The organism is Chrysosporum bergii ANA360D (assembly GCF_029891735.1).
In the GTDB taxonomy this organism is placed as follows: domain Bacteria; phylum Cyanobacteriota; class Cyanobacteriia; order Cyanobacteriales; family Nostocaceae; genus Umezakia; species Umezakia bergii.
In genome coordinates this window covers 1-45,954 of sequence record NZ_JANQDH010000047.1, presented here as the reverse complement: position 1 = coordinate 45,954, position 45,954 = coordinate 1, and the positions used below count along the sequence as shown (strand labels likewise).

Sequence of the window (45,954 nt, the reverse complement as noted above, 5' to 3'; positions counted from 1 at the left end):
AACGGACTCTTACGGAATGCGCGAGCGCCTGTAACACAAGCATCCTGCTTGTCACCAATACCCGCTAGAAGCCGGTGCTACTGATACCACATTACAACCCGATGCAATAACCGAGAATCAAAGTCCCCCTAGATTAATGCACTATTTTGTTATTCTGTCAATGCGTAACTCCAATTATGACTCTCCGGAAATACAGCCTAGTTTATCGGCTCGATTGATACAACTGGCTCAACTTTTTCTCAAACTAGGTTTGATTGGTTTTGGTGGTCCCCAAGCCCACATGGCCATGATTAATGATGAAGTTGTGGTCAGGCGGGGCTGGTTGACTGAAGAACAATTTTTACAAGGAGTGGCAGTTTGCGAAATGTTACCCGGTCCCGCCTCTACCCAGTTGGGAATTTATACTGGGTATGTGCGGGCGGGACAGTTGGGCGCTTTGGTGGCTGGGATTTGTTTTATTTTGCCGGCTTTTTTGATTGTGCTAACTTTGTCTTGGGCATATTTTCGTTTTCAGGGTATACCGCAGGTTGAGGATTTGTTTCTGGGAATTACACCTGTTGTTATTGCTATTATTTTTGGTTTTTGCTGGAAGTTAGCAAAACGGGTAATTACTGATGGTAAAGGTGTTGCGATCGCTATTATTGTCTTACTGGTAAACTTGCTCTTTCAGGTTAATCTTCTGTGGCAATTTATCTTAGCGGGTATTGTAGGGTTAATTCTCTACCCACCACCAACTACTCCCTTAAGTCGCACCAGTGCTTGGCTAGTTCCTCTTTTACCCATGGTCCAGGTGTTGCCGAAAATCGTGGCTAATATACCCATTGATACATTAACGGTTTCTAGTTTTTGGGGATTAGAACGGATTGAGGAATATTATTTAACCTTAACCTGGTTTTTTTTGCGAGTAGGTAGTTTTATCTTTGGGGGTGGGCTAGTTATTGTCCCTTTGTTGGAGTTTGAAGTAGTCAATCAATTTCATTGGTTAAGCCGCAATGAATTTATTGATGGTGTCGCCATTGGCGAGTTTACCCCTGGTCCTGTGGTGATTACAGCTGCATTTGTGGGTTATAAAGTGGCTGGTGCTTTGGGGGCTTTAATTTCTGCTGTGGCTATTTTTACTCCCTCTTTTGTATTTATTATGGGAGCAGCACCGCTTTTAATTCGCATTCGTCAGCAACCTTGGATTCGTAGCTTTTTGAAAGGTGTGACTCCAGCTGTGTTGGGGGCGATCGCATCTGCGGCTATTCCCCTAGCACAGACCGCCATTATCCAAGACACTCTAGCTAACTCCATCTTGGCGGTTATCATCGGCATTTTAGCCTTAGTTGCTTTAATCCGCTTTAAACGTCCCACATGGCAGTTAGTCCCCAGTGGTGCCATTATAGGCTTGATTGCTGGTGTTTTTTAAAATGTGCTGTTTATTACCACCTACTGATTAGCAAGGTTGACTGATTTTATGTATTAATTCTGCGGGTTTCATGTGTTCATAATGTTCAAATGGCTGATGAATCCAGGGGTTATCAGCCAAATAATCCGCATAATAATCAGGTTTAACGCTAGAACAGGCTTTATACCAAATTACAGCCGTGCGAATTTCCACAATGGGGGATTTACTATATTCCTTGAGCCAGGGTATAGTTTGTTCTAGTGTGATTCCAGAATCCACCAAATCATCCACCAGGAGAATGTGGGAACCTAATTTTTCTGTGGTCATGGTTAAGTGGCGAGAAAAGATTAAACTACTTCTTTCTTGCTTGCCTGGTCCACTGTAAGAAGATGTCGCTAAAATTGCCAAGGGCTGCTGATATATACGGGAAATAATATCTCCCACTCGCAGTCCCCCTCTAGCTAGACAGACAATTTGGTTAAACTCCCAACCTGATTGATATATCTGAGCTACCAGGTGTTCAATTTTTTGGTAATAATCCGACCAGGAAACGTAAAGGTCTGACATAAACAAGGTAGGTTAAGTAATACTGAATTTAACTACAAGCTTTTTATTTTAGTATGAGTATGAACAATTTTGTTGATCAGTTCTCCGAAATTAATCCAGAAAATCAAAAACTGGATTTGAAAACTAAACTAGCCTATGGGGCTGGAGATTTAGGTCCAGCCATTACTGCTAATATTTCCATATTTTTTCTCTTGGTTTTTTTCACTAATGTGGCAGGTATTCCAGCTGGTTTAGCTGGTAGCATTTTAATGATTGGTAAAATTTGGGATGCCATCAACGATCCCATGATCGGGGTGTTGTCCGATCAAACGAACTCTCCTCGGTGGGGTCGTCGTTTACCTTGGTTGTTTTACGGGGCAATTCCTTTTGGGGTCACTTTTTTCTTACAGTGGATTGTACCGCGTTTTACTGATGACCAGAGTGGTAACATTTGGCCATTGTTTTGGTATTACGTGGTGATTGGGTTATTATCTCAGGTATTTTACACTGTGGTCAATTTGCCTTATACAGCAATGACTCCAGAGTTAACACAAGATTATAACGAACGTACCACCTTGAATAGCTTTCGCTTCGCTTTTTCCATTGGGGGCAGTATTTTATCGTTGATTTTAGCGCGAATTATTTTCTCCATGATTGGCGATCGCCAACAACAATATCTAGTTTTAGCGGCAGTTTGTGCTGTAATCTCGGTTTTGTCTTTGTATGCGTGTATTTTTGGAGTACGCGATCGCCTATTGGCTTTTGAAGCCCGACGCACCCAAGGGGAACCGCCTGCATCTATACCTTTTTTCGAGCAAATCAAAATTGCCTTTAGCAATCGCCCTTATTTATTTATTATTGGCATATTTCTTTTTTCTTGGTTAGGGGTACAGGTGACAGCCACCACCATTCCTTATCTTGTCGTTAACTATATGCGTCTCAAAGAATCAGACGTACCCACAGTCATGATAGCCGTCCAAGGAACAGCATTACTAATGCTATTTGTCTGGAGTACTTTAAGCCAGAAAATCGGCAAAAAAGCCGTTTATTTTTTGGGAATGACTTTATGGATCATAGCGGCAGCAGGACTATTTTTTTTACAGCCGGGTCAAATAGGTTTAATGTATGTGTTGGCCGTCACTGCGGGTTTTGGCGTATCCACTGCTTATCTAGTTCCTTGGTCACTAATTCCAGATGTGATTGATTTAGATGAACTCCAAACTGGACAGCGGCGAGAAGGCATTTTTTACGGGTTTATGGTTTTGCTGCAAAAATTAGGTTTAGCTTTAGGAATATTTCTAGTAGGAAACGCCTTACAAGCAGCAGGTTTCCAAGCAGCCATACCAGGAACAACCACCCTACCCATTCAACCAGACTCTGCCCTGTTAGCTATCCGCATCACCGTTGGACCAGTACCCATGATTTGTTTGATTTGTGGTTTATTGCTGATGTATTTTTACCCAATTACCCGTGAGATACACACAGAAATTATCATGAAACTCAAAACACATCAGGAAAACCAAAGTCCTTAAACTGCTGACCCAAGTCTAAACAATCAATCATTCATCTCAGTAAAAAATCTATGACTATAGTTACATCCCAGGAAATAGCTTTGTTTCGTTCTCAGTTAGCTGATGACTCCACAGCGATGGAAGCCCTAGACTTAATTGAAGATTGTGATGGAGACTTAGAAGATGCAGCCATGACCCTAGCCATTCGCGCGGGACAAGAACCAGGAATGACTAATTCTGAGTGGTTAGATGCTATAGCTAGAAAATGGCGCGCAGTTATTTGTCAACCAGAATATCGAGAAGATTTGCTCAATGGCTCACTAGTGAAAATCATCGAACATCTCAAAACCATGCCCACATTTCCTAGGATTTTAGCCACCCCCATTCTCATATACATTCTTAAGCAAGGAGCCAAGGATTTTTGTCAGCCACTGGATGCGTTTAATTGATATCCGCTCCCAGACAATGCCATAATAGAGAGAGGAAAGGAACGATTTAGATTTCCCCCCTCCTCTAAACCATACCCTGTTAACTAATAAACTAATTTTAACAAATTTTAACAACTAATTGTTATTTAATGTTATAAAAACCATGAATTACGTTATTGCTGTACTACCAAACCGTATCCAAGCCGAAGCCGCTTACCTAGCTTTAGAAGCAGAGGGCATTGAAAGCACCATCCTGGGTAGGGGTTATAAAACTGCTGATGAGTTTGGCTTGGTTGATCCCCAAGAACAAGCCAAAAAGCAAGCCAAGCTCATGTCATACTGGCTGATACCATTCGGCTTTTTTGCAGGTTTTACCTTTAGTTTAATCACAGGTTTAAACACTTTTCCCTGGGCGGGTGAAATTGGTAATCACATTATTGGCGGACTGCTGGGGGCTGCTAGTGGCGCTATGGGTAGTGTGTTTGTTGGCGGTGGTGTTGGCTTAGTGGTGGGGGGTGGTGATGCCTTACCCTATCGCAATCGCTTAGAAATGGGTAAATATATAGTGGTGGTTCAGGTTTCCGAAGCCATTAGTCGGCAAGTAACCCGGATATTACGTAAGTTTGAGCCAGAAAATATCCAGGGCTATGCTGATACATCTAGTACATAAGAATTAATAATCTAAAACCATTGATAATGTTGCCAAGAGAAGAACTTTTAAAAGGTGTCGAAAATCGAGACAGTATCGCTCGCGTGATTGATCACGCAGAACAAGCAATTAAAACCTGGGAAGTGGTTTTGACTGATTTTTTGTCTCCCCCAGAATTAGCAGAAATTCATAGGGTACTTGGTCGGTTAACAGATGTACAATTAGTCACATGGGGCGGCTATCCCCAAGCAGAACGCCAAAGAATAGCCATCGCTCGCTCTGAATTGCCTTTAGATCAATCTCAAGTTCACCTTACCGCTTTAGAAATTGCTGGTAATTTTTTGTTTGACACAGCCACTCACCGGGACTTTTTAGGCGCAATGCTGGGAACAGGAATTGTACGTGAAAAAACAGGAGATATTATTGTTCTGGGAGAACGGGGAGCGCAAGCCATTGTAGTACCCGAGTTAGCAGAATTTTTAGAAATGAATCTGCAACAGGTGCGCTCAGTACCAGTGAAAACTCAGCCCATTGATATCAATGAGTTAAAAGTTAGAGAACCGAAGAAAAAGGAATTAACCACAGTAGAAGCTTCTTTGCGATTAGATGCGATCGCTTCTGCTGGTTTTGGTATGTCACGTAGTAAAATGGTTGATATTATTGAGAGTGGTGATGTCCGCGTCAACTGGAAAGAAATTAATCAAGCCAGTTCTCAACTAAAATCCGGTGACCTAATCGCCATTCGTGGTAAGGGACGTTTAGAAGTCGGAGAAATTGCAGTCACTAAAAAAGAACGTTACCGAGTTCAACTAACCAGATATATGTAGAATTTAGTACTTTTTCATAGCTTTACCAACATACCAAACAGAAGTATCTTCATTGATTTGGATAGTAAATACTTCTTTTTGAGTCAACCCTTTAAAAAAGATGTTTATTAATGTTTGAAAATTCATTCCTCTTGTCAAGTCAAACCCCCTAATCACAACATTTTTAAAACCATTATTTTCCAGATGATCAATTAACTCTTGTGGTTTAATAAACTTATGCCAATCGTGAAAACCTGATGGTATTTGCTTGACAATATCCTCCAAGAGCCAAATCATAATTAATTTTGATTTAAAAGTTCTATTAATAGTGTCAAAGAAAAATAAACCATTGTATTTTAAAACTCTACAAACTTGGGTAACAACTCGTTGCCAATCTGTCACGTGTTCCAAAACATCACAACACACAACAGCATCAAAATTGTCCGCAGCAAAAGGCAGATTTTCAGCAAATCCCCAATGATAGTCAATATTTAAGTTGTTCTTTTTAGCATGGGCTTGAGCAACTTTAATAGAAGGTAAAGATGAATCAATGCCAGATACAATAGCTTTTTGTTGGGCTAAAGTTTCACATAATAATCCGCCACCACAACCAACATCTAAAACTTTCAGTCCTTGCCACGTAGTGACATAATTAGAAAAAAAATCAATTCTAGATTGATTAAGATGAGCAGATAAATTTAAAACTTCACCTTTTTGCCACCAATTATCTGCATAGATATCATAATATATTAAGTCATTTTTTGTCATTTTCTATATCAAATTTATTAAATTAAATTAAATTAAATTAACAGAAAATCTAGTAATTGTAAATGTGTTTCTACAACCGGGATACTTTTGGCAGCAAAGGCTTGTAAATCTGGGTCTTGACCAAGCTGTATTTGACGGGTGTGGATGACTAAATTTTCCATGTTGCCGTTAATGCCAGCTTCATTTATGTATGCTTCGTCAAAAATGCTGCCATCAAATTCTGATAGTTGAGCTTTTAACGCTTGATATTTGGGGCTTGGGTTGGTTGATGGAGTAATTCCCTTTTGTTGGGCTAACTGCATTAATTCTTGATTCAAAGGGGTGTGATCCTGAATCATTTGCTGGGCGTATTGTCTAACTTGCTCATTTTTTGACCTTTCCAGTGCCAATTTTGCTAGTTCAACTTCCGCCATGCCGGCTTGGTTTGCTTCTTGTACATACACCCTATCAATTTCACTTATCCTGGGGAGAATGGTATAGTTATGGGGTCTAGTATCGGCCATGGCTTGTTGATTAATCTCGGCATAGCCAGCAATAGTGATGGCACTACTAACCCCAACAATTCCCAAGAAACAAGTAAATTTTCTGGTCAAGTTTCCATACAATAAATTCATGTGCTTGACTTGATATAAGAATAGGGAACAGGGTTTTTAACTGATCAAGTAGAATAATCTTAGATATATCAAGGTGAAACCTTGATTCAGCCAGTCCCACATAGCTCTGGTTGAAAAGCCACAGCATATACTAATAAAAAATACACACTGCGGCTTTCTCAGCTGAACTATTGTCCAGGACTAGGCTGACCTTGCTGACCTTGCTGACCTTGTTGATCTTGCTGGTCTGGCTGCGTTCCCGGAGCAGTATCATCTCTGGGTGGTGTTGCTTGGGAGTGTAGGGTTTCCGTTGTAGATTTGGTTGAGTTAGTTAATGCGAATGACGGAACAGTCATTAAAGCACTTACGCCAGCGACCGCCACAAGGCTAGCAAGCAGTTTTAAGAAACTTGTATTCTTGTTTGCTTTCATTCTTATCTCCTGAGATTACAGCGGCAAAACTTTTAAATTACCAAGTCAATTTGCTTAAATGTGTGCAAAATCTCGCAGTATTCTCAACTGTAATTCTGATGCAGTCACAAATACTAAACTTGATTTTTGCAGTGATTTTTGCAGTGATTTTTCCAGATTAATTCTGTTAAACTAGTCAAGCGTCTGTCCAAGGCAACAAATAATGTTAAACGAGAAAGTGATCATAAATACACACATATATACCTTTTCTTAAATACGTAAAATATAAAACACAGTGTGGCAGTGATAACCCTTATGCTTCAGCGAGGATATGAAACGCCGCTCAACAGGATTTATCCTGTGGTATCCTTAACAAAAAGCGATGGGTATTTACAAAGCATTTTTGTTCAGTTAAAATCAAAAAAAGCATCCACAAATTGGTGAAAAGCCCATAAGATGCCAACTCAAGTAGTCACACAGCTAAGTATAATCTTAGTCAAGGGGAGCAGGGAAGGTTTGACACTCCCTTGACAATATGATTTACTTAGTAGGTTAAATAAGTCATATCGTAAACGTTGCGTAGCGTGTCTGATGACTGCGTAGCAACATCAGTTTAGAATCCCCTGTGTTTCAACCAGGGGAGATGTCAATTATAAACTTGGCAAACCATGAGAATTTTAGTTACAGGTGCTGCTGGATTTATTGGATCTCATCTCATTGACAGATTAATACCTGCCGGGCATGAGGTAATTTGCTTAGATAATTTTTACACAGGTCATAAACGAAATATTTGGAAATGGATAAATAATCCATCTTTTGAACTCATCCGCCATGACATCACAGAACCGATTCGCCTAGAAGTAGATCAAATTTATCATTTAGCTTGTCCAGCTTCTCCTGTACACTATCAGTACAACCCAGTGAAAACCGTTAAAACTAACGTCATAGGCACACTGAATATGTTGGGATTAGCTAAACGGGTTAAAGCTAAATTCTTTTTAGCCTCAACTAGCGAAGTGTATGGTGATCCTGAAGTCCACCCCCAAACAGAAGAGTATCGAGGTAGTGTGAATCCCATCGGCATACGTTCATGCTACGACGAAGGTAAACGCATTGCCGAAACTTTAGCATTTGATTACTACAGACAAAACAAAGTTGATATCCGCGTCGCGCGAATTTTCAATACCTACGGACCAAGGATGTTAGAAAACGATGGTCGGGTTGTGAGTAACTTTATAGTTCAAGCCTTACGGGGTCAGCCCCTAACCGTGTATGGAGATGGTTCCCAAACTCGAAGTTTCTGTTACGTTTCTGACTTAGTAGAAGGTTTTATCCGTTTGATGAATAGCGACTATGTTGGACCGGTGAATTTAGGTAATCCTGGTGAATACACCATTTTAGAATTGGCAGAAACTGTACAAAAAATGGTAAACCCCGACGCAAAACTTAAATTTGAACCGCTACCCTCTGATGATCCTCGTCGTCGTCAGCCTGACATCACCAAGGCTAAAAACTTGTTAGATTGGCAACCTACTGTTCCTTTAGAAGAAGGTTTAAAACTCACAGTAGAAGATTTCCGCAGTCGTATTCAAAGCCATATCTAATTTTTAGGCTCCCGGATAGTATGTAGCGTTGTTTCTAACCTAACTACAGGCTCACATTTTCAGCAGCCTGTGTTTAAGTTGCTGGGTTCACCATTATTATACAACTATCATATTTTGAACATTTTTCTGAGGGCAACCCCAAAAAAACGAGGAGTTAAACTAAATGCGTGTTTGCGTCATTGGTACTGGTTACGTTGGTTTGGTTACAGGTGCTTGCTTGGCTCACATCGGGCATGATGTAATTTGTGTAGATAATAACGAAGAAAAAGTTAAATTAATGAAATCTGGGCAGTCCCCCATTTTTGAACCGGGACTCTCAGAAATTATGCAGTCTGCCATTCAAGTCGAGAAAATTCATTTCACCACAGATATAGCCGCAGGAGTAGCCCACGGGGAAATTCTGTTTATTGCTGTGGGAACACCACCTTTACCTACAGGGGAAAGTGATACCCGGTATGTAGAAGCTGTGGCTCGTAGTATTGGGGCAAATCTCAACGGTGGGTATAAGGTAATTGTTAATAAATCTACAGTACCCATTGGTTCCGGTGACTGGGTACGAATGATTGTTTTAGATGGTATTGCAGAACGCCAAAAGGTACTTGTACCCGCAGGTGGAGTATCCAGGGATGAAAAATTACCTGAAGATTTAGCTCAATTTGATGTTGTCAGCAATCCAGAATTTTTGCGGGAAGGTTCCGCAGTTTATGACACTTTTAACCCGGATCGCATTGTTTTAGGCGGTAATAGTGAAAGAGCCATCGCCTTGATGAAAGAACTATATGCGCCCATTGTGGAACGTCACTATGGTGCTGATAAATCTCTACCACCAGTACCTGTGTTATGTACAGACCTGAGTTCGGCAGAAATGATCAAATACGCTGCTAACGCCTTTTTAGCCACAAAAATTAGTTTTATTAACGAAGTGGCTAACATTTGCGATCGCGTTGGTGCTGATGTTACCCAAGTAGCAAAAGGCATTGGTTTAGACTCCCGCATTGGTAACAAATTTTTAAATGCTGGTATTGGCTGGGGTGGTTCCTGCTTCCCCAAAGATGTTTCTGCACTGATTCACACTGCTGATGACTATGGCTATGATGCCCAGATGATGAAAGCTGCGGTTAGTGTCAACGAGCGCCAGCGTCTCATTGCTCTAGAAAAACTACAGCAAGTTCTCAAAATACTCAAAGGTAAAACCGTTGGACTCCTGGGTTTGACCTTCAAGCCGGATACTGATGATATGCGGGATGCTCCAGCACTCAACTTAATTGAGCAGCTCAACCGATTAGGAGCTAAAGTCAAAGCCTACGACCCCATTGTTTCCCAAACCGGTTTGCGTCACGGTCTCACCGGGGTGTTAGTGGAAACTGATGCAGAAAGGTTAGCCGACGGCTGCGACGCTTTAGTATTAGTCACTGAATGGCAACAGTTCAGCAGTCTAGACTATACCAAGATGGCAAAATTGATGAGTCACCCAGTGATTATAGATGGTCGTAATTTCCTCGACCCGGAAAGTATGGTCAGGGCTGGCTTCCAATATGTAGGTATTGGACGTTAAAAAATCAGAATAGACAGTTAAGAACCATCACCCCAGCCTGATCCCAAGTCAAAGCCGGGGTGAAGTTTTTAAGTTTACGGATTACGGGGAATACGTTCTATTTCTGCATATCCACTAAAAATTATTTTTTTACCTTCAGTTTCTAAACGATTAAGCCGCATTTTCACACCATCAAGGTCAAAGCGATCCAAATCAACCATATTATCTAAAATTTCCGCCAGTGCCATACTCAATTTTTGAGACGATTCCCGTTGTGCTTCTGGTACTTGATCCAGTTCAACTTCCGGGTTTTTAAATGATATCCGCCGCCGTCGTTCCACACCCACAGTCATGGTCATACTCAGTGGTATGAGTTCGCCATTATTTAAATCTGCCCTGGCCAAAATCCGCAAGCGGCTTTCTGCCAATAGTTCCACTTGAATATCGGTAAAGGAAACTGGGTGACCGCCAGATATTGCCGTTAAGGAAGGTAGTGTAAGGTTAACCAGGTGCTGGGTCACCAGTTTGGCACTGAAGGCTTGGTTAATACCAGCTTCTGATAGAACCACGTTGGCGATCGCCTGGGTAGGTTGCTTGAGATTCAGCTTACCACTCAAAACAGCGCCGAAGTCAATGGCAACTGCATCTGTTTCAAAGGACATTTCCTCCACCAAGAAATCTTTGCGAATCACCAAGCCCCGACCGCTCATTTTAAAGCTATCAATGCTGCCTTGTAACAGTTTGCTGGATGGATAACAGCGCACAAAGACTTCTACAGACTCGCTTCGGGTAAACAAGTGGCGAATCGTTTGGCTGGCCACTGTGTTGAGCAGCCGCTCTCCCCAATCTGTACCTTGAGAATCTTTTAAACCAGTAAGTCCGCCGAACATGTAGTTTTGGATTTCTAGAAGTTCTTTATACTTTTGTAACAAACTGTGAAGAATACAGCAAGCGATCCCGCCATTATTTCTGCTCATGCTCAGGAGAGATAGCTTATTTCTCTGATCTTTTGTATTATATGTTACTAAATTCTTAACAGTGTGGGTAGATGGTCAGATAGGATGGCTATATAGATAGGAGGCAAAAATCATGGTTACACTACAACTGCGCCAAATTGATGTTCAACCAGGACAATGTTTGATCTTACGTGACATTAGTTGGGCTGAGTTTGAGGCAATTTTACAAGAATTAGGAGAACATCGCGGTGGGCGAGTTGTTTATTATCAGGGAGTATTAGAAATTCGGATGCCGTTGCCAGAACATGAAAAAGTTAAGATCCTAATTGGCGAATTTGTGAAAATTTTGCTGGATGAATTAGAAATAGACTGGGAACCTTATGGTTCAACCACATTTAAACGTCAAGAAATGGCCACAGGGTTAGAACCAGATGATTGTTTTTATATTCAAAATGCAGCACGAATGATAGGTAAAAATAGATTGAATTTATCAGTTGATCCTCCTCCAGACTTAGCAATTGAAATAGACGTAACTTCCAAAACTCAACTTTCAGCTTATCTAGCCTTGGGTGTTCCTGAACTTTGGTGTTATGCAGATACTCAATTACAGATTTTTCTCTTGCATGAGGGTGAGTATGTGCAGGTAGAAAATAGTCCCACATTTGCAGATTTGCCCGTAATTGAAGGCATTTTACAGTTTTTGAATTTGAGCGATACTGATGGCGCTAGTCAGGCGCGGCGAGCCTTTCGCCAGTGGGTGCGTTCTTTGTTAGTAAGATAAGTTGCTTCTACCCACACTGTTATCATACCGTCAAAATGATTCTCATAAGCCAATTTAGTTTATGACCATACCTCACCGTGTAACTCAAGATTTAATGCTCTATCGCATCCCAACTGATTTAGAGGAATTAATGCGGATTCTACCAGGAATTCTCAAACCATCAAATTTTGTCGCCCCGTCAGCTTTGACATCATTTTGATTGCTTCGTTGGTATATCTTAGTTCCATGCGTTTTTGGGCATTGAATGTATTTCCCCTAACCTGCAATGGTTTGAGGCTTATTTCTTCTTCAAAAATGTTTAAGTCCCGTTAACTAACATAAATAAGACCTACTATGTTAAAATCGCCCCACCCATTAACCGTTCATAGCGATACTTTAACTCAGCTTTCATTAAAAACCAACGATCTAAAGTTGCATCTATTTCTATGATCTTCTCCGCAGCTTGTCTAGCTAAGAGTAAAACTTCCTCATCATCTGCCAAACTAGCTAAAGTAAAATCCGGCATACCCGATTGACGAGTTCCCAAAACCTCCCCCGGACCACGAAAGCGCATATCCATTTCCGAGATAAAAAAGCCATCCTGGGATTGTTCTAACACCTTTAGCCGTTGTTGAGCATCAGGACTTCTAGAACCACTCATCAATAAACAGTAAGACTTTGCCGCACCACGACCAACACGGCCCCGTAATTGGTGCAGTTGTGACAAACCAAATCTTTCCGCATTTTCAATCAGCATAACAGTGGCATTGGGTACATCTACACCCACTTCTACAACGGTGGTAGAAACCAGTATTTGAGTTCGATTCTCCCGGAATTTACTAATGGCTTCATCTTTCTCAGCCGAACTCATGCGACCATGTAACAATCCCACCTGAAACTCTGGAAACACGCTTTCTTGTAGCTTTTGATGCTCCTCCACAGCCGATCGCAAATCTAATTTTTCTGATTCCTCCACCAAAGGTAAAACTATATACACTTGTCTACCCTGGGCAATTTCCCGACTGATCAAATCATAAGCCTCAGTGCGTTGTTTACTGGTCAATAAAGTTGTTTGAATTTTTTGTCGTCCTGGTGGTAACTCATCAATCTGACTAACATTCATATCCCCATGTATTGTTAATGCCAAAGTCCGAGGAATGGGAGTAGCAGTCATAGTTAATACATGGGGTTGGTTGCCTTTTTGCTGTAACAGCGCCCTTTGTTTCACGCCAAAACGATGTTGTTCATCAATTACCACTAACCCCAATTGGTGAAAGTTGACAGTATCTTGAATTAAAGCGTGAGTTCCCACCAATAAAGGTAATTCACCCGTTTCTAACTGAGAATGAATTTCTCGCCGTTTAGCAACTTTAGTGGAGCCTGTCAGTAATTCCACTGGTAGATGCAGCAAGTTAAACCAACTCACCAACTTGCGGTAATGCTGTTCTGCTAAAACTTCCGTGGGAGCCATTAAAGCTGCTTGATAGCCAGATTGAATTGCCGCTAGGATAGCAATTACCGCCACCACAGTTTTACCAGATCCCACATCTCCCTGTATAAGACGGTTCATTGGCGTGGGTTTTTGCAAATCGTTGAGAATATCGTTGAGGACTCTTTGCTGTGCCCCCGTCAGTTGAAAGGGCAGAATTGCCGAGAATTGCTCAATTAACTGACCTTGAGGGGCAAAAACAGCACTAGTTTGGATAGCCTTAGCTTGCTGCTGACGTTGTAATAAACCCAGTTGCAAGTAAAAAAACTCATCAAAAACCAAGCGACGACGGGCAAATTGCAAAGTAGCACTATCATCGGGAAAATGGATATTAGCGATCGCATCCTTCAATTCCATCAAATTATACTTTTCCCGCAGACCCGGCGGTAAAGGATCTTTGAGGTTAACCGTAGCTGGTAAAGCAGCTGTCACCGCCTCTCTCACCATACTAGCCATCACACCCTCTGTTAAAGCATAAACCGGCACTACCCGACCAATAGTCAAAGAATCAATCGTATCTCCTGGATGTGCTAACACCTCTAGTTCCGGGTTATCCAAAGTCAAGCCATATTTACTTTCTTTCACCAACCCACAAGCTGCCAAAATACTACCCACTGGGTAACGACGTTTTAAACTTTCTTGCCAAGCGCGACTAGCAAAACGCGCCCCAGCAGAAAAGCGACTAACTTTAATTTCACCCGTATTGTCCTTCAGTTTTAATTCTAAAATTGATAATTTTTTATTTTTGGGGCTGGTAAAACAGTTACAACGCTTCACCTTAGCAATGATTGTTACTGTTTCACCCCCCTGCAATTCCCCGATATTCACTTGACGACCATAATCAATGTGGTCACGGGGATAGTAGAAAAGCAAATCCCGCACAGTATACAAATCCAACGCCGCCAACTTTTCAGCTTTGCGAATGCCTATTTCTGGTAAATCGCCGAGTTTTTGGTCAATTTTTGGCGCTAACCTTTGACTCACTTCTGTGAGAATTGGGGATTTAGGTGGAGACTTTTGGCGTTGGTATTCTTTGTCTGTGGTAGTTTCCTTTGGTTCTTGCTGTAGTTGGTAGATGTACCTGCGGGTTTCAGCCACTAAGTGCTGTCTTTCTGACTGTTCCAGATGGGGATAATTAGCAAATTGAGCCGCTAGTTGTTGCCAACGTCCACGTTCTAATGAAGACAACGTGGTAGGGAATTTCCCAAAGGTCAAGCAGAGAAATTCACTGAAGCGGTATTGTTTGCCCATTAAATCTGTAAAGCCCTTTTCTGCTTCGATTGCCAGGGCTTTGTGTAATCTTACCCAATCTGGTATGTCATTAGTCATTGGTCGTTAGTCATCTACATTTATTCAAACCAACTTGCCCGCCATGCAGACTCAGCTTCAGCCACTGAGCGTTCTCGTTGTTTTTTTTGATAATCTCGCCCTATCTTGTTTAACTGAACTAAAATATCACGAATTTGCCGACGCTCAGATGATAGTTTGGTGTCGCCGAATTCAATTTCTGCCAATCGTAGCTTAATGGCTATAATTTGGGTCAGTTTCGATTCCTCTGAATCCTGTTCATTTTCCATTTGCACCATTAAGTTTAAGAGATTGGGTGGACCCGGCATCATCTCAGCAGATGCTTCTGAAACAGCCGCCGCCGCTTCTAAAATCGGTTCTGGTAGTTTATTCGGTAAAATATTAGCTTTTTGTAACAAAACATTAGCATCACGGGAAACATTTCTCAGTACCTCTTGGATTAGATTTTCCAGATTCTGTTGCCATTTTGCTAGTTCTATCGGGTTGGATAATAATGGGGTAAAACTTTTCGGAGTTGAGTTGATTTGAGGCACGGCAGATGAGTCAGACATAGTATATGTTACTTCTTCATCCTCATTTTTTTCTTCTGTCTGCTCTCCCTCACTCTGAATGTGAGAAAGTAATAAATCAGCCGCCTCCTTACCTAAATGGCGGATACCTTGTTGCAATCTTTGGCGCTGACTTAGGGATAACTTGAGAAAGTTTTCTGGATACCCTTGGGTGCATAAGTGATAACTTCCTAAAATCAACTGTTTCCCCAAGGCTTGCCCCAAGGTGGTTAAATAACTAGCATAAGCATTGTGAAGTTGTGCCGCCATCCCCTGGATAGCTGCTTGCAACGCTGCAATATCCCGTTCAATTAGCTCAATTGCTCTCGCCATATCTTCTCTTCTTGATTGCCCATCTCATAGCGTAGCCTGGCATTTGCCATATTCATATTATGAGTTATGGTACAATTGTACCTATATTTTTGTTTATCGGTGTTTATCTGCTGGGTGACATAATCCTACAGTCAAAAAAACAGGTCAGTTGATGGTTACTGACCTGTGAGTGTACAAGTAATGAGTTACAAAAGCAACTGTTAACTTTCAACTAAAGTTACTTGCTACCCATTTGTGCGGCAACTTCTTCAGCAAAATTACTTTCTTGCTTTTCAATGCCTTCACCGAGGATATAGCGAACAAAGCGATTAACTTTGATCTCTTCACCTACTTTTCCTTTAACTTGTTTTACCAAGTCTTCCACGGAAATGTTCTGATCCCGAATAAAAGGCTGATCCAACAAAGTTAATTCTTTCAGGCGTTTTTCAATCCGTCCCTGAACAATTTTTTCTTTGATGTTATCTGGTTTTTTAGCCAGATCATCCCGCCCCATTTCAATTTCTTTTTCTTTTTGAGCAACTTCGTCCGGGATTTCGTCTATGGTGACATACTCCACATTGGGACAAGCGGCAACTTGCATGGCTGCATTCTTAGCCAATGTTTTAAACTCTTCATTCTCAGATGCTGATGCGGTTTTGGCATTCAGTTCTACTAAAACACCAACTCGACCACCAGTGTGAATGTAGCTGTCTACAATACCTTCATTACCTTCGGAAAGAGCAAACTTGACAAAACGACGCACTTGGATATTTTCACCAAGCTGGGTGATGGTTTGCTTAATGAACTCATCTACGTTGATGTTTTTGTCTTCAACATAGGGCTGAGTCAACAAGGACTCAACACTATCAGCGCTGGCTGCTTGCTGGGCTAGGTTCTTAACTAAAGCCTTAAACGCTTCGTTACGGGCCACAAAATCAGTTTGGCAATTAACTTCTATGAGTACACCAACTCTACCACCGGGTTGAATATGGGTGTCTATGAGACCTTCAGCCGCAACGCGATCGCTTTTCTTCCCTGCGGAAGCAATTCCCTTTTTTCGCAGCCAGTCTATAGCTTTTTCTATGTCGCCTTCAGTTTCTTTCAGAGCTTTTTTACAGTCCATCATACCTGCACCAGTTTTTTGGCGCAGTTCTTGGACGACTTTTGCAGATATTTCCGCCATGTTCCCTCAATTCCTAATTTAACCTTGAGTTGTCATCGCTCACGGGTGTTGAGTATTTCTATCTTACTCAGGGTTGATGAAGAGAAAGCGATTGAGTATGAACTTCATACTCAATGGTTCCGATTATTCATCAGAACCGGAATCATCAATATCTTCCATATCTTCTTCGTACTCATACTCAGAATCATCAAAAATATCTTCTTCCTCTTCAGTTTCCAACTGACCGTGACGACCTTCATAAATTGCATCCGCCAATTTACCCACGATCAACTTAATTGATCTAATGGCATCATCATTGGCTGGAATAGGTATATCTACTACATCCGGGTCACAGTTTGTATCTAGCATAGACACAATTGGCAGTCCCAGTTTTTGGCACTCTTGCACTGCGTTATATTCCCGGCGTTGGTCTACAATCACCACCACATCCGGGACTTTCCGCATATTCTTAATCCCACCCAGATACTTTTGCAGCTTGGCCATTTCTCGCCGCAACATGGAAGCTTCTTTTTTGGGCAATAAATCCAGCGCGCCATTTTCTTCCCGCCGTTCCAAATCTTTCAGACGGTCTGCTCTGGTTTTGATGGTCGCCCAGTTGGTCAGCATTCCACCCAACCAACGCTGGTTAATGTAGTGAGAGCCACAACGTGCGGCTTCTTGGGCTACAATTCCTGCCGCTTGGCGCTTTGTACCAACGAAGAGGAATTTTTTACCTTGTTCAGACTGCGATCGTATATAGTTATAAGCTTCTTCCATTAACTGGGCAGTCTGCACCAGGTCTATAATGTGTACTCCATTGCGGGCAGTATAAATGTACTGAGACATTTTCGGGTTCCAACGCCGGGTTTGATGCCCGAAATGTACCCCAGACTCCATCATTTGAGCCAATGAAACTACTGGCATATTTTTTCTTTACTCCTATTCGGGTTAAACCTCCACCCAGTTGTATTTCCCCATTAGGAAACACCCGAATGACTGGATGTGCGAGATTAGACAACTTTTCTAGTATATCACAAATATAGCTCTGTGCTTTCAATTTTTTGGGTATTGAGTCTCTGCGTACGCAGCATAAACTCCCTGAACGTTGTACCAATTGAGAAAAATCCGGGCAACTTCTAAGGCTAACTGAGGTTTACCCAAATTAATCAGCCATTGCAATAAAGGAGCCATTGTCCGCTCATTGAGTGCGCCATTGAGTGAGAGAATACCCCAAAGTAAACGATGTAACCAAGTCATTTGAATCATCATTCGCACTTCCCAACAAGGATGCTTTTGATAAAACAAAACTCCCATGCGTCCGCGTTGAATTTCTTGGTCTTTTAAACGGGGAATTTGCTCTAAGTTAAATGGCGGATGCCAGTGATAGCCCACAGCATCTGGACATTTAATCAGTTTTAGTCCTAGTTTTTTTAGTCTGACACCTAATTCTAAATCTTCCCAACCATAAAGTTGAAAGCTGTTATCAAACAGCCCTGCTTTCTCTAGCCAATGTTTGGGGATGGCAACGTTACCTGTAGCAAAAAAAGCCGCCGAGAAATCTGTAATTTTATAGATTTCCGCCGTGGGATTATCGAAATTGCAAGTATTAATTACAGCACCGTAGGTAAAAAAGCGATCGCTTGCCAACTTTTTCCGTCCTTGTACAAGTGCATCCGCATGAGCTTGGAGAAAATTCCTCACCACCACCAAATCACTATCAATAAAAATAATTATGTTTCCCAGTGCTTTCTCTACCCCCAAATTACGAGCCGTAGCAGGACCGGCGTGATCTTGCTCAAACCAGCGTACATGGGGAAATTCTTCCTTGTATGTCGCCAGCCACTCCAAGGTTCCATCAGTAGAACCATCATCTACTAAGACAATTTCGTAATTAGTTACCGAACTAGATGCACTCAACTCCTGCATCTCCAGAGCGCGGAGGCACTTTTCTAAAATCGGACGGCGATTGTAAGTTGGTATAACAACACTAAAAAACACAGTTTCACCCACAACAGTATTACCCATCTCCAAGATAGGACAGCAGAGTACCTAACACAGTTCCTAATTTTCATCAAGCTTTTTAACGTCTATTGTGTAGTAGCAGTATTCATAAGTTTATAATTTCCATTAAGTACATAAACAGATTTCTCCGTCAATCAAAAGTATACAGTGAGACTTTTGTATAAGTAAGAATCAAAAACAGCAGCCGTAAATCTGCCAAGTTATTGTTTCTTCCAAAAGCTCAAAGCCACTGATTTTGCAAACTCCCGTGAGGTTTTTTTATGAAAGGACCACTTCACCCCAAGAACGACAAAACCCTAAACCCATCCGGTAACGAGTCAATTCGTGACGTGATTGGGCGCGTAAACATGAAACGCCGACGCTTCATATTCACAGCTGTAGGTGCTTCAGTAGCAACTGTTTTAGGCAATGTTACTATCCGTGGCTTACTGCAAACCGTGGCAACATCCCCGTTAGCCCCTGGAATGGGATTTGCTGGTATTGGCTTCGAGGGTATTGAGCCAAACTTACTCAATCCAGCCACGGGACTATTAGAGAAGGATCTTGTGACTGTTCCTCGAGGCTATAAAGCTCAAGTGTTAGTTGCTTGGGGTGATCCCATCATGCCCGGTGGCCCCAACTGGTCATCAGACGCTTCCCAAGATGCTGCCGCACAGGAAAAGCAATTCGGGATGAATGCTGATGGTATGCACTTCTTTCCTATGCCCAGAAGACAGAACTCAAGGGATCAAAATCAAACATATAACCAGGGGATACTCTGCGTCAATCATGAGTATACCCAAGAACATTTTCTCCATCCCGACGGTTTGGATGAAGTAAGCATTGAGAAAGTACGCAAATCTCAAGCTGCTCACGGCGTATCTATTGTAGAGATATCCAAGGACAATTCAGGTAATAACTGGAGTGTTAATCCTAATTCTCGTTATGGTCGTCGCATCACAGCTAACACCGAAATGCGAATTTCTGGACCTGTTGCAGGTAGCGACTTTGTGAAGTCGAAAAAGTTTAATATCAAACCCGAAGGCTCATTGGAAATCGGGGTAAACGACGGTTACACCGCTTATGGTACAGTCAACAACTGCTCCAACGGTTACACACCTTGGGGTACTTACCTCACCTGTGAGGAAAACTGGAACAACTATTTTACCAACCCCCTGGGAAATGATATCACACCAGTTCCGGGAGTGGACAAGTCTGATATTTTGCAAGGACAAAATCGTTACGGTATTGCCACATCCAATTCTCGCTATCCTTGGGCTGCAGCTGATCCCCGCTTCGATACCAGCACCAATCCTCTTGAACCTCATTTGTTCGGTTGGGTAGTGGAGATTGACCCCTATAATCCCCGCAGCAAACCAGTCAAGCGTACTGCTATGGGTCGCTTTAAGCACGAAAGCGCTCAATACGTTCTGGATGATAACAACCGTTTAGCTTTCTATATGGGTGACGACGAACGCAACGAGTACATTTATAAGTTTGTTTGCTCTCAACCTTATAATCCCCAAAATCCCAGTGCTAACCGTGACCTACTGGACTACGGTACTTTGTACGTTGCCAAGTTCAATGATAACGGCACCGGGGAGTGGCTACCCCTAGTTTATGGTCGGGGTGGTCTAACACCAGAAAACGGTTTTAACAGCCAAGCTGAAGTGCTGGTGAAAACAAGACAAGCTGCGGATCGAGTAGGTGCCACCATGATGGATCGTCCCGAATGGACTGCTGTGCGTCCTCGTATTGGTGGATACCAGGAAATTGAAGTCTACTGTACCTTGACCAACAACAACCGCCGTGGCACACAACCAGAATCTGTGAATGAGGCTGACGGCTCCAGCAAAGGTGGTAGTGCAAGTCCCCCTGTGAATGCTGCTAACCCCCGTCCAGATAACCGTTATGGTCACATCATCCGATGGCGTGAGGACGGGCGCACAGTAGCGGACACCACTTTCAATTGGGATATTTTTGTTGAGTGTGGCGACAAACTTGACTCTGACCCCCATCATGTCGGCAATATCAATGGTGACGACCTCAGTTCACCCGATGGTCTTCGGTTTGATGACTTTGGCCGTCTTTGGATTCAAACAGATCACGAGGGTGATGGTACTGATGATGTGGCTAACATTGGCAGTAACACCATGTCCTGTGCTAACCCCAATGATCCCAGAGAAATTAAACGCTTCCTCACCAGTCCAACGGACTGCGAAGTAAGTGGTATAGCCATGACCCCGGATGGTAAGGCTATGTTTGTCAACATTCAACATCCGAACTCTCGTGGAACCAAGGAAAATCCCACCAGTCGGGGTAACTGGCCTCACAGTCAGGGTTACGGTCCTTCTGGTCGTCCCCGTTCGGCAACAGTGTTAATTACTCGTGATGACGGTGGCATTATTGGCGCTTAATTTTTTAGGTACTAGTAATTGTGAAATTTTTGGGTAAAGACTCTTAATTAAAAGGGTTTTTTACCCACATATCTTATAATAGTGACTCATTGTCTTCCTAACTGGAGAAATCAAACCAATGGGTCGCGCTAAAAAGGTAGTTCTGGCATATTCTGGGGGAGTGGATACCTCCGTTTGTATCCCCTACCTAAAACATGAGTGGGGTGTTGAAGAAGTGATCACCCTGGCAGCAGATTTAGGTCAGGGAGATGAATTAGAGCCAATCCGAGAAAAAGCGCTTAAATCAGGTGCGAGTGAGTCCCTAGTGGCTGACGTGAAAGAGAGTTTTGTCAAAGATTATGCCTTTGCCGCGATTCAAGCAAATGCTCTCTATGAAAATCGCTATCCCTTGGGAACAGCCCTAGCTCGTCCGTTAATTGCTAAGGTATTAGTGGAAGTTGCGGATCAGTATGGTGCTGATGCCATCGCTCACGGTTGCACCGGGAAAGGTAATGATCAAGTTCGCTTTGATGTAGCCTGTGCTGCCCTAAATCCCCGTCTCAAAATCCTCGCCCCCGCCAGAGAATGGGGTATGAGTCGAGAGCAAACCATCGCCTACGGTGAGCAATTTGGCATCCCCTCACCAGTGAAAAAATCTTCTCCCTACAGCATTGATAAAAATTTACTGGGTCGTAGTATTGAAGCGGGCTTACTGGAAGATCCCACCGTGGAACCACCAGAAGAAATCTATGAAATGACCAAAGCTATCGCTGATACCCCCGACCAACCAGAGTACATTGAAATTGGTTTCACGCGAGGTATTCCCACCAGCCTTAACGGTACGCCTAAAAACCCAGTCGAGCTAATTCAACGACTCAATGAGGTAGTGGGAAATCACGGTGTTGGGCGCATCGACATGATGGAAAACCGCTTAGTGGGAATTAAATCACGGGAAATTTACGAATCCCCCGCGATGTTAGTGCTAATTCAGGCACACCGAGATTTAGAAAGCTTAACTTTGACAGCAGATGTCACCCACTACAAGCGAGGTCTGGAAGAAACTTATACCCAAATGGTTTATAACGGTCTGTGGTACAGTCCCCTGAAAGCTGCACTAGATGCCTTTATACAAAAAACTCAAGAACGAGTTTCCGGAACTGTAAGAGTGAAACTTTTTAAAGGTAACGCCACTGTGGTGGGGCGTTGCAGTGACCATTCACTCTATAGCCCAGATTTGGCAACCTACGGGGCAGAAGACCAATTTGACCACAAAGCTGCTGAAGGTTTTATTTACGTTTGGGGCTTACCAACCCGGATTTGGGCGCAGCAAAGTAGAAGTTAGAGTGTAAAAGGTGGGGAGTTTGTTTCTACTCTCCCGCCGCTCCCTTCACTGGGCGTGACTCTAACCAAATTGCTACAGCAATCAAAGCAACAATAATCAGTAAAGCCGCGATCGCAAATTGACTCACCCAGGTAACCAGTTGTTCCAGGGAAACCACTCTGCCCGCAAAAAAAGCTAAAGTTACCATCACACCACCCCAGGCAGTTGCTCCTGCTAAGTTATACAAAAAGAATTTGCCAAAAGGCATCTCCGCTATACCAGCCAGTGGTGCGGCGAAAATTCGCAATAATGCCAAAAATCTCCCAAAAAATACAGTCTTACTGGCATTTTCACCAAATTTATTTTTTATATTCAATAACCGTTCTTCAGAAATCCGCAACAATTTACCCAGTCGTAACAGCAAAGGCCAACCACCAAATTTACCAACCCAATAACCGCAAGTGCTACCAATCACAGCACCTACAACAGCATCACTGAGAACGAACCAATAGTTAAGTTCCTTACTACCAGCTAGAAATCCGCCCACTAAGGTCACGGTTTCACCAGGAAGGGGAATGCCCAAATTTTCCAGCAAAATTCCTAAAAAAATTGCCCAGTAACCATACTGGTGGGCAAATTCCTGGATGTTTTCTAGTGAAATTAGCTCAAGAGACATCCCACACCGCCTTTACAATTGTTTACGTTGTATATATCTTGGCCTTTTTCTGAGTCTGGTGTCAATACACTTGGCTCAATTGCTGGGGGAATTGGTCAACTATTTTTTTCAAAAAACTTTATAAAATTCTTGATAGCATATAAAAATATAGTAAAAGATACGGTTGATACCGAAATTATCAACGTGCTATGAATATATTTATAAAAGTTAACATACTCTTGATAGCATAAACACTGTAGTTAATTGCTTCTTTATTGACACTGAATTAGTACCCATGTCAAATTTCCCCCTTGTTACGAGTTCCAATTACTTAGATAAATTCATGACTATCTCACAAGATCAAGTAGTTTTATTCAAGCCCCAGGGTAGTATAGACTTCCAGAGTGGAATGGCTTTTAGCGCCCAGATGCTTGAGGTAACACCCCAACCTCATCAACTCTGGGTGATTGATCTTTCACAAGTAGATTTCATGGACAGTTCAGGACTAGTCCCCCTAATCAATGGACTAACATCAGCACGTGAACATGGTTGTCGTCTAGTTTTGTGTAATGTACAACCTCCAGTCCGATTAATTTTGGAATTAACACAGCTAGACTCAGTGTTTGAAATTTTTGATACCTACGAAGATATTTTTACTCGCACCAATGACAAAGATTTAGCCATAGCATAATTCACTCCACCCCACTAAAAGACCTAAACTGAGTTCATCCAGGTGCAGTGGGAAATTTGCCCAACAGGTAAGAGCAAATTTTGTTTATTTCCACCCAAGCTGCACCTGGTAAAAATTTTACTTCGTTACTGAAGGCTACAAAATTGACCCCTTGCAAACAGGCAAGTGGTTTATTATTGCCGAAAACCACCTATATTATCAAGCATTCTGTACGGTGGAAATATTTTTTTGCTCAGATTCTCTGCGGGGAAAACTTGGTAAATCAATGGCGCTGTGACTACTCGTGCGGGTTTTTAAGGCCAATCTGTAACTCACGCTTTGCAGTTCTGCCTGAAGTTTGCGGTTTTCTCGTTGTAATGCTGCCACTTTTTCTCTGACTGGAGCCATGCGCTCCTCAAACTTATGTCGGTAAATTTGAGGTAATTCTTGTACAACCTGCTCCAACATCCGACTGCGATCTGTGAGTTCTTGCACTGATTGCCGTAGTTGGTAAATTTCGGTATCACGATTGGTGATTTGTTCTTGGTAGAACATCACTTGCTGCTCAACCGCTTGCAATTGTTCTTGCAATACTTGCAACTCATGCCCATCATCTTCTTTTTCAGACCGCTGGGGCATAAAGTTATTGTTGCCCTTCACTAGTCGGAACAGTTCTTGAGATAACTGCTGCACTAATTGATCACGCAGCTGCAACTCTTGGCGCAACTGGGATACCTCGGTAGAGAGAGCTTGAATGTTGGGTGTATCAGTTTGGCTCACAGTGGCTTACAGCTCCCATTGGCGAATGCTTGTCTAATCTTAGGTAGGTATAACTGCGATAGTACTGCCTTAAGGAAGTACTTGTTATTTTAGTATTCCCAACTCAAACTAAAAAAACGCAGATGGTAAAAAAAATTTGGAAATTTTTGGTTTTCAGTGCTTAGTGTTGAGTTGAAAAAACTCAACACCTTTGTTTTACAACCTTTTTTAGGCAGAAACAGCAACTGTTTCTTCTGCTTCTACTTTTTCATCAGGTAGATCCTGTTTGATGGTCAAGTAGCGAATCACTTCCTCACTCAAACGCATAGCACGCTCCACGGGAGCGATGGCAGTTCCGGGTCCTGTATAGTTCATTTGAATGTAAATGCCATCCCGCTGCTTTTTGATTTCGTAAGCTAGGCGGCGTTTACCACGATTTTGAACTTCGATATTTTCAGCACCTTGTTCAGTGAGCAAGTTTTTGTATTTATTTATTGCTTGCTCTACCTGTTCATCCCCCAGATCAGGACGGAGAATGTAAGTTGTTTCGTAAACTGTGGACATGATTTTTACTTAACCTTATGGACATGGGCTGCTGATGTTATTTTATACGGTAGTAAGATAAAAGATACTAACTAGAATCAACATCTTAAGCAACAAGGAACTATAATTCTACCAGTTTTCTATTCACAGATCAAATTAATAGTACAGGTATACTGACCAATTTGGGACTATAGTTATAAGTCTTAGGCTCAAGCTCTGATTACAAACTCAAGATTGCTAATCGCAGAGAAAAGGATATTAATCAAGGTTATGGCGCAGCGCTATGTGCGAGTTCAAAATCTAGAAGGCAAAATTTACTACGGGTTGCTACAACTATCTCTCAATGTGCAGGTGCTAGATGCTCCGCCTTGGTTACAAGGGCAACCCACAGATTTAATTCTAGAACCGGAAAAATACCAAATTCTTACCCCCTGCGCTCCGTCAAAGGTTGTGGCAGTGGGCAAGAATTATGCAGACCATGCCCAAGAGATGGGCAGCACAGTTCCACTTGAACCGTTAATTTTTCTCAAACCGCCAACATCTATCATTGCCACGACAATGGAAATAAAGTATCCTCCCCAGTCCCAACGGGTAGACTACGAAGGGGAATTAGCACTGGTGATTGGCGATCGCACTTGTGATTGCACAATAGAAGAAGCCCAAACTAAAATTTGGGGCTACACCATCGCTAACGATGTAACAGCGCGGGATTTACAACAAAAAGATGGTCAGTGGACTCGCGCCAAAGGTTTTGATACTTTTTGCCCTCTAGGCCCTTGGATTGTCCGAGAATTAAATCCAGGGGCAAGATTACAAACCTTCCTCAATAACGAACCTGTTGCTGTACAATGTGCTTGTATTGATGAAATGGTGTTTCCTCCTGATGTTTTGGTTTCCTACATTAGTCAGGTGATGACCTTACTACCTGGGGATATAGTGCTAACTGGTACGCCCTTGGGTGTGGGTCCACTGCACATAGGCGATCGCGTGCGTGTGGAAATAGAAGGCATTGGTCGCCTAGAAAATACGGTAACTAGGCGTTAACCTTTAACTTTTTTAACGCACCTGCATATAAACTGCATCAGAAATGGCCGGAATTTCTGCATAACGTCCGAACAAGGATTGAGCAACAGAATACACAACAGCTACCACTATGCCCAAAAAGATGGTGTTGGCAAGGGTTTCTATAGCAAAGCCAGCACCAGGAACCGGACTAAGAATTTCCAGCAATATGGAACACAAAAATATCACAATGTCCAAAAGAATAGCCTGCATAGTGTTAAAACGAATAAAATGACTGATTTTTTCGTTTCTCACCACTAAGAAAAATAAAGCCAAGAAAATAATCAGGGTAGCAAAAGGAATGGTTCGATAAATGAGTAATACTGGACTCAAAGGAATCAACAGCAATCCCAGTATGGGAAACTCTCTAAACAAATAGCCACCGAAGGTTAAACCCTCAATCAGGGGTAGTAGGTAAGGTAAACAAGCAAAAATACGGTCAGAAACTGTTGTAGACCCGCGCCAAGTCATTGTGAGTTCTCCTATAGCTAAAATTTGAGGCTTCTTCAGCCTAGGATAACGCAGTTGCTTGGTGTTGCTGACCGAAATATCAACGGCGAGCAGAGATTCACTGATAAAAAAGGTGTCCAGTAAAAGCAAGGAACATCAGTAACGCTGGAATCCCACGCCTTGATAGCGTGGGGAGTGTCAACATCTATGGTTAACACCCTCTGATGGTCTATGAGATTAATAAGAAAAAATCCCTAATTAGACTTTATTTCACTATATGCTAGCTAGCCAAAACATTGAATCGTTAGTCACAAATCATACACAAGATTTAATAGTGTGCCTTGAAAGTGTACAATTTAGGGTCAGGAAAAAAATTGACGACAATTAACGCATTAACCCGATTGATATTTAATAATGAATAAGTCGGCACTAGATAAATTTTAGTCGTCAGCACTCATGAACATAAGTCTTACAGCCAGCCAAAATCTGAGGATAAATTTCAGTGAATAAAACTAACTTTGAATTTTTAGCCAACTCTGATCCCGCCATCGCTGGGTTAATTAACCAAGAGTTACAGCGTCAACGCGACCACTTAGAGTTGATTGCTAGTGAGAACTTTACTTCAGCAGCTGTCCTGGCTGCCCAAGGTTCGGTATTAACTAATAAATATGCCGAGGGATTACCTGGTAAACGCTACTATGGTGGTTGCGAATTTGTGGATCAAGTCGAACAAATAGCCATCGACCGAGCTAAACAGCTATTTGGTGCTGCTCATGCCAATGTGCAGCCCCATTCCGGCGCACAGGCGAATTTTGCAGTTTTCCTGACATTACTGCAACCAGGTGACAAAATTATGGGTATGGATTTGTCTCATGGCGGACATCTTACCCACGGTTCACCCGTGAATGTTTCCGGTAAGTGGTTTCAAGTTTGCCACTACGGTGTCAGTCAACAAACAGAAGAGTTAGACTATGAGCAAATTCGGGAGCAGGCGCTGAGGGAGCGTCCCAAGCTCTTAATTTGTGGATATTCAGCTTATCCCCGGATCATTGATTTTGAAAAGTTTCGCAGTATCGCCGATGAAGTGGGGGCTTACCTGCTAGCCGATATTGCCCATATTGCCGGTTTAGTTGCTAGCGGTGTTCACCCTAGCCCGATTCCTTACTGTGATGTAGTCACTACTACCACTCATAAAACCCTGCGTGGTCCTCGTGGCGGTTTGATTTTGAGTCGGGACGCTGAACTAGGTAAAAAGCTAGATAAATCAGTCTTCCCCGGTACTCAAGGCGGTCCGCTAGAACACGTAATTGCAGGTAAAGCAGTGGCTTTTGGCGAAGCACTCCAGCCTGATTTTCAAGACTATTGCGCCCAAGTGGTTGATAATGCCCGTGCTTTGGCTAATCAATTGCAAAACCGTGGTTTAAAATTAGTTTCCAATGGGACAGATAATCATTTGATGTTAGTAGATTTACAGAACATTGGACTCACGGGTAAACAGGCTGATCAATTAGTAAGTGAGGTGAATATCACTGCTAACAAAAATACAGTCCCCTTTGATCCTCAATCACCATTTGTTACCAGTGGTCTGAGGTTAGGTTCTCCAGCCATGACTACGCGCGGTTTAGGCATAGCAGAATTTATGGAGATTGGCAATATTATCGCTGATCGCCTGCTGAATCCTGAATCCGAGACGGTAGCCCAAGATTGTCGGCAACGGGTGGCTTCACTATGCCATCGCTTCCCCTTGTATCCACATCTACAGATTCCTGTGCCAGTATTAGCCTAGGGCGTGAGAGTAGGGGTATGGGCAGAAAATGCTTTTTCTCCCCTACCTTCCTACTCATTCCTACTAACCGCAATAACCAATCACTAATGACCAATGAGCGCAGAAATTATTTGTGTTGGTACAGAACTACTGTTAGGGGATATCCTCAACAGTAACTCCCAATATTTAGCCCAACAACTAGCCCAGTTAGGTATTCCGCACTATTATCAAACAGTGGTAGGCGATAATGCAGATAGATTAAAACAAGTTATAGAAATTGCCATATCAAGGGCGAAAATTCTCATTTTCACAGGTGGACTTGGCCCCACACCTGACGATCTCACCTGTGAAACTATCGCCGATTTTTTTGGCGTTCCGTTAATAGAACGTCCAGAAATCATTACAGATATTAGCCAGAAATTCGCTCAACGTGGTCGGGTAATGACTCCCACCAACCGTAAACAAGCATTAATCCCCCAAGGTGCGGATATTTTACCCAATCCCACAGGCACGGCACCGGGAATTATTTGGCAACCCCGCCCGGAAATCACAATACTTACCTTTCCCGGTGTCCCTTCGGAAATGCAGCGAATGTGGACGGAAACAGCAGTACCTTTTCTCAAAAACCAAGGCTGGGGCCAAGAAATTATTTACAGCCGCAGTTTAAAGTTTTGGGGTATTGGTGAATCAGCATTAGCAGAAAAAGTCGCCCCCTACTTTAATCTACCTAACCCCACGGTAGCCCCTTATGCGGGTAAAGGACAAGTGAGATTGAGAATTTCTGCCAAAGCTGCAACCACTACAGCAGCTGAGGCTTTGATTTTACCTGTGGAAAAACAACTAATAGATATTGCTGGCTTAGATTATTACGGCGCTGATCATGATACTTTAGCTGGTGTTGTTGGTCAGTTATTACGATTATCGAGGCAAACGCTATCAGTGGCAGAGTCCTGTACAGGTGGTACTTTAGGGCAAATGTTAACGGAAATTTCTGGTAGCTCTGATTACTTCTGGGGAGGGATAATTTCCTATGATAATTCTGTCAAAGTCAGCTTATTAGGAGTTAACCCAAAAGATATAGATCAGTTTGGTGCGGTGAGTAGTACTGTTGCTGAACAAATGGCAATGGGGGTAAAAACCCGTCTGTTAACAACGTGGGGATTAAGTATTACTGGTATAGCTGGCCCAACGGGAGGAACTGATACAAAGCCCGTGGGTTTAGTTTACATTGGTTTAGCTGGTCCAAATAATGAAGTAACGAGTTTTGAGTATCGCTTCGGCACAATAAGGGGACGCTCTTTAATTCGTTATGTCAGCGCCAACACAGCTTTAGATTTGCTGCGGCGAAAACTAATAACTCGTAGTTAATAAATAAAATTTATTTTCCATGGGGGTTTGTCACCGGACTTCGCCCCCTAGCTCTAATTCATCCCGTTGCTAACTTATTCAGTTTCGGTGAATTTCATAGTTTCCACAAAATCTAAAATACCATATCTAATGTCCTCAACTTCTTCTTGTGGAGAAATGGGTTTTTCATTCTTAAACAAGCTGTGCTGGCTGCTAACTATATACAAATGGTTAAAATTCAAAAATGCCAGCAGCCCCCGGTATGCCTTAAGTTCGTTGAGAGTGTGGTTATATTGTAACTTGGAACTAGTCGAATCTACTGGCATATCAATCAGCGCAAAGTAAGATCCCTCCATCACCTTTGGCAAATACTCACTATACCTTACCTCAGCTTCCGGCGTATTCCGAAAAATTACTTCCGGTACATACTTGTTTAGTAAGATGGCTTGTAAGTACTCTTCTTGTCCAATGGACTCCACCTCTTCCCACTCCTCTAAGGATATGCGGTAATAGTCGATTCTCAGCATTGTGCCGAAGTTATCAACAAAGCTAACTACGCCTTCTTGACTTTCTACTTTACCTCCCTGCTCTGGATCAACAGGAATTGGCACTAAAAAATTACCAGCAGGGGATTCATATACTTCGTCGCCATAATCTCTCACTATTACTGTGTCTTCTTCGTCATCTAGGTAAATTTCGTTTTCGCTCTCCTCATAAGCGGCGATTATGTCTTGTATGATTTCCTCCGCTTCTTCATCTTCTACTTCTAAAGCTTGTTGTAACTGTTTCAGATAGGACTGCTTGTGTCTCGCAATACTCAGTTCCTCTTCATCCACACTCACCATTACCCCAGTAGCAAAAGCATCTAAAACTCTTTCATCTGAAAGGCTGGTACTGGCCAAATTATATAAAGTTCCTACTCCCTCCTCTTCTGCAATCTCTATGAGTCTATCCAATATTTCTACAATCTGATCTTCTGAGTAGTCGTTGTCAAAAACCTCAAAGTCCCAAAGAATACTCGCTAAAACTTCTGCATCTACTTTTTCCACAGAAGAATCAGCCATTTCCGTTACTACTGCGATCGCGGCTACGGCTTCATCTAAACTCAGTAATTTGTTGGTGGTTTTTTTTGAATTAAAAATCTTGTCATATTTAGTCACAATTATGACCTCCTTTGGCGGCTGGTACTAACAGATTAAATGTTGAGAAACTTTTGTACTTGACTTAATCTCTCTGGTGAATAAGCAAAAGCGCTTCTTCACTTTAACTGTAAGGTAACTTTAGTCCAACTCCCGACTTACCCTGTGTTGAATATGAGTTATCAAGATACGTTGGAATTGGCTTAGTAACCTTAATGTCTGGATTAAACGGAGAATGCTTGAATATTTTACCCTTAATACTTACTCTACAATTCAATTACTATGGTAGTAATCCTCTTTTGCTGGAATCAGGTGGCAAATTAATTTTATCTATGGGTAGAATTATCAACTAACCATACATATGTTTCTATACCAAAGGTAGGATGCCATGCTCAGGTGCTGTTAGTTATTAGTCATTTTTAGCACTCACACTATTGGGTTAACCCAGGGGAGAAATGCGGGCTTCAATATCTTCCAAAGTTTTTAAGAGTAAACGCTGTGCTTGTAATTTCCAACCCCACTTTTGAATTCTGAAAGCAGCAACAATCCCCGCTAGACCTGCAAATAATACCAGGGGTTGATTGAGAGAAATTCCAAATAATAAACCTAATCCAGCCATTCCCCAAAATGGTAGAGCTACTACTTGTCTTTGTTCCTCGACAATATTAGTAATTATACTATGATTCATTGTACTTAATAATTCGGCTTTAATTTGCCTTTGTTCCGCAAGGGACACGGAAAAACTGATTTTACGGCGCAATTTCTCAATTTTGCGGGCATCAGTACTATATTGAGTTAGTTCATCTTCTGCCATTTGTAGTAGTCGTTGGAGTTGCTCCATTTTGCCTGCCATAAATTTATAATTTTTATAATTTTTATAATTTTACTAATGATTGCTGGTTTTGATGTTACTTTCTTACCTGCTATAGTTATCAAAACTCCCTGAGTAAATATATCATAACTTTGTTAAAGTAAGGTTGAATAATGGCAAAAATTATCATTGTCGGCGCTGGTCCAACGGGCGCATCACTGGCCCTACTCTTAGTAAAACATAGTATAAATGTAACGCTCATAGAAGCTGCAAAAGATTTTCATCGGGTATTCCGGGGTGAAGGTTTAATGCCTAGTGGGTTAGATGCACTGGCACAAATGGGATTATTGGAGTTGTTACACCATATTCCCCATCGACCACTAAAGGCTTGGGAATTTATTATTGGCGGGAAACATTTATTTCAAGTCCAGGAGCCAATGGGGGCAACTCGTCCTTGTACACTGGTATCACAACCCCCACTACTGCAAGCTCTAATTTCTCAAGCTCAAACTTATGATCAATTTGAATTTATCCAGGGTGTTACTGTTAAAGATTTACTCTGGAGTGATGAACGTGTGTCCGCTGTTATACTCAGTGATGGGCGACAAGTTGCAGCTGACTTAGTAATTGGGGCAGATGGTCGAGCTTCCATTGTTCGGGAACGTGCCGGATTAAAATTAGTATGTGAACCCAAAAGTATAGATATTCTCTGGTTTAAGTTGGCAGCCACTGCTGAGTTTGCGGATGATAATATATTTCGCACTATTGTCAATGGCGATCGCGTGTTTAGCATTTTTCATGGTGCTGAGGCTGGTAAACTGCATTTAGGTTGGGTAATATCGGCTAATGAAAAAACCGACCACAACCAGGCAAACTGGGGGGAAATTTTCGCCGCACTATCTCCCTCATGGTTAGCCGAACATTTCCGCAATTATGCCCACACAATCGAATCTCCGATTAAATTATCTGTAGTGGTGGGTCGTTGTCCACAATGGTACAAACCAGGAATACTGCTTTTAGGTGATGCCGCCCACCCCATGTCTCCTGTCCGCGCCCAAGGTATTAATATAGCATTGCGTGATGTTATTGTTGCTGCTAATCATCTGCTGCCTATATTGTCAGCAGACCCTGAACATAAAAATATTGACCTAGCACTATCATCTATTCAAGCCGAACGGGAGCCAGAAATTATCCGCGCCCAACAACTTCAATTACAAGAAGCAGCCCAAGGCGAACTACTACGGAAAAATCCACTGGTGCGATCGCTCTTAGCTCAATTTGCCCCTTTACTGGGTAGAATAATTAAACTATCTTGGTTAAGGCGACAACGTGAAATGCGCCAAGGCATAACCAAAGTAAATTTGACTGTTTGATTAACATCTGGTCTATAAAAATCAAACACATGAATAATAAACAAAAAGATATATTTTTTCAAATTCATCAGGGTATGGACAGAGAGGGTCCCGGTGATTATCACTCCACTAAAAGAGCTTTCTTAAAGTTGATTGATTTGCCATCACATCCCAAAATTTTAGATATAGAAAAAAAATTACAGGATTTACGACAGCACTATCAAAATGATGCAGAGGCTTTTGAAGTGATAGACATGGAGCAATCTGAGATTGACCTTTATCGCAAATACTCTAAATATTATGGTTATTTATTTTACATAATGCAGAAGCTGTAAATAATCATGAAAACATGACCTTACTTACATCCGGTGTTTGTAGTAATTATCAGCCAATTAGGGGATGTGTTGGAAGATTACTTTCAATAAATCCCCTTGTACAAAAGGTTTACCTAAAAAGCCCGTGGCTTTAACTAACTTTGCTTTAGCTCTATCTATCAAACCTGTTTTACCAGTCACCATAATTACAGGTGTATTTTTTAAAGATGGATGTTTACGCAATAAAGAGCATAATTCATACCCATTTAAATTAGGCATTTCCACATCTAATAAAATTATGTCTGGTTTGATCCGGATAATTTGCATTAAAGCGTTTAAAGAATCATTGATTGTAATCACAGAAAATATTTGGTCATCTAAAGAATTTTCAATAGTTTTTAATACTGTAGGACTATCATCAATACAGAGTATTGTGTAAAGTTTTTTGTCAGCCGATGCTGTGGGCTGCTGACCACTATCAGAAACTTGATCAATATTGTTTGTTGATGGTGGGAGAGGATCTGCTGTTTGATTGCTTGGGCTAACTGTGTGAGATTCTTTAACAGTTTGTGTTTGAGGTGGTAGCTGATTTAACTGTACAACTGTTGCTCTTGGTTTATAAGTTCTCTCATGGCTAACCCTTTGATGTTTTTCCACTAACAAACGGATATTTAAATGACAATATTTTGGCATATCATCGAGGAAGCTTTCCGGGAGAAATTCATAAGATCCCTCTTCCAGACTCAAAAACGTGTTTAATACTTCTAGCGCCAATTGCTCTATGAGTATTGCTGCTTGACCGGGAGTAATATATTTTTGGCTGACTAACCAACAAATAGCTAGATAATCTGGGTTTGGTATTGCTTGATCTTCAATACCGTTTTCAAATATGGCCTGTAACTGCTGATTAATTCCCCCTGGAAGTGTTGAGACTTGCTGACTTAAGATTTGCAAGTTTCTGTAAAGCGGCTCAAACATTTTCTCCGAGTAGCACGCATAAATTAGCTTACCCTCCTCTATGTAGATTGACCAGGAGCCAGATGTACTAAATACTTGCAAGCAACCGTTAACAGTCTTGCTCGTGATTTTTTTTAACAGAGATATGGGTTGGAGTTTTTGGAAGAATCTATATCTACTAATGGGAAGTGTCTTCATCGGCACAGATTTGAGATATAATTAAGGAATGACAGTAAAATTTTTCAACTTACTATTCAGCTAAATATAGCCGTCACATTTCGGTTAGTACAGAGATTTCTCACCCCTAACTCCGAATTGACCAATATGTGTTAAGCTATATTTGCCCAAATGACTAGCTACCGTGGTAATGGTATTTTAAAAATCAATTTGATTCAGTAGTCACTACTGGTATGTCAACACTACATCCAGTATGGATATAGTTAATTAAAGTAATTCAAGACTAATGACCCTGGGTAACAAATTGATTGTTGGTGATTTCGATCATTTGATTAATCTAACTGTAACCTAACTATTGCACATGGACTATTGGCTCTAGCCCATCAGTAGCAAAACTATTGCTTAGTTACGTATTTACTAGATTGATATTCCATTTAATAAGCACTTGAAGATCAGGTTTTCTAAATTTCCTGTGTATTATATGACTAAGTTACCGTAGCCAGTATTGTACACAGGTTTGAGATGGTGGATTTTCTTGCTTTGTTTGGCTGGGGTAAAATGCTTTGTTCTGACCTTGCTCCCCTGGCGCGGGTCAGGAAGACCTGCTGTAAGTATTCAGACTTGACGTTACACCACCAGCCAAAAAGTAGAGTACATTTTTTGAAAAGTTGTTTTTTTAGCTAAATGGTAGATAGCATATACTAGGAATCCGGTTTGATTGCTGAAATTACTTGTAGAGGCTGTTAACAGGGAACAGGCAAAAATAAATAACGTGTGCCGAATTTTTGCAAAAATCAAATAGCAGTCCTATAGTTAGTTAACTAATTTTCAGGTTACTATATTTTTCGTTAAAAGTACTAAAAAAAAATATAAATATTCTGATGAATAAGTAAAGGAAATGTGAATAAAAATTAGTGGTATTGTGTTCTACTTTTTTTCATAAAGTTAACTTTTTAAAAAATTATCGGATTTATTAAACACATGAGATATAAATGTAAATGATCATCCTGTAGCGCTCCTATCCTGCTTGCTGCTAATAAAACCCTTCGCTGCTTAATACAGTCCGGCTATAAATGTACCTCACTTCGGCAAAATTCCCTATATACAAATTAAATGCGTAACACCTTATTAAGTTCAAGTTCTTTTGTTGGTCGCCAGTTGGTTAAAATCAATAGTGTTGCCATTTATGCCTGCTTGAATGCAAGCAAGAGCAATTAATCCAGAAAAATTGTGACCACATTTAATTTACAAGTAGAAGAAACAAACACCCAGGGTCAACGCCTTGACCGCTACCTTTCAGAAGAACTACCAGAGTTATCCCGTTCTCGCATTCAGCAATTAATTGAACAGGGTCATGTCCAACTTAACCGCCAAATCTGCACAACTAAAAAAATCAATGTCAAAACAGGCGATGTGATCAGCTTAGACATTCCAGAAGTCCGACCCCTAGAACTGCAAGCCCAACATATCCCCCTAGATATCCTCTATGAAGACGAACAATTACTGATTCTCAACAAACCTGCGGGCTTAGTCGTCCATCCCGCGCCGGGTCATGCTGATGGCACTTTGGTTAATGCTTTGTTGGCACATTGTCCCCATCTTCCCGGAATTGGCGGTGTCCAACGTCCCGGCATTGTACATCGACTGGATAAGGATACAACCGGGGCGATCGCCATTGCCAAAACTGAAACAGCCTATCACAGCCTGCAAGCACAACTGCAAGCAAAAACAGCCCGGCGAGAATACTTGGGTATTGTTTACGGTGCGCCAAAAACTGAAAGTGGCATCATAGATTTTCCCATTGGTCGCCATCCCCAAGATAGAAAGAAAATGGCGGTTGTCCCCGTAGAAAAAGGCGGACGTTCTGCCCTCACCCATTGGCAAGTGTTGGAAAGACTCGGAAACCAGACATTAATCCTTTTTCGATTAGAAACAGGACGCACCCATCAAATTCGTGTCCACGCTGCCAAAATCGGTCATCCCATTGTGGGCGACTCAGTTTATGGTTCTGGTCGTTCTCTGGGGGTCAACTTACCAGGTCAAGCGCTGCACGCTTGGCGACTAAACTTACAACATCCCGTCTCTCAAGATTGGATTTCCGTGATTGCTCCCCCCCCTGAGACATTTACAACCTTGCTGGAAGTTTTGCGGCGACGAGTTAGCCTCTGAGTTGACCTACCCACCGACCTAGAAAAAAGTAGTCTGACATTCCCTCCCCGTCCCTTTAAAGTCCTGCCGATGCCCCTGTCCTAGCTTCTTATCCCATTCTTTTGCTCATAGCCAGTTGTAGCCCAGTTGGACTAGTAGCCACCAATATTGAGATTTGTAAACTTTTTTGCGCTTTTTTTACTGTTCCAAGATGAATTACAACCACTTGCAGCAACTTTAAAACCTATCATAATAACATTTTTTTATAAAAACAGCAATGATTAAAAATACCCATAGAAACCCTAACGTCCTGTATTTACTGGACTGTAAAAAAAAATTAAGAAAATATAAAAAATATAAATTGTTTACTGTTGTTTACCAATTGTGAAGTAATGTTACTAATTTGGTGGGGTTTTCTCAGGCAAAGCCCTTGTATGTAAAGGATTTGAGGTAGTTCTTATTCCCGCATCTTATTTATTCATAAAACGTAACAAACAAAGGATCTATACCATTGTATAAACATAATCTGAAGGGGTTAAACAACAGACGAAAGTCAAACAAGGCAATTACTTGAGTTAAAATAAACCTGTTTCTCATAATTAACCCAGGCTCTCATAATTGCTTGTTGATTGGGTAACAAGGAATTACAAGAGTAATTGACCAGCAGTTTGATCCGAAATCTGTTGTCAACTCCAAATTTGATAAAACATTGCCTGTTTTAATCTAGACATCTCACAACTAACGAATTAGGAGATTAAAGTTCATGACACTAGACGTATTTACCAAGGTAGTTTCTCAAGCTGACTCCAGAGGCGAGTTTTTGAGCAACGAGCAACTAGACGCTTTAACCAACGTTGTTAGAGAAGGCAACAAGCGTTTAGATACTGTTAACCGCATCACCAGCAACGCTTCCGCAATTGTGACCAACGCTGCTCGTTCTTTGTTTGAAGAACAACCCCAGTTGATCGCTCCTGGTGGTAATGCTTACACCAACCGTCGCATGGCTGCTTGCTTACGCGACATGGAAATTATCTTGCGCTACGTTACCTACGCTCTTTTGGCTGGTGATGCCAGTGTTTTAGACGATCGCTGCTTAAACGGCCTGCGCGAAACCTACCAAGCTCTAGGAACCCCCGGTTCTTCCGTAGCTGTAGGGATTCAAAAAATGAAAGAAGCTGCCATTGCCGTCGCTAACGATCCCAACGGTATCACCAAGGGCGATTGCAGCCAATTAATCTCTGAAGTAGCTAGCTACTTTGATCGCGCTGCCGCTGCGGTTGCTTAATATAACTGATTAATTCCAGTGCCTAAATAGTGCCTACATAGCGCCTAAATATTTAGGTAATTAGACCAAAAATTTACGAAATATCAAGGAGATTTGAGAAGATGGTTAAAACACCAATTACCGAAGCGATTGCATCTGCTGACACCCAAGGACGTTTCTTAAGCAACACCGAACTGCAAGCAGTCAACGGTCGTTATGTACGTGCTATGGCTAGCATGGAAGCTGCTCGTGCTTTGACTGCTAACGCCCAGCGCTTAATTGATGGTGCAACTGAGGCTGTATATCAAAAATTCCCTTACACTACCCAAACACCAGGACCTCAGTTTGCTTCTGATAGCCGTGGTAAAGCTAAGTGCGCTCGTGATGTTGGTCACTACCTCCGCATTGTTACTTACAGCTTAGTTGCTGGTGGTACTGGTCCTTTGGATGAATTTTTGATTGCCGGCTTGGCTGAAATTAACAACTCTTTTGATTTGTCTCCTAGCTGGTACGTTGAAGCTATCAAGTACATGAAAGCCAATCACGGATTGAGTGGACAAGCTGCTAACGAAGCTAATACCTACTTTGACTACGCTATCAACGCTCTGAGCTAATAGTGTATTGCCCGGAAAGGGATGTAAGTGCTGGATGAAGTTAGTCAGCTATGCTCTAGCTCACCTAGTAGTTGCATCTCCCTCCGGGCAAAGTTTTAGGAAGCAGAAAAATAAAACATCAAAGCTTTAGTAAAGTTGGCACTCGGTAAAAATAGCCGCAATGCAAATCAATAGGTGAGGCACAATGGCAATTACAGCAGCAGCATCCAGGCTAGGAACAGAGCCTTTTAGCGATGCACGTCCAATTGAACTGCGCCCCAAAGCCAGCAAAGAAGAGGTAGAAGTGGTTATCCGCGCCGTTTATCGGCAAGTTTTGGGTAATGACTATTTGATGGCATCGGAACGACTAGTCAGCGCTGAATCACTCCTGCGGGATGGTAACTTAACAGTGCGGGAGTTTGTCCGTAGCGTTGTTAAATCAGAACTATACAAAACCAAGTTTTTTTATTCCAATTTCCAAACCAGGTTCATTGAACTGAACTACAAGCATCTTTTGGGTCGCGCTCCCTATGATGAATCAGAAGTGGTGTACCACTTAGATTTGTATCAAAACAAAGGATACGATGCGGAAATAGATTCCTACGTTGATTCTCTGGAGTACCAAAATAACTTCGGTGAGAATATTGTTCCATATTACCGTGGTTTTGCCAGCCAACCAGGACAAAAGACAGTAGGCTTTACCCGTATGTTCCGGTTGTATCGGGGTTATGCTAATAGCGATCGCGCCCAGATAGAAGGTGCTAAATCCCGTTTAGCCCAAGATTTAGCTAGTAACAAAGCTTCTTCAATTGTCGGCCCATCTGGCAGCAATGATAACTGGAATTTCCGTGCTGCGGCAGATATAGCTCCCAAGAAGAAGTTAGGTAATGCTGTAGGAGTCAGCGATCGCGTCTACCGACTGGAAGTAACAGCCATCCGTGGTAGTGGCTATCCTAGTGTTAGACGCAGCACTACAGCAATAATCGTACCTTACGAGCGGCTTTCTGACAAAATCCAACAAATTCATCGACAAGGCGGCAAAATCGTCAGCATCACGTCAGCTTAAGCTGGCATTAACCACACAGGAGATGTAAAAGTAATGTTCGGTCAAACCACACTTGGGGCTAGTAGCGTTTCTTCATCTGCAAGCCGGGTATTTCGTTTTGAAGTCGTAGGTTTGCGCCAAAGCGCAGAAACCGACAAAAATAAATTCGATATTCGTCGTAGTGGCACTGTATTTCTCACAGTGCCATACAGTCGGATGAACGAAGAAATGCAACGGATTAACCGCTTAGGCGGCAAAATCGTTAATATTTCCCCATTGAGCGCAGAACAAAACTAATTTCCTGGCAATGAAAGAACCCACTGCGGAAGAATATTCAGCAGAAAACGCGCCTCAGTTAACACCAGAGCAAGCACTGGCTAACCTGCAATCACCCGATTTAAGTCTCCGCTATTACGCAGCCTGGTGGCTAGGCAAATTTAAGGTTAGCCACCCAGATGTGGTTAATGGCTTAATTGCAGCGTTAGAGGATGAAGCCGACAGAACAGAAATGGGAGGTTATCCACTGCGGCGCAATGCAGCCAGAGCATTGGGTAAAATAGGTGATAGCAAAGCTATACCAGGCTTAATTAAGTGCTTGGAATGCCCAGATTATTACGTAAGGGAAGCAGCAGCCCAATCTTTGCAAAAGCTAAAAGATAAAACTGCTACGCCAGCACTGATGGAAATGCTAGATGGAGGAGTGTGCGAGGCTGTGCAAGTACCAGGCCGGCCTCATCTGAGCCAGCCCTATGAAGCGGTAATAGAAGCCTTGGGAGCTATTGGTGCAACTGAGGCTATTTTTTTAATTTCACCGTTTTTAGAGCATGACCTCCCCGCGGTACAATGTGCGGCAGCTAGAGCAATGTACCAACTAACACAAGACCCGGTTTATGGGGATAAGTTAGTGGCTATGTTGTTTAGTAATGACCTGAAATTGCGCCGCCTGGTATTAGCAGACTTAGGTGCTATTGGTTACATGGCAGCAGCAGAAGCCATCGCCAACACCAAGGCAGAAAATAGCTTTAAGCTCATGGCGTTGAAAGGATTGCTTGAGCATCAACTGACCCAAGACTTAGAAGCCCCATTCCTTACTGATCATGCCATCCAGGTGATGAACTTAATGGATTCACTTTTGTAGTCATCAGTTGTATGACTTATTAAATCATGTCGTAAACCTTGCGTAGCGTGTCTGATGACCGCCTAGCAACATCAGTTTAGAATCCCCTGGGATTCTAAACTGATGAGAAGTCAATGATTAATTAGCAACCCCTGACTCATGACTGATGAACTAATTCGCGCCGTCGCCCTGGCAGATACACCAGAAAAAATGGTGGTGGCAGTCAAAAACTTGGCAGCAGCCCAAGATGTGGCAGCTATTCCCACACTAATAGCAGTGTTTGGGTATAATAACCCCGCTGCGGCAACAGTGGCAGTGGGGGCATTAACAGCAATGGGGGAAGTGGCAGTTCCACAATTGCTATCCCAAATTGATGATTATAACTATGGCGCACGGGCTTATTCTATTCGCACCCTAGCAGCGATCGCTGATCCTCGCGCCCTAGAAGTTTTAATCACCGCAGCAGCCACAGACTTTGCTCCTAGTGTCCGCAGGGCTGCTGCTAAGGGATTGGGAACTTTACACTGGCATAAACTCAACTCTCCCCACCGGGAAACAGCGCTGACCAAAGCCTTAGAAACCTTGCTGTTAACTTCCCAAGACCCAGAATGGTCAATCCGTTATGCTGCTGTTGTCGGTTTACAAGCTTTGGCTCAAATACCTGAATTGCAGATCCCCATCCAGGCTAGACTCAATCAGATGTTAGCCACTGATCAAGAAATGGCAATTCGCGCTCGTGTACAGATGGCTATGTAAATCACGACATTAGATATCATAAAACAAGGAAAAAGTAAATATGTCAATACCATTGCTCAATTATCCACTCACTAGCCAAAACCAGCGTGTAGAAGGCTATGAAGTCCCCAACGAAGACACACCAACAGTCTATCGGTTAGCGGATGCTACCTCAGCTACAGATATTGATGCCATTATTTGGGCAGCATATCGGCAAATCTTCAGCGAACACCTGATCATTGAAAGTAATCGCCAAAAATTTCTAGAATCTCAATTACGAAATCGGGCTATTAACGTCCGGGACTTGATCCGGGGCTTGGGTAAATCAGAAGTTTACCGGACACAAGTAGCAGAGATTAACACCAACTATCGCTTAGTAGACATCACTTTAAAGCGGTTTTTGGGACGCGCAGCCTACAACAAACAAGAAGAAATTGCTTGGTCCATTGTCATTGGTACTAAAGGGTTACACGGTTTCATTGATACCCTGTTAGACAGTGATGAATATTTTCAAAACTTTGGCGATGACATCGTACCTTTCCAACGCCGGCGCTACAAAGACAGACCCTTTAACTTAGTTAATCCTCGTTACAGTTCCTACTGGCGCGATCGCATGATGTTAGAATCCATCGGTGGACCTTCCTCCTACACCGCCCGCACCACAGGAGTGGCTAGTAAACAAGAAATTCGTCGAGTAATTCCTGCCAACTTTATAGAAATGGCTGGAACAATGATCACCAATGAGCGTAACTACCAACGGACAGTAGCCACAGTTACCTCTCAAATCAAAGATATGCAAATTCCCGACACTTCCAGGGAAGTGGCCACAGCACAACCCACCATGAAACCTGTAGCTGTTTCCCTTCCTTATCGTTACATTCCCAAAAACCCCACCAATTAAAACCAAACTCACCAATACTAAAAAAAATGGCTTATAAACCAGGAGACATCAATAACTTCATGGAATTAGCTAATTCCATCCAAATCAACACCTTGAAATTTACACCAGTTAACCTGGCAAACATTCAAATTCCCGATATGACAAGAGATACTAACCCCCTAGGTGTTCCTGTGTCCATCAATTCTAGTGCCAATTTCCCCCTGCGGTAAATTGCTGAGGAATTAGCTCTTGTCATTAACATAATGCGAGAGAATAAATAAAGCACAAGTGAAGGTGTCAGGATTAAAACCTCCTTCAGTTTTGCAGCTACTTTTTGTTTAATTGTTCTTTAATTATTGATCAGAGGAAGAAAGCAGTATGTCTCTGCCATTACTTCAATACAAACCCACCACTCAAAATCACCGGGTCAGTAGCTTTGGTATAGCTGACCAAAACGAAGACACACCATACATCTACCGTATTGAAGATGTCAGTTCTTACACTGATATCCAGAATATTATTTGGGCAGCCTATCGGCAAATTTTCAGTGAACATGAAATTCTCAAGTTCAACCGCCAAAAAGCCTTGGAATCTCAACTCAAAATCGGCTCACTATCTGTGCGCGACTTCATCAGGGGGTTAGCCAAATCCGAAGCCTTCTATCGTTTAGTTGTCTCAGCCAACAACAACTACCGTTTAGTAGATATCACCCTCAAGCGCATACTAGGCCGTGGGTCTTACAACAAAGAAGAACAAATTGCTTGGTCAATTGTGATTGCTACCAAAGGTTTTGGCGGCTTTGTTGATGCTTTAGTAGACAGTGAAGAATACAGCCAAAACTTCGGCGATAATATCGTACCCTACCAGCGCAAACGCATGGAAGGTCGTCCCCACAACCTGGTAACACCTCGTTACGGTGAAGACTTCCAAGAAAAAGTCGGCACAGTAACAACCGATTGGCGGTTTATTCTGGAGAAATTCTACACCCGCAAATTTCAGGAAAAACGCCTACGGGAAGGCGACCCCCGCAAATATGCTGACATGGCAGCAGCAGTTAGTGGCAAAGGCAACTATGCCCAGAAGATTTCTGCATTTGATATTGATTATCTTAATGCAGTTCCTTACCGTGGTAGTAGCAAACGTTAGAATTTAAAATCTAACTGTTGAAAATTCACACGGGGTCTAGTTTGTCCGTTGATGTGACCAAGGGTTTGCAGCGTTGATGTTACCTTGGCGTTATGTTAAGGAAGAACTAGACTCCGGTTCATCTAGATGTTCGGCAACAGCCTGATAAAGATGGAAAATATGATTATCGTGGAGATGATAAAATATATTACGTCCTTGCCTACGGTAGCCCACTAACCGCATTACTCGTAAGTTTCGCAGCTGATGTGAAACAGCAGATTCACTCATGTTTAATAATGCTGCTAAATCACTAACGCATAGTTCTTGGTTAGCTAAAAAAGAAAGAATTCGCAAGCGATTAGGATCTCCCAAGAAGCTGAAAAATTCTGCCATTCGTTGAGCTTTTTCGGTGCTGAGAGTTTGATTTGCTAAATGTTGCACAATATATAAGCTGTTACCCATTTAATTTGTATATCCCTAGGGAAGATGCCAGCACTACAAGATTTATACTTAGTGTTTGTATCTCATGTGTCTATAAAATCCTATATCTATGATAGTCTATATCCTCCGTTCCCTAAAAGATTATTGTAATTATGTATTTATGCTTAATTTACCAGAACAACTTGCTGGCGATCGCCACCAGTTTGGAATTTGTCAATTTGTTACAATTTCCCTTTATGCAGCGTGCCCTGGTGGGTGCTGTGTTAATGGGAATACTAGGCGGGTTACTTGGTAGTTTTGCTACATTACGCCAGTTGTCATTTTTTAGCCATGCTGTTGGTCATGCAGCATTAATTGGGGTGGTCTTGGGTGTATTACTACAATTAAATCCCACTTGGATGCTGTTGCCTTTTAGCCTGGTTTTTGGACTGGTTGTTCTCTACCTCATCGACAAAACTGATTTAGCCAGTGACAGCATTCTCAGTATAGTGCTATCAGGAGCATTAGGTATTGGCGTAATTCTGACTACCCTCGTTCCGGGTTATCGGGGGAACTTAATGAAAGTATTGTTTGGGGACATTCTGGCTATCAATTCTACAGATTTGATTTTGACCACAGTTTTACTGGTAGCCAGTAGCATATTTTTATTTTCAACCCTGCAACAACAAATCCTGTTGACCCTTAACCCGGATGTAGCCCAAGTCCAAGGAGTTCCAGTTCAATTGTATCGCTATGGCTTTGTCATTTTACTTTCTCTGGCTGTTGCCATAGCCATTACAGCTGTGGGTGTTTTGCTAGTAAACGCTTTTTTGGTAATTCCCGCCTCTACAGCCAAACTGATGAGTTATCAGTTTAGCCGCTTTTTGCTTCTATCCATCATCCTGGGTTCTACCACCAGCCTTACTGGTATTATGGTTTCCGGTATTTTTAACCTGCCATCAGGTCCTAGTATTGTCTTGGTGCAGTTTGTATTTTTTGTAGCAGTTTTTTTGTTGGTTAAGTTGAAGTTGAGATGGGGTTAAACTTTTTTTCTTTAACCCCTTGCCAAACCATTTTTCTTGTGCTACATTTAGTTATTGTGGGTGAAAAACAAACCCTGCCGGGATAGCTCAGTTGGTAGAGCAGAGGACTGAAAATCCTCGTGTCACCAGTTCAAGTCTGGTTCCTGGCATTTTTTTATGGCTAGACTTAGAGGGAATTTGAGGGCATAACCCAAACTCTATAAAACCTACTTTAACCCATATTTAACCCACGTCAACATACTACGTAAAGTAATTTTGTGTAATACGTACATAAGTACTATAACAAGTTGATATAAATATGGGATAATAATATTAGAGGCTAGAACCCTTACTGTATAACAGTTAGAGGGATTTAGAGAGAGGGTCAAACCTTATAAGCCTTATACAGTAAGGGTTGTAGAATTTTCTTATTGAGAATTGATGAGAATAGCCTAGGGTCCCTACCAAATAATCAGGGTTACAGGGTTTACAGACCAACGCAAAAAAATAGCTGTAACCCTTATTCAGTAAAGGTTACAGCTATCAAGGTAAGTTATGATGTATTTTATGGCATAACTTATGGCATAAAATATAAACTGTCTATCATCTTGGTAATGATTGGATGAGTTAAACGTATTGCAGTCATAGGACTGGTAACGGTCTTACCGTTTATGCAGCGTTTACAATTCCAGTAACCAAGTTCTTTACGAAAGTACCCATACTTACCATCCTCTCTAGTAAGGCTAAATTCTGAGAGGCTATTAAGGAAGTCAGGGTTAATCAAGCTGTAACCGTCTTTAGTTTGTCTAAACATCTTTACCTCTCAGTGACCCATATTCTTGCAGTAAGATAGTTGCCTCTCTAAGTAGGTGATTTAAATCATCTACTTCCAATGACCAACGTGTAGCTATGTCTCTAACATCAATTCTCATATGGTAGTATTCAAACCATATTTGATGTAAATTCAATTCGTATTTAGCCTCTCTTAACCCATAGCTTAATTTTTCAGACAGTTTTAACCAATTCCATTCATCAAAGTTGTAACCATCTTCCACAGGTAAATTCAATGTTTCTTGTATCTGAGTGCAAGTTAGGATTAGTTCAATTTCATCTTT

Annotated in this window: 46 protein-coding genes, 1 tRNA gene and 1 pseudogene; 29 read left to right on the top strand and 19 right to left on the bottom strand. The window is 42.0% G+C overall.

All coding sequences use genetic code 11. The features are described 5' to 3' along the window. Positions 1 to 160 precede the first annotated feature (160 nt). The gene (gene chrA / locus NWP17_RS07360) at positions 161 to 1,408 is read left to right on the top strand and encodes a chromate efflux transporter (protein ID WP_280654261.1); all 1,248 of its coding nucleotides are present in this window, start codon (positions 161 to 163) and stop codon (positions 1,406 to 1,408) included. Between the two features lie 27 nt (positions 1,409 to 1,435). Here chrA and NWP17_RS07355 read toward each other — a convergent pair whose 3' ends face one another. After that, complete coding sequence (locus NWP17_RS07355) at positions 1,436 to 1,954, bottom strand: phosphoribosyltransferase (RefSeq protein WP_280654260.1); 519 nt, start codon at positions 1,952 to 1,954, stop codon at positions 1,436 to 1,438. Between the two features lie 59 nt (positions 1,955 to 2,013). Here NWP17_RS07355 and NWP17_RS07350 point away from each other — a divergent pair, with 59 nt between their 5' ends. From NWP17_RS07350 to NWP17_RS07335, 4 genes are all read left to right on the top strand, one after another. Further along, complete coding sequence (locus NWP17_RS07350; RefSeq protein WP_280654259.1) at positions 2,014 to 3,465, top strand: MFS transporter; 1,452 nt, start codon at positions 2,014 to 2,016, stop codon at positions 3,463 to 3,465. 50 nt (positions 3,466 to 3,515) lie between these two features. Further along, positions 3,516 to 3,893 (top strand): hypothetical protein, encoded by a 378-nt coding sequence (locus tag NWP17_RS07345; protein ID WP_280654258.1) that lies wholly within the window; start codon positions 3,516 to 3,518, stop codon positions 3,891 to 3,893. A gap of 142 nt (positions 3,894 to 4,035) precedes the next feature. After that, complete coding sequence (locus tag NWP17_RS07340; protein WP_280654257.1) at positions 4,036 to 4,542, top strand: hypothetical protein; 507 nt, start codon at positions 4,036 to 4,038, stop codon at positions 4,540 to 4,542. Positions 4,543 to 4,568: 26 nt separating this feature from the next. Next, positions 4,569 to 5,348, top strand: a complete 780-nt coding sequence (locus NWP17_RS07335) for a photosystem II electron transport protein, Sll1252 family (protein WP_280654256.1) — start codon at positions 4,569 to 4,571, stop codon at positions 5,346 to 5,348. Between the two features lie 3 nt (positions 5,349 to 5,351). On the opposite strand, the gene ubiG is transcribed toward NWP17_RS07335, so the two are convergent. The 3 genes from ubiG to NWP17_RS07320 form a co-directional block, all read right to left on the bottom strand. Beyond that, positions 5,352 to 6,095, bottom strand: coding sequence for a bifunctional 2-polyprenyl-6-hydroxyphenol methylase/3-demethylubiquinol 3-O-methyltransferase UbiG (ubiG, locus tag NWP17_RS07330; RefSeq protein WP_280654255.1), 744 nt, complete (start codon positions 6,093 to 6,095; stop codon positions 5,352 to 5,354). Positions 6,096 to 6,127: 32 nt separating this feature from the next. Continuing rightward, on the bottom strand, positions 6,128 to 6,709 hold the full coding sequence (locus tag NWP17_RS07325; protein ID WP_280654254.1) for a DUF4142 domain-containing protein: 582 nt from the start codon (positions 6,707 to 6,709) through the stop codon (positions 6,128 to 6,130). Between the two features lie 167 nt (positions 6,710 to 6,876). Beyond that, positions 6,877 to 7,119 carry a hypothetical protein gene (locus tag NWP17_RS07320; RefSeq protein WP_280654253.1) on the bottom strand — a complete coding sequence of 81 codons (243 nt, stop codon included), beginning with the start codon at positions 7,117 to 7,119 and terminating at the stop codon, positions 6,877 to 6,879. A gap of 647 nt (positions 7,120 to 7,766) precedes the next feature. Here NWP17_RS07320 and NWP17_RS07315 point away from each other — a divergent pair. Then, positions 7,767 to 8,702: a UDP-glucuronic acid decarboxylase family protein gene (locus NWP17_RS07315; protein ID WP_280654252.1), complete on the top strand. Its 936-nt coding sequence runs from the start codon at positions 7,767 to 7,769 to the stop codon at positions 8,700 to 8,702. Between the two features lie 163 nt (positions 8,703 to 8,865). Beyond that, positions 8,866 to 10,257 (top strand): UDP-glucose dehydrogenase family protein, encoded by a 1,392-nt coding sequence (locus tag NWP17_RS07310; protein WP_280654251.1) that lies wholly within the window; start codon positions 8,866 to 8,868, stop codon positions 10,255 to 10,257. Between the two features lie 74 nt (positions 10,258 to 10,331). Here the strand turns inward: NWP17_RS07310 and NWP17_RS07305 are convergent, their stop codons facing one another. After that, complete coding sequence (locus NWP17_RS07305) at positions 10,332 to 11,126, bottom strand: LmeA family phospholipid-binding protein (protein WP_280654264.1); 795 nt, start codon at positions 11,124 to 11,126, stop codon at positions 10,332 to 10,334. A 199-nt stretch (positions 11,127 to 11,325) separates the two neighbouring features. On the opposite strand from NWP17_RS07305, the gene NWP17_RS07300 reads away from it, so the two are divergent. Next, positions 11,326 to 11,973, top strand: coding sequence for a Uma2 family endonuclease (locus tag NWP17_RS07300; RefSeq protein WP_280654250.1), 648 nt, complete (start codon positions 11,326 to 11,328; stop codon positions 11,971 to 11,973). 61 nt (positions 11,974 to 12,034) lie between these two features. Continuing rightward, positions 12,035 to 12,172 (top strand): hypothetical protein, encoded by a 138-nt coding sequence (locus NWP17_RS07295; RefSeq protein ID WP_280654249.1) that lies wholly within the window; start codon positions 12,035 to 12,037, stop codon positions 12,170 to 12,172. A 132-nt stretch (positions 12,173 to 12,304) separates the two neighbouring features. On the opposite strand, the gene recG is transcribed toward NWP17_RS07295, so the two are convergent. The 5 genes from recG to NWP17_RS07270 all read right to left on the bottom strand — a co-directional run bounded on the left by recG (position 12,305) and on the right by NWP17_RS07270 (position 18,796). Then, on the bottom strand, positions 12,305 to 14,770 hold the full coding sequence (recG, locus tag NWP17_RS07290) for an ATP-dependent DNA helicase RecG (protein ID WP_280654248.1): 2,466 nt from the start codon (positions 14,768 to 14,770) through the stop codon (positions 12,305 to 12,307). Between the two features lie 20 nt (positions 14,771 to 14,790). Continuing rightward, positions 14,791 to 15,630, bottom strand: coding sequence for a hypothetical protein (locus tag NWP17_RS07285; protein WP_280654247.1), 840 nt, complete (start codon positions 15,628 to 15,630; stop codon positions 14,791 to 14,793). Between the two features lie 217 nt (positions 15,631 to 15,847). Further along, complete coding sequence (gene tsf / locus NWP17_RS07280) at positions 15,848 to 16,792, bottom strand: translation elongation factor Ts (protein WP_280654246.1); 945 nt, start codon at positions 16,790 to 16,792, stop codon at positions 15,848 to 15,850. A gap of 123 nt (positions 16,793 to 16,915) precedes the next feature. Then, a complete protein-coding gene (gene rpsB / locus NWP17_RS07275) occupies positions 16,916 to 17,695 on the bottom strand; it encodes a 30S ribosomal protein S2 (protein WP_280654245.1) in 780 nt (259 codons plus the stop codon). Between the two features lie 129 nt (positions 17,696 to 17,824). After that, positions 17,825 to 18,796, bottom strand: coding sequence for a glycosyltransferase family 2 protein (locus NWP17_RS07270; protein ID WP_280654244.1), 972 nt, complete (start codon positions 18,794 to 18,796; stop codon positions 17,825 to 17,827). A gap of 257 nt (positions 18,797 to 19,053) precedes the next feature. Here NWP17_RS07270 and NWP17_RS07265 point away from each other — a divergent pair, with 257 nt between their 5' ends. After that, the gene (locus NWP17_RS07265; protein ID WP_280654243.1) at positions 19,054 to 21,189 is read left to right on the top strand and encodes a PhoX family protein; all 2,136 of its coding nucleotides are present in this window, start codon (positions 19,054 to 19,056) and stop codon (positions 21,187 to 21,189) included. 118 nt (positions 21,190 to 21,307) lie between these two features. Then, positions 21,308 to 22,510, top strand: coding sequence for an argininosuccinate synthase (locus tag NWP17_RS07260; RefSeq protein ID WP_280654242.1), 1,203 nt, complete (start codon positions 21,308 to 21,310; stop codon positions 22,508 to 22,510). 25 nt (positions 22,511 to 22,535) lie between these two features. Here the strand turns inward: NWP17_RS07260 and NWP17_RS07255 are convergent, their stop codons facing one another. Continuing rightward, positions 22,536 to 23,165, bottom strand: a complete 630-nt coding sequence (locus NWP17_RS07255; RefSeq protein ID WP_280654241.1) for a DedA family protein — start codon at positions 23,163 to 23,165, stop codon at positions 22,536 to 22,538. Positions 23,166 to 23,487: 322 nt separating this feature from the next. On the opposite strand from NWP17_RS07255, the gene NWP17_RS07250 reads away from it, so the two are divergent. Then, complete coding sequence (locus tag NWP17_RS07250; protein ID WP_280654240.1) at positions 23,488 to 23,835, top strand: STAS domain-containing protein; 348 nt, start codon at positions 23,488 to 23,490, stop codon at positions 23,833 to 23,835. A 198-nt stretch (positions 23,836 to 24,033) separates the two neighbouring features. Here NWP17_RS07250 and NWP17_RS07245 read toward each other — a convergent pair whose 3' ends face one another. Beyond that, complete coding sequence (locus tag NWP17_RS07245; RefSeq protein WP_280654239.1) at positions 24,034 to 24,594, bottom strand: Npun_F5560 family protein; 561 nt, start codon at positions 24,592 to 24,594, stop codon at positions 24,034 to 24,036. Positions 24,595 to 24,801: 207 nt separating this feature from the next. After that, on the bottom strand, positions 24,802 to 25,137 hold the full coding sequence (gene rpsF / locus NWP17_RS07240) for a 30S ribosomal protein S6 (RefSeq protein WP_280654238.1): 336 nt from the start codon (positions 25,135 to 25,137) through the stop codon (positions 24,802 to 24,804). A gap of 249 nt (positions 25,138 to 25,386) precedes the next feature. Here rpsF and NWP17_RS07235 point away from each other — a divergent pair, with 249 nt between their 5' ends. Then, positions 25,387 to 26,160, top strand: a complete 774-nt coding sequence (locus NWP17_RS07235; protein WP_280654237.1) for a fumarylacetoacetate hydrolase family protein — start codon at positions 25,387 to 25,389, stop codon at positions 26,158 to 26,160. Positions 26,161 to 26,172: 12 nt separating this feature from the next. On the opposite strand, the gene NWP17_RS07230 is transcribed toward NWP17_RS07235, so the two are convergent. Next, positions 26,173 to 26,649, bottom strand: coding sequence for a Tic20 family protein (locus tag NWP17_RS07230; protein WP_280654236.1), 477 nt, complete (start codon positions 26,647 to 26,649; stop codon positions 26,173 to 26,175). 481 nt (positions 26,650 to 27,130) lie between these two features. Between NWP17_RS07230 and glyA the strand changes: the two genes are divergently transcribed. Both glyA and NWP17_RS07220 read left to right on the top strand, forming a co-directional pair. Next, positions 27,131 to 28,414 (top strand): serine hydroxymethyltransferase, encoded by a 1,284-nt coding sequence (glyA, locus tag NWP17_RS07225; protein ID WP_280654235.1) that lies wholly within the window; start codon positions 27,131 to 27,133, stop codon positions 28,412 to 28,414. Between the two features lie 93 nt (positions 28,415 to 28,507). Next, a complete protein-coding gene (locus tag NWP17_RS07220) occupies positions 28,508 to 29,761 on the top strand; it encodes a competence/damage-inducible protein A (protein ID WP_280654234.1) in 1,254 nt (417 codons plus the stop codon). Positions 29,762 to 29,835: 74 nt separating this feature from the next. On the opposite strand, the gene NWP17_RS07215 is transcribed toward NWP17_RS07220, so the two are convergent. Together NWP17_RS07215 and NWP17_RS07210 are read right to left on the bottom strand one after the other, a co-directional pair. Beyond that, positions 29,836 to 30,900, bottom strand: a complete 1,065-nt coding sequence (locus NWP17_RS07215; RefSeq protein WP_280654233.1) for a tellurite resistance TerB family protein — start codon at positions 30,898 to 30,900, stop codon at positions 29,836 to 29,838. A gap of 418 nt (positions 30,901 to 31,318) precedes the next feature. Next, a complete protein-coding gene (locus NWP17_RS07210; RefSeq protein ID WP_280654263.1) occupies positions 31,319 to 31,720 on the bottom strand; it encodes a hypothetical protein in 402 nt (133 codons plus the stop codon). 143 nt (positions 31,721 to 31,863) lie between these two features. On the opposite strand from NWP17_RS07210, the gene NWP17_RS07205 reads away from it, so the two are divergent. Both NWP17_RS07205 and NWP17_RS07200 read left to right on the top strand, forming a co-directional pair. Beyond that, positions 31,864 to 33,063, top strand: coding sequence for an FAD-dependent monooxygenase (locus NWP17_RS07205; protein WP_280654232.1), 1,200 nt, complete (start codon positions 31,864 to 31,866; stop codon positions 33,061 to 33,063). A 29-nt stretch (positions 33,064 to 33,092) separates the two neighbouring features. Continuing rightward, positions 33,093 to 33,377, top strand: coding sequence for a hypothetical protein (locus NWP17_RS07200; RefSeq protein ID WP_280654231.1), 285 nt, complete (start codon positions 33,093 to 33,095; stop codon positions 33,375 to 33,377). A gap of 57 nt (positions 33,378 to 33,434) precedes the next feature. On the opposite strand, the gene NWP17_RS07195 is transcribed toward NWP17_RS07200, so the two are convergent. After that, entirely contained in the window at positions 33,435 to 34,511 is a 1,077-nt protein-coding gene (locus tag NWP17_RS07195; RefSeq protein ID WP_280654230.1) for a response regulator, read from the bottom strand. A gap of 1,209 nt (positions 34,512 to 35,720) precedes the next feature. On the opposite strand from NWP17_RS07195, the gene NWP17_RS07190 reads away from it, so the two are divergent. From NWP17_RS07190 to NWP17_RS07145, 10 genes and pseudogenes are all read left to right on the top strand, one after another. Beyond that, positions 35,721 to 36,659, top strand: a complete 939-nt coding sequence (locus NWP17_RS07190; protein ID WP_425332654.1) for an RluA family pseudouridine synthase — start codon at positions 35,721 to 35,723, stop codon at positions 36,657 to 36,659. Between the two features lie 742 nt (positions 36,660 to 37,401). After that, positions 37,402 to 37,923 carry a C-phycocyanin subunit beta gene (locus NWP17_RS07185; RefSeq protein WP_280654229.1) on the top strand — a complete coding sequence of 174 codons (522 nt, stop codon included), beginning with the start codon at positions 37,402 to 37,404 and terminating at the stop codon, positions 37,921 to 37,923. A gap of 101 nt (positions 37,924 to 38,024) precedes the next feature. Continuing rightward, positions 38,025 to 38,516, top strand: a complete 492-nt coding sequence (cpcA, locus tag NWP17_RS07180; RefSeq protein WP_280654228.1) for a C-phycocyanin subunit alpha — start codon at positions 38,025 to 38,027, stop codon at positions 38,514 to 38,516. Between the two features lie 184 nt (positions 38,517 to 38,700). Then, positions 38,701 to 39,561, top strand: coding sequence for a phycobilisome rod-core linker polypeptide (locus tag NWP17_RS07175; protein ID WP_280654227.1), 861 nt, complete (start codon positions 38,701 to 38,703; stop codon positions 39,559 to 39,561). Between the two features lie 33 nt (positions 39,562 to 39,594). Then, positions 39,595 to 39,837: a rod-capping linker protein CpcD gene (locus tag NWP17_RS07170; protein WP_280654226.1), complete on the top strand. Its 243-nt coding sequence runs from the start codon at positions 39,595 to 39,597 to the stop codon at positions 39,835 to 39,837. A gap of 10 nt (positions 39,838 to 39,847) precedes the next feature. Further along, on the top strand, positions 39,848 to 40,678 hold the full coding sequence (locus NWP17_RS07165) for a C-phycocyanin alpha-cysteine-84 phycocyanobilin lyase subunit CpcE (protein WP_280654225.1): 831 nt from the start codon (positions 39,848 to 39,850) through the stop codon (positions 40,676 to 40,678). Positions 40,679 to 40,816: 138 nt separating this feature from the next. After that, positions 40,817 to 41,413 (top strand): C-phycocyanin alpha-cysteine-84 phycocyanobilin lyase subunit CpcF, encoded by a 597-nt coding sequence (locus NWP17_RS07160; RefSeq protein WP_280654224.1) that lies wholly within the window; start codon positions 40,817 to 40,819, stop codon positions 41,411 to 41,413. 40 nt (positions 41,414 to 41,453) lie between these two features. Beyond that, a complete protein-coding gene (locus tag NWP17_RS07155) occupies positions 41,454 to 42,293 on the top strand; it encodes a phycobilisome rod-core linker protein CpcG1 (RefSeq protein WP_280654223.1) in 840 nt (279 codons plus the stop codon). Between the two features lie 32 nt (positions 42,294 to 42,325). Further along, positions 42,326 to 42,502 (top strand): annotated as a pseudogene (locus tag NWP17_RS07150) (phycobilisome rod-core linker polypeptide); the annotation flags it as partial. A gap of 148 nt (positions 42,503 to 42,650) precedes the next feature. Then, positions 42,651 to 43,418, top strand: a complete 768-nt coding sequence (locus NWP17_RS07145; RefSeq protein ID WP_280654222.1) for a phycobilisome rod-core linker protein CpcG4 — start codon at positions 42,651 to 42,653, stop codon at positions 43,416 to 43,418. 90 nt (positions 43,419 to 43,508) lie between these two features. On the opposite strand, the gene NWP17_RS07140 is transcribed toward NWP17_RS07145, so the two are convergent. Next, on the bottom strand, positions 43,509 to 43,859 hold the full coding sequence (locus NWP17_RS07140) for an ArsR/SmtB family transcription factor (protein WP_280654221.1): 351 nt from the start codon (positions 43,857 to 43,859) through the stop codon (positions 43,509 to 43,511). A 131-nt stretch (positions 43,860 to 43,990) separates the two neighbouring features. Here NWP17_RS07140 and NWP17_RS07135 point away from each other — a divergent pair, with 131 nt between their 5' ends. Beyond that, complete coding sequence (locus tag NWP17_RS07135; RefSeq protein ID WP_280654220.1) at positions 43,991 to 44,860, top strand: metal ABC transporter permease; 870 nt, start codon at positions 43,991 to 43,993, stop codon at positions 44,858 to 44,860. A gap of 76 nt (positions 44,861 to 44,936) precedes the next feature. Next, a tRNA-Phe gene (locus NWP17_RS07130) sits at positions 44,937 to 45,009 on the top strand. A gap of 636 nt (positions 45,010 to 45,645) precedes the next feature. Here NWP17_RS07130 and NWP17_RS07125 read toward each other — a convergent pair. Then, positions 45,646 to 45,954: hypothetical protein (locus NWP17_RS07125; RefSeq protein WP_280654219.1), on the bottom strand; the 309-nt coding region annotated here is incomplete at its 5' end.

Excerpts from the sequence above, each read along its gene's own strand:
- rpsF (WP_280654238.1), bottom strand. The coding sequence starts at position 25,137 with ATGTCCACAGTTTACGAAACAACTTACATTCTCCGTCCTGATCTGGGG.
- NWP17_RS07305 (WP_280654264.1), bottom strand. The coding sequence starts at position 11,126 with ATGTTCGGCGGACTTACTGGTTTAAAAGATTCTCAAGGTACAGATTGG.
- NWP17_RS07285 (WP_280654247.1), bottom strand. The coding sequence starts at position 15,630 with ATGGCGAGAGCAATTGAGCTAATTGAACGGGATATTGCAGCGTTGCAA.
- NWP17_RS07155 (WP_280654223.1), top strand. The coding sequence starts at position 41,454 with ATGTCAATACCATTGCTCAATTATCCACTCACTAGCCAAAACCAGCGT.
- NWP17_RS07310 (WP_280654251.1), top strand. The coding sequence starts at position 8,866 with ATGCGTGTTTGCGTCATTGGTACTGGTTACGTTGGTTTGGTTACAGGT.
- NWP17_RS07335 (WP_280654256.1), top strand. The coding sequence starts at position 4,569 with ATGTTGCCAAGAGAAGAACTTTTAAAAGGTGTCGAAAATCGAGACAGT.
- NWP17_RS07300 (WP_280654250.1), top strand. The coding sequence starts at position 11,326 with ATGGTTACACTACAACTGCGCCAAATTGATGTTCAACCAGGACAATGT.
- NWP17_RS07255 (WP_280654241.1), bottom strand. The coding sequence starts at position 23,165 with ATGTCTCTTGAGCTAATTTCACTAGAAAACATCCAGGAATTTGCCCAC.
- NWP17_RS07140 (WP_280654221.1), bottom strand. The coding sequence starts at position 43,859 with ATGGGTAACAGCTTATATATTGTGCAACATTTAGCAAATCAAACTCTC.
- NWP17_RS07235 (WP_280654237.1), top strand. The coding sequence starts at position 25,387 with ATGGCGCAGCGCTATGTGCGAGTTCAAAATCTAGAAGGCAAAATTTAC.
- NWP17_RS07185 (WP_280654229.1), top strand. The coding sequence starts at position 37,402 with ATGACACTAGACGTATTTACCAAGGTAGTTTCTCAAGCTGACTCCAGA.
- NWP17_RS07160 (WP_280654224.1), top strand. The coding sequence starts at position 40,817 with ATGACTGATGAACTAATTCGCGCCGTCGCCCTGGCAGATACACCAGAA.
- NWP17_RS07340 (WP_280654257.1), top strand. The coding sequence starts at position 4,036 with ATGAATTACGTTATTGCTGTACTACCAAACCGTATCCAAGCCGAAGCC.
- NWP17_RS07250 (WP_280654240.1), top strand. The coding sequence starts at position 23,488 with ATGACTATCTCACAAGATCAAGTAGTTTTATTCAAGCCCCAGGGTAGT.
- NWP17_RS07205 (WP_280654232.1), top strand. The coding sequence starts at position 31,864 with ATGGCAAAAATTATCATTGTCGGCGCTGGTCCAACGGGCGCATCACTG.
- NWP17_RS07145 (WP_280654222.1), top strand. The coding sequence starts at position 42,651 with ATGTCTCTGCCATTACTTCAATACAAACCCACCACTCAAAATCACCGG.
- NWP17_RS07210 (WP_280654263.1), bottom strand. The coding sequence starts at position 31,720 with ATGGAGCAACTCCAACGACTACTACAAATGGCAGAAGATGAACTAACT.
- NWP17_RS07135 (WP_280654220.1), top strand. The coding sequence starts at position 43,991 with ATGTATTTATGCTTAATTTACCAGAACAACTTGCTGGCGATCGCCACC.
- NWP17_RS07195 (WP_280654230.1), bottom strand. The coding sequence starts at position 34,511 with ATGAAGACACTTCCCATTAGTAGATATAGATTCTTCCAAAAACTCCAA.
- NWP17_RS07355 (WP_280654260.1), bottom strand. The coding sequence starts at position 1,954 with ATGTCAGACCTTTACGTTTCCTGGTCGGATTATTACCAAAAAATTGAA.
- NWP17_RS07270 (WP_280654244.1), bottom strand. The coding sequence starts at position 18,796 with ATGGGTAATACTGTTGTGGGTGAAACTGTGTTTTTTAGTGTTGTTATA.
- rpsB (WP_280654245.1), bottom strand. The coding sequence starts at position 17,695 with ATGCCAGTAGTTTCATTGGCTCAAATGATGGAGTCTGGGGTACATTTC.
- NWP17_RS07265 (WP_280654243.1), top strand. The coding sequence starts at position 19,054 with ATGAAAGGACCACTTCACCCCAAGAACGACAAAACCCTAAACCCATCC.
- tsf (WP_280654246.1), bottom strand. The coding sequence starts at position 16,792 with ATGGCGGAAATATCTGCAAAAGTCGTCCAAGAACTGCGCCAAAAAACT.
- NWP17_RS07260 (WP_280654242.1), top strand. The coding sequence starts at position 21,308 with ATGGGTCGCGCTAAAAAGGTAGTTCTGGCATATTCTGGGGGAGTGGAT.
- NWP17_RS07295 (WP_280654249.1), top strand. The coding sequence starts at position 12,035 with ATGACCATACCTCACCGTGTAACTCAAGATTTAATGCTCTATCGCATC.
- NWP17_RS07200 (WP_280654231.1), top strand. The coding sequence starts at position 33,093 with ATGAATAATAAACAAAAAGATATATTTTTTCAAATTCATCAGGGTATG.
- NWP17_RS07175 (WP_280654227.1), top strand. The coding sequence starts at position 38,701 with ATGGCAATTACAGCAGCAGCATCCAGGCTAGGAACAGAGCCTTTTAGC.
- NWP17_RS07320 (WP_280654253.1), bottom strand. The coding sequence starts at position 7,119 with ATGAAAGCAAACAAGAATACAAGTTTCTTAAAACTGCTTGCTAGCCTT.
- NWP17_RS07170 (WP_280654226.1), top strand. The coding sequence starts at position 39,595 with ATGTTCGGTCAAACCACACTTGGGGCTAGTAGCGTTTCTTCATCTGCA.
- NWP17_RS07325 (WP_280654254.1), bottom strand. The coding sequence starts at position 6,709 with ATGAATTTATTGTATGGAAACTTGACCAGAAAATTTACTTGTTTCTTG.
- NWP17_RS07350 (WP_280654259.1), top strand. The coding sequence starts at position 2,014 with ATGAACAATTTTGTTGATCAGTTCTCCGAAATTAATCCAGAAAATCAA.
- cpcA (WP_280654228.1), top strand. The coding sequence starts at position 38,025 with ATGGTTAAAACACCAATTACCGAAGCGATTGCATCTGCTGACACCCAA.
- NWP17_RS07315 (WP_280654252.1), top strand. The coding sequence starts at position 7,767 with ATGAGAATTTTAGTTACAGGTGCTGCTGGATTTATTGGATCTCATCTC.
- chrA (WP_280654261.1), top strand. The coding sequence starts at position 161 with ATGCGTAACTCCAATTATGACTCTCCGGAAATACAGCCTAGTTTATCG.
- NWP17_RS07220 (WP_280654234.1), top strand. The coding sequence starts at position 28,508 with ATGAGCGCAGAAATTATTTGTGTTGGTACAGAACTACTGTTAGGGGAT.
- recG (WP_280654248.1), bottom strand. The coding sequence starts at position 14,770 with ATGACTAATGACATACCAGATTGGGTAAGATTACACAAAGCCCTGGCA.
- NWP17_RS07165 (WP_280654225.1), top strand. The coding sequence starts at position 39,848 with ATGAAAGAACCCACTGCGGAAGAATATTCAGCAGAAAACGCGCCTCAG.
- ubiG (WP_280654255.1), bottom strand. The coding sequence starts at position 6,095 with ATGACAAAAAATGACTTAATATATTATGATATCTATGCAGATAATTGG.
- NWP17_RS07345 (WP_280654258.1), top strand. The coding sequence starts at position 3,516 with ATGACTATAGTTACATCCCAGGAAATAGCTTTGTTTCGTTCTCAGTTA.
- NWP17_RS07230 (WP_280654236.1), bottom strand. The coding sequence starts at position 26,649 with ATGACTTGGCGCGGGTCTACAACAGTTTCTGACCGTATTTTTGCTTGT.